The 55,000-nt window shown below is 42.0% G+C and carries 53 protein-coding genes, 2 tRNA genes and 3 rRNA genes (1 of these 58 cut by a window edge); 1 reads left to right on the plus strand and 57 read right to left on the minus strand.

Translation table 11 applies throughout. The annotated features are described in order from the left end of the window. The 47 genes from QSJ37_RS08710 to metG form a co-directional block, all read right to left on the minus strand. Window positions 1–60, minus strand: a 16S ribosomal RNA gene (locus QSJ37_RS08710); the annotation flags it as partial. A 289-nt stretch (window positions 61–349) separates the two neighbouring features. Then, entirely contained in the window at window positions 350–1,834 is a 1,485-nt protein-coding gene (gene lysS, locus QSJ37_RS08715) for a lysine--tRNA ligase (protein ID WP_012748852.1), read from the minus strand. Between the two features lie 89 nt (window positions 1,835–1,923). Further along, window positions 1,924–2,925, minus strand: a complete 1,002-nt coding sequence (gene dusB, locus QSJ37_RS08720; protein WP_285754801.1) for a tRNA dihydrouridine synthase DusB — start codon at window positions 2,923–2,925, stop codon at window positions 1,924–1,926. A gap of 17 nt (window positions 2,926–2,942) precedes the next feature. Beyond that, window positions 2,943–3,164 (minus strand): helix-turn-helix domain-containing protein, encoded by a 222-nt coding sequence (locus QSJ37_RS08725; protein ID WP_285754802.1) that lies wholly within the window; start codon window positions 3,162–3,164, stop codon window positions 2,943–2,945. Then, the gene (gene folK / locus QSJ37_RS08730; RefSeq protein ID WP_285754803.1) at window positions 3,116–3,643 is read right to left on the minus strand and encodes a 2-amino-4-hydroxy-6-hydroxymethyldihydropteridine diphosphokinase; all 528 of its coding nucleotides are present in this window, start codon (window positions 3,641–3,643) and stop codon (window positions 3,116–3,118) included. The genes QSJ37_RS08725 and folK overlap by 49 nt, the downstream gene beginning before the upstream one ends. Then, the gene (gene folB / locus QSJ37_RS08735; RefSeq protein WP_285754804.1) at window positions 3,644–4,024 is read right to left on the minus strand and encodes a dihydroneopterin aldolase; all 381 of its coding nucleotides are present in this window, start codon (window positions 4,022–4,024) and stop codon (window positions 3,644–3,646) included. It abuts the gene before it with no gap. Continuing rightward, a complete protein-coding gene (gene folP, locus QSJ37_RS08740; RefSeq protein WP_285756085.1) occupies window positions 3,996–4,850 on the minus strand; it encodes a dihydropteroate synthase in 855 nt (284 codons plus the stop codon). Before folP ends, folB begins: the two co-directional genes overlap by 29 nt. A gap of 3 nt (window positions 4,851–4,853) precedes the next feature. Further along, window positions 4,854–5,726, minus strand: coding sequence for an aminodeoxychorismate lyase (gene pabC, locus QSJ37_RS08745; protein ID WP_285754805.1), 873 nt, complete (start codon window positions 5,724–5,726; stop codon window positions 4,854–4,856). Between the two features lie 4 nt (window positions 5,727–5,730). Then, a complete protein-coding gene (gene pabA / locus QSJ37_RS08750) occupies window positions 5,731–6,309 on the minus strand; it encodes an aminodeoxychorismate/anthranilate synthase component II (RefSeq protein WP_285754806.1) in 579 nt (192 codons plus the stop codon). Between the two features lie 10 nt (window positions 6,310–6,319). After that, window positions 6,320–7,735, minus strand: coding sequence for an anthranilate synthase component I (gene trpE, locus QSJ37_RS08755; protein ID WP_285754807.1), 1,416 nt, complete (start codon window positions 7,733–7,735; stop codon window positions 6,320–6,322). A gap of 112 nt (window positions 7,736–7,847) precedes the next feature. Continuing rightward, complete coding sequence (gene cysK / locus QSJ37_RS08760; protein ID WP_012748844.1) at window positions 7,848–8,774, minus strand: cysteine synthase A; 927 nt, start codon at window positions 8,772–8,774, stop codon at window positions 7,848–7,850. 77 nt (window positions 8,775–8,851) lie between these two features. Next, window positions 8,852–9,739: an Hsp33 family molecular chaperone HslO gene (hslO, locus tag QSJ37_RS08765; protein WP_285754808.1), complete on the minus strand. Its 888-nt coding sequence runs from the start codon at window positions 9,737–9,739 to the stop codon at window positions 8,852–8,854. 14 nt (window positions 9,740–9,753) lie between these two features. Beyond that, window positions 9,754–10,530, minus strand: a complete 777-nt coding sequence (locus QSJ37_RS08770; protein WP_012748842.1) for a type III pantothenate kinase — start codon at window positions 10,528–10,530, stop codon at window positions 9,754–9,756. 98 nt (window positions 10,531–10,628) lie between these two features. Then, on the minus strand, window positions 10,629–12,536 hold the full coding sequence (gene ftsH, locus QSJ37_RS08775; protein WP_285754809.1) for an ATP-dependent zinc metalloprotease FtsH: 1,908 nt from the start codon (window positions 12,534–12,536) through the stop codon (window positions 10,629–10,631). A gap of 94 nt (window positions 12,537–12,630) precedes the next feature. Then, window positions 12,631–13,176, minus strand: a complete 546-nt coding sequence (hpt, locus tag QSJ37_RS08780; protein ID WP_285754810.1) for a hypoxanthine phosphoribosyltransferase — start codon at window positions 13,174–13,176, stop codon at window positions 12,631–12,633. 21 nt (window positions 13,177–13,197) lie between these two features. Next, window positions 13,198–14,586 (minus strand): tRNA lysidine(34) synthetase TilS, encoded by a 1,389-nt coding sequence (gene tilS / locus QSJ37_RS08785; RefSeq protein WP_285754811.1) that lies wholly within the window; start codon window positions 14,584–14,586, stop codon window positions 13,198–13,200. Between the two features lie 124 nt (window positions 14,587–14,710). Then, window positions 14,711–15,688, minus strand: a complete 978-nt coding sequence (locus tag QSJ37_RS08790) for a serine/threonine-protein kinase (protein ID WP_285754812.1) — start codon at window positions 15,686–15,688, stop codon at window positions 14,711–14,713. Then, on the minus strand, window positions 15,657–16,391 hold the full coding sequence (locus QSJ37_RS08795) for a VWA domain-containing protein (protein WP_012748837.1): 735 nt from the start codon (window positions 16,389–16,391) through the stop codon (window positions 15,657–15,659). The genes QSJ37_RS08790 and QSJ37_RS08795 overlap by 32 nt, the downstream gene beginning before the upstream one ends. 63 nt (window positions 16,392–16,454) lie before the next feature. Continuing rightward, a complete protein-coding gene (gene spoIIE / locus QSJ37_RS08800; RefSeq protein WP_285754813.1) occupies window positions 16,455–18,941 on the minus strand; it encodes a stage II sporulation protein E in 2,487 nt (828 codons plus the stop codon). A gap of 411 nt (window positions 18,942–19,352) precedes the next feature. Further along, window positions 19,353–19,424 (minus strand) — tRNA-Glu (locus tag QSJ37_RS08805). A 5-nt stretch (window positions 19,425–19,429) separates the two neighbouring features. Next, a tRNA-Met gene (locus QSJ37_RS08810) sits at window positions 19,430–19,506 on the minus strand. A 229-nt stretch (window positions 19,507–19,735) separates the two neighbouring features. Further along, on the minus strand, window positions 19,736–20,134 hold the full coding sequence (locus QSJ37_RS08815) for a S1 domain-containing RNA-binding protein (protein WP_285754814.1): 399 nt from the start codon (window positions 20,132–20,134) through the stop codon (window positions 19,736–19,738). A 118-nt stretch (window positions 20,135–20,252) separates the two neighbouring features. Next, on the minus strand, window positions 20,253–20,624 hold the full coding sequence (locus tag QSJ37_RS08820; protein ID WP_285754815.1) for an FtsB family cell division protein: 372 nt from the start codon (window positions 20,622–20,624) through the stop codon (window positions 20,253–20,255). 19 nt (window positions 20,625–20,643) lie between these two features. Next, window positions 20,644–21,252 carry a spore cortex biosynthesis protein YabQ gene (gene yabQ / locus QSJ37_RS08825; RefSeq protein WP_285754816.1) on the minus strand — a complete coding sequence of 203 codons (609 nt, stop codon included), beginning with the start codon at window positions 21,250–21,252 and terminating at the stop codon, window positions 20,644–20,646. After that, window positions 21,249–21,554 (minus strand): sporulation protein YabP, encoded by a 306-nt coding sequence (gene yabP / locus QSJ37_RS08830; protein WP_003247459.1) that lies wholly within the window; start codon window positions 21,552–21,554, stop codon window positions 21,249–21,251. The genes yabQ and yabP overlap by 4 nt, the downstream gene beginning before the upstream one ends. A 128-nt stretch (window positions 21,555–21,682) precedes the next feature. Continuing rightward, a complete protein-coding gene (locus tag QSJ37_RS08835) occupies window positions 21,683–21,955 on the minus strand; it encodes an RNA-binding S4 domain-containing protein (protein WP_285754817.1) in 273 nt (90 codons plus the stop codon). A 15-nt stretch (window positions 21,956–21,970) separates the two neighbouring features. Continuing rightward, entirely contained in the window at window positions 21,971–23,434 is a 1,464-nt protein-coding gene (gene yabN, locus QSJ37_RS08840) for a bifunctional methyltransferase/pyrophosphohydrolase YabN (RefSeq protein ID WP_285754818.1), read from the minus strand. After that, window positions 23,431–25,023 carry a putative polysaccharide biosynthesis protein gene (locus QSJ37_RS08845; RefSeq protein WP_285754819.1) on the minus strand — a complete coding sequence of 531 codons (1,593 nt, stop codon included), beginning with the start codon at window positions 25,021–25,023 and terminating at the stop codon, window positions 23,431–23,433. Before QSJ37_RS08845 ends, yabN begins: the two co-directional genes overlap by 4 nt. Window positions 25,024–25,186: 163 nt before the next feature. Further along, window positions 25,187–25,723, minus strand: a complete 537-nt coding sequence (gene spoVT, locus QSJ37_RS08850; RefSeq protein WP_285754820.1) for a stage V sporulation protein T — start codon at window positions 25,721–25,723, stop codon at window positions 25,187–25,189. A gap of 187 nt (window positions 25,724–25,910) precedes the next feature. Continuing rightward, entirely contained in the window at window positions 25,911–29,444 is a 3,534-nt protein-coding gene (mfd, locus tag QSJ37_RS08855; RefSeq protein WP_285754821.1) for a transcription-repair coupling factor, read from the minus strand. Between the two features lie 191 nt (window positions 29,445–29,635). Then, window positions 29,636–29,866 carry an anti-sigma-F factor Fin gene (gene fin / locus QSJ37_RS08860; protein WP_012748827.1) on the minus strand — a complete coding sequence of 77 codons (231 nt, stop codon included), beginning with the start codon at window positions 29,864–29,866 and terminating at the stop codon, window positions 29,636–29,638. A gap of 64 nt (window positions 29,867–29,930) precedes the next feature. Further along, window positions 29,931–30,491, minus strand: a complete 561-nt coding sequence (gene pth, locus QSJ37_RS08865; RefSeq protein WP_285754822.1) for an aminoacyl-tRNA hydrolase — start codon at window positions 30,489–30,491, stop codon at window positions 29,931–29,933. A gap of 64 nt (window positions 30,492–30,555) precedes the next feature. Beyond that, complete coding sequence (locus tag QSJ37_RS08870; protein ID WP_285754823.1) at window positions 30,556–31,188, minus strand: 50S ribosomal protein L25/general stress protein Ctc; 633 nt, start codon at window positions 31,186–31,188, stop codon at window positions 30,556–30,558. A 92-nt stretch (window positions 31,189–31,280) separates the two neighbouring features. Next, the gene (locus QSJ37_RS08875; protein WP_285754824.1) at window positions 31,281–32,228 is read right to left on the minus strand and encodes a ribose-phosphate diphosphokinase; all 948 of its coding nucleotides are present in this window, start codon (window positions 32,226–32,228) and stop codon (window positions 31,281–31,283) included. Between the two features lie 13 nt (window positions 32,229–32,241). Continuing rightward, entirely contained in the window at window positions 32,242–33,621 is a 1,380-nt protein-coding gene (gene glmU, locus QSJ37_RS08880) for a bifunctional UDP-N-acetylglucosamine diphosphorylase/glucosamine-1-phosphate N-acetyltransferase GlmU (protein ID WP_285754825.1), read from the minus strand. A gap of 127 nt (window positions 33,622–33,748) precedes the next feature. Continuing rightward, window positions 33,749–34,039 carry a septation regulator SpoVG gene (spoVG, locus tag QSJ37_RS08885; RefSeq protein WP_003247437.1) on the minus strand — a complete coding sequence of 97 codons (291 nt, stop codon included), beginning with the start codon at window positions 34,037–34,039 and terminating at the stop codon, window positions 33,749–33,751. Window positions 34,040–34,207: 168 nt separating this feature from the next. Next, a complete protein-coding gene (locus QSJ37_RS08890) occupies window positions 34,208–34,582 on the minus strand; it encodes a RidA family protein (protein ID WP_062677415.1) in 375 nt (124 codons plus the stop codon). A gap of 26 nt (window positions 34,583–34,608) precedes the next feature. Beyond that, window positions 34,609–35,433 (minus strand): pur operon repressor, encoded by an 825-nt coding sequence (purR, locus tag QSJ37_RS08895; RefSeq protein WP_012748821.1) that lies wholly within the window; start codon window positions 35,431–35,433, stop codon window positions 34,609–34,611. Window positions 35,434–35,488: 55 nt separating this feature from the next. Next, entirely contained in the window at window positions 35,489–36,358 is an 870-nt protein-coding gene (ispE, locus tag QSJ37_RS08900) for a 4-(cytidine 5'-diphospho)-2-C-methyl-D-erythritol kinase (RefSeq protein ID WP_285754826.1), read from the minus strand. Window positions 36,359–36,563: 205 nt separating this feature from the next. Continuing rightward, window positions 36,564–36,743: a small, acid-soluble spore protein, alpha/beta type gene (locus tag QSJ37_RS08905; RefSeq protein WP_041269542.1), complete on the minus strand. Its 180-nt coding sequence runs from the start codon at window positions 36,741–36,743 to the stop codon at window positions 36,564–36,566. A gap of 104 nt (window positions 36,744–36,847) precedes the next feature. After that, window positions 36,848–37,105 (minus strand): biofilm formation stimulator Veg, encoded by a 258-nt coding sequence (gene veg, locus QSJ37_RS08910; RefSeq protein WP_285754827.1) that lies wholly within the window; start codon window positions 37,103–37,105, stop codon window positions 36,848–36,850. Window positions 37,106–37,311: 206 nt separating this feature from the next. Next, window positions 37,312–38,196: a sporulation peptidase YabG gene (gene yabG, locus QSJ37_RS08915; RefSeq protein WP_285754828.1), complete on the minus strand. Its 885-nt coding sequence runs from the start codon at window positions 38,194–38,196 to the stop codon at window positions 37,312–37,314. A 119-nt stretch (window positions 38,197–38,315) separates the two neighbouring features. Next, on the minus strand, window positions 38,316–39,191 hold the full coding sequence (gene rsmA / locus QSJ37_RS08920; RefSeq protein WP_285756086.1) for a 16S rRNA (adenine(1518)-N(6)/adenine(1519)-N(6))-dimethyltransferase RsmA: 876 nt from the start codon (window positions 39,189–39,191) through the stop codon (window positions 38,316–38,318). Further along, the gene (rnmV, locus tag QSJ37_RS08925; RefSeq protein ID WP_012748815.1) at window positions 39,184–39,747 is read right to left on the minus strand and encodes a ribonuclease M5; all 564 of its coding nucleotides are present in this window, start codon (window positions 39,745–39,747) and stop codon (window positions 39,184–39,186) included. Before rnmV ends, rsmA begins: the two co-directional genes overlap by 8 nt. A 240-nt stretch (window positions 39,748–39,987) precedes the next feature. Further along, window positions 39,988–41,208: a G5 and 3D domain-containing protein gene (locus QSJ37_RS08930; protein WP_285756088.1), complete on the minus strand. Its 1,221-nt coding sequence runs from the start codon at window positions 41,206–41,208 to the stop codon at window positions 39,988–39,990. Between the two features lie 200 nt (window positions 41,209–41,408). Further along, window positions 41,409–42,179: a TatD family hydrolase gene (locus QSJ37_RS08935; protein WP_285754829.1), complete on the minus strand. Its 771-nt coding sequence runs from the start codon at window positions 42,177–42,179 to the stop codon at window positions 41,409–41,411. 141 nt (window positions 42,180–42,320) lie between these two features. Continuing rightward, window positions 42,321–44,267 carry a methionine--tRNA ligase gene (metG, locus tag QSJ37_RS08940; RefSeq protein WP_285754830.1) on the minus strand — a complete coding sequence of 649 codons (1,947 nt, stop codon included), beginning with the start codon at window positions 44,265–44,267 and terminating at the stop codon, window positions 42,321–42,323. Window positions 44,268–44,613: 346 nt separating this feature from the next. Between metG and QSJ37_RS08945 the strand changes: the two genes are divergently transcribed. Further along, window positions 44,614–44,916 carry a transition state genes transcriptional regulator AbrB gene (locus QSJ37_RS08945; protein ID WP_285754831.1) on the plus strand — a complete coding sequence of 101 codons (303 nt, stop codon included), beginning with the start codon at window positions 44,614–44,616 and terminating at the stop codon, window positions 44,914–44,916. A 42-nt stretch (window positions 44,917–44,958) separates the two neighbouring features. Here QSJ37_RS08945 and rsmI read toward each other — a convergent pair whose 3' ends face one another. From rsmI to QSJ37_RS08995, 10 genes are all read right to left on the minus strand, one after another. Further along, on the minus strand, window positions 44,959–45,831 hold the full coding sequence (rsmI, locus tag QSJ37_RS08950; protein ID WP_285754832.1) for a 16S rRNA (cytidine(1402)-2'-O)-methyltransferase: 873 nt from the start codon (window positions 45,829–45,831) through the stop codon (window positions 44,959–44,961). 13 nt (window positions 45,832–45,844) lie between these two features. Next, entirely contained in the window at window positions 45,845–46,594 is a 750-nt protein-coding gene (locus QSJ37_RS08955) for a tRNA1(Val) (adenine(37)-N6)-methyltransferase (RefSeq protein ID WP_285754833.1), read from the minus strand. A gap of 63 nt (window positions 46,595–46,657) precedes the next feature. Then, the gene (yabA, locus tag QSJ37_RS08960; RefSeq protein WP_012748808.1) at window positions 46,658–47,023 is read right to left on the minus strand and encodes a DNA replication initiation control protein YabA; all 366 of its coding nucleotides are present in this window, start codon (window positions 47,021–47,023) and stop codon (window positions 46,658–46,660) included. A gap of 15 nt (window positions 47,024–47,038) precedes the next feature. Then, a complete protein-coding gene (locus tag QSJ37_RS08965) occupies window positions 47,039–47,866 on the minus strand; it encodes a PSP1 domain-containing protein (protein ID WP_285754834.1) in 828 nt (275 codons plus the stop codon). Continuing rightward, complete coding sequence (gene holB / locus QSJ37_RS08970; RefSeq protein WP_285754835.1) at window positions 47,859–48,866, minus strand: DNA polymerase III subunit delta'; 1,008 nt, start codon at window positions 48,864–48,866, stop codon at window positions 47,859–47,861. The genes QSJ37_RS08965 and holB overlap by 8 nt, the downstream gene beginning before the upstream one ends. A 78-nt stretch (window positions 48,867–48,944) precedes the next feature. Beyond that, complete coding sequence (gene tmk / locus QSJ37_RS08975; protein ID WP_285754836.1) at window positions 48,945–49,577, minus strand: dTMP kinase; 633 nt, start codon at window positions 49,575–49,577, stop codon at window positions 48,945–48,947. A gap of 13 nt (window positions 49,578–49,590) precedes the next feature. Continuing rightward, the gene (locus QSJ37_RS08980; RefSeq protein WP_285754837.1) at window positions 49,591–51,027 is read right to left on the minus strand and encodes an aminotransferase class I/II-fold pyridoxal phosphate-dependent enzyme; all 1,437 of its coding nucleotides are present in this window, start codon (window positions 51,025–51,027) and stop codon (window positions 49,591–49,593) included. A gap of 210 nt (window positions 51,028–51,237) precedes the next feature. After that, window positions 51,238–51,444 (minus strand): sigma factor G inhibitor Gin, encoded by a 207-nt coding sequence (locus QSJ37_RS08985; RefSeq protein ID WP_285754838.1) that lies wholly within the window; start codon window positions 51,442–51,444, stop codon window positions 51,238–51,240. A gap of 287 nt (window positions 51,445–51,731) precedes the next feature. Next, window positions 51,732–51,848 (minus strand): 5S ribosomal RNA (rrf, locus tag QSJ37_RS08990). Between the two features lie 285 nt (window positions 51,849–52,133). Continuing rightward, window positions 52,134–55,000 (minus strand): 23S ribosomal RNA (locus QSJ37_RS08995) (it continues 68 nt past the right edge of the window).

The following is a 55,000-nucleotide window of genomic DNA, read 5'->3' on the forward strand; positions in this document are numbered from 1 at the left end:
TTGCATGTATTAGGCACGCCGCCAGCGTTCGTCCTGAGCCAGGATCAAACTCTCCAAAAAGAAAGTTGATTGGCTTCTTTTCAGCTTCAGCGCCGACACCGCAAGGTGTCGCTCGCCTTCGCTTTTCGTTGTGGACGCTTCGTTTTGTTCAGTTTTCAAAGAACATTCTTTTTTAAAACGACCTTATTAATATATCATTTTAAAATTTTATTGTCAATCACTTTTTGCTTTATTCGTTTTTTCAAAAACGACGCTTATTAATATATCAATTATAAATATAAAAGTCAACTACTTTTTTTAAAAATCTTATGTCCCCTATGATTCTTTTGATCATAGGGGACATGATATCTTATTTATTACGCATTTGCGGGAATAACAATACGTCACGAATAGACGGTGAATTTGTTAATAGCATAACAAGTCGATCAACGCCAATACCTAAACCGCCTGTTGGCGGCATTCCGTATTCAAGCGCTTCAATGAAGTCCTCGTCCATCTCATGCGCTTCGTCATTTCCTTGCTCTCGCTCTTTCAGCTGTGCCTCAAAGCGCTCACGTTGGTCAATCGGATCATTTAACTCAGTAAATGCATTCGCGTGTTCACGACCAACAATAAACAATTCAAAGCGATCTGTGAAGCGCGGATCGTCTGGATTTTTCTTCGCTAACGGCGAGATTTCTACCGGGTGCCCGTAAATAAACGTTGGTTGAATGAGCTTGTCCTCTACTTTTTGCTCAAAAAACTCATTAACAATATGACCAAACGTCATGTGCGGCGCTATTTCAACACCATGCTCTTTTGCTAATTCTCTAGCCTCTTCATCGCTCATTTGTTTCCAAAAATCGACACCTACGTATTCCTTAATCGCATCTACCATATGAAGTCGTTTCCACTCAGGAGTTAAATCAACCGTATGCTCTCCATATTGGATTTTTGTCGTTCCTAATACCTCTTGCGCGATATGAGCGATTAAATTTTCTGTCAATTTCATAATATCGCGGAAATCTGCATATGCTTCATATAGCTCAAGCATCGTAAATTCCGGATTATGTCGAGTAGAAATCCCTTCATTACGGAACACGCGCCCAATTTCATATACCTTTTCTAATCCGCCGACAATTAAACGTTTCAAATGAAGCTCGATCGCAATCCGCATATATAATGGCATATCCAACGCATTATGGTGAGTGATAAATGGACGAGCTGCTGCTCCTCCGGCAATGGAATGCATCATCGGTGTTTCTACTTCTAAATAGCCGTGGCTGTCCAAGTAGCGGCGCATCGCTTGAATAATTCGGCTGCGAGTGATAAACGTATTTTTGCTCTCCGGATTCATAATTAAATCTAAGTACCGTTGACGATAGCGTTGCTCAATATCTTTTAGTCCATGGTATTTCTCTGGAAGCGGACGCAACGCTTTCGTTAAAAACTCATAAGAAGATACTTTAATGGACAGCTCTCCTACTTTTGTTTTAAATACTGTTCCATAAACACCGATAATATCTCCTAAGTCAGAAGTTTTGAAAAGCTCGTATTGCTCCTCACCAACTGTATCTTCACGAACGTAAATTTGAATTTGCCCCGTAACATCTTGAATATGGGCAAACCCAGCTTTACCTTTGCCGCGTTTTGTCATAATACGTCCGGCGACGGCAACTTTTATTTGTTTCTCTTCTAGCTCTTCTTTGGATAAATCCCCATATAAATCAAATAACTCTTTTGCTTTATGTGTGCGCTCAAACCGTTTTCCAAACGGATCAATTCCCATTTCTCTCAATTTATTTAATTTTTCCCTACGGACTAGTAATTGATCGTTTAATTCTTCATGACTCATATGACCTTCACTCCATTTAAAAAAGTTTTTATGAAAAATACTGCCAGCAACGGCTGGCAGTGAATAACCGCAATCTTTTATTGATCCATTTACACAGCCTGTGCATTCGCCTGTTCTTTGCTTTCTACTTCTTCGGCAAAGTTAAGTAAAAGGGTGGCAAGCTGTTCACGAGTGTCACATTCATTAATGGCATTGCGAATTTTTGCGTTACCGCGCACCCCTTTTAAATACCATGCCGCATGCTTCCGCATTTCTTTTACTGCAATATGCTCGCCTTTTAATGCAATGAGGCGATCTAAATGTAAAAGACATACTTCTATTTTTTCTCTTACCGTTGGTTCCGGGATTAATTCCCCTGTTTCTAAATAACGGACTGTGCGGTAAATCATCCATGGGTTTCCAAGTGCAGCGCGTCCGATCATCACGCCGTCCACGCCTGTTTCTTCAAGCATCCGCTTTGCATCTTGCGGTGTTTTTACATCCCCGTTTCCAATGACAGGAATATTCACTGCTTCTTTTACTTGTTTAATGATATTCCAATCCGCTTTTCCTTCGTACATCTGTACTCTCGTTCTTCCGTGAACCGCTACTGCCTTACCGCCAGCGCGTTCTACGGCTTGCGCGTTTTCTACTGCGTAAATATGATTTTCGTCCCAACCGATTCGCATTTTTACTGTCACAGGTTTTTCCACTGCATCTACAATGGCGGCAACTACATCATAAATCTTATTTGGATCTAAAAGCCATTTCGCACCCGCATCGCATTTCGTGACTTTTGGAACAGGACAACCCATATTAATATCGATGATATCTGCATTCGTATGTTTGTCGACAAATTTTGCGGCTTCTACAAGCGTTTCCTTTTCTCCGCCAAAAATTTGCAAACTCAATGGTTTTTCCCGTTCATCAATATATAACATGCTTAGCGTTTTTTCGTTATTGTACACGATCCCTTTATCACTTACCATTTCCGCATAAACAAGCCCTGCTCCAAACTCTTTTACCGTAAGACGGAATGCCGAATTGCACACACCGGCCATTGGAGCAAGAACAACACGATTTTTAATTTCTACATCGCCGATTTTAAACATCGGTTTACCCTCCTTTCTTATTCCCCGGGCTCTGAACGTGGCGGTGCAAGCTCTTCTACAGATATATTTAACCGTTCGGCAATTTGCTTTATTAATTGCTCTGACGGTAAGCGATTTCCACGCTCAACTTCTCCTAAAATGGATACGGATATCCCTAGGTCTTTTGCCAATCTTTCTTGTGTATATCCTTTCAGCTTTCGAAAAGCGCGAATACGTCTTCCCCATTTTTCTGCTTCCATACACGAACTCCTTCTTTGTCAGGTAGTCGATCTATGAGGCATGCTAAACGTTCGGAAATATTTAGAAAATGGATATCGTGATTTAATTCCAATAACGGAATCATAACAAACGCCCGCTCTGTCATACGCGGATGAGGAATGATAAGTTGTTCTGTTTCAATATTTTCATGATTATATAATAAAATGTCAAGGTCTAACGTTCGTGGTCCCCATCGTATTTCCCTTTTTCTCCCAAGTTTTTGTTCGATATTTTGCGTGACGTCTAGCAATGCAAAAGGAGAAAGAGTTGTATAAATTTTTATAACCATATTTAAAAACTTATCTTGATTCACATAACCGACCGGTTCCGTCTCATAAATAGATGAAGCAGCAGCGACGGAAATTTGTTCATGTCTATCCAACATTTTGACAGCTTCCCGCAAGTAATATAGGCGATCACCGATATTAGAGCCAAGGGCAATATATGCATAATTTTCCATCTAACGACCCCTTACAATTTCTACTGCTACAGATTCATAATGACCTTGAATGGGTGGATTTGGTTTTGTCACTTTAATCGTACAACGAGCAACGGTTGGAAAAGAAGATAAAATTTGCTCCGCAATCATCTCTGCTACTGCTTCGATTAACGAAAATCTCCTTTTCTCGACAATATCTCGGCAAATATCATACACTTCCGCATAATTAATGGTATCATCTAACCGATCGCTTTTTCCAGCCTTTTGTAAATCGGTTTCAAGAATGACGTCTACAATAAAGCGCTGTCCAAGCACATTTTCTTCGGGAAGGACGCCGTGATATCCATAAAACTCCATTCGATGAAGATAAATTTTATCGATCGTTCTCCACTCCTTTTCCAAGCATTGCATCCATCATTTTCGCCATTCGCGCAATCGGCAATACATCATGAACACGGACGATGTGAGCTCCCTTTACGATTCCGAGGCATACGGTCGCTCCTGTGCCTTCGACTCGTTCATTAACCGGTAAATCAAGAACATGGCCGATAAATCGTTTCCGTGATGTTCCCAATAGCAGCGGGTATCCCATTTTGGCAAATTCATCTAAACGCCGCATGATTTCTAAGTTATGTTCCAATGTTTTCGCAAATCCAATACCTGGATCTAAAATAATGTTTTCGTCTCTCACCCCTGCGCGTTTTGCGATTGCAACACTTTCCATTAAATCAGAAATCATGTCGGAAATTAAATCACGATACTGAAGATCATGACGATTGTGCATTAAAATAATCGGAACATCGTAAAAAGCGGCAACTTCTGCCATCTTTGCATCCGCTTTTGCTCCCCATACATCGTTAATAATATGCGCTCCCGCTTCGATCGCTTGCTTTGCAACTTCAGCTTTATACGTATCAATGGAAATAGGAACATCGATTTCTTGAGCGACTGCTTTCACCACAGGAATGACACGCCGCAATTCTTCTTCGAGCGATACCTTTTCTGCACCAGGACGGGTCGATTCTCCCCCAATATCAATGATATCTGCCCCATCGGCAACAAGACGTTTTGCATGCTCTACGGCACGATCGATATCATAAAACCGTCCGCCGTCAGAAAAAGAGTCTGGCGTTACATTGACAATGCCCATGATCATGGTCTTTTTCCGTAAATCTAACTCGTAATCCCCGCAGCGAAGTACAAAAGAAGCTGCATTTGTTGTAACCATCATTCATTCAATCCTTTCTGCTAACTCATGTCTTGTCCATAAAAATGGTGTGAAGCGCTTGTAATACCTTTGCAAAAATGAAGTAACAATCCCATCAGCACCTGGATAAGTACGACCATTCATTTGATAAATAGGGACGATTTCCTGAATCGAATTGGTCACAAATATTTCATCCGCTTGTTGCAGATGGTCAAGTGTATAAAAACCTTCCTCATATTCAATGTTTAGCACGTTCAACATCGCAATCACAAATTGTCTTGTTACTCCATTTAAAATTCCTGTATGAATCGCCGGTGTGTATACCGTTTTATTTTTTACCCAAAAAATATTGGAGACAATTCCCTCGGCAACATACCCTTGTTCATTCAAAAAAATGCCTTCCACATCGGTGCGGCTGCCGATTTCCCGTTTGCCTATAATATTATTCAAATAATGATGCGACTTTAATCGTTCTTTTCCCTCCGGGGTGTTTCGTTTTGTTTTTAGAACTGTTGCGATTTTGCCTTTTGCAAATGACGAAGATAAAAAAGGCTTCATATACATAATGACCGTCGGTTCATCATACTCACTCGTTTGCAAACCAATATCCCCGATGCCTGCCGAAATATTGAAACGAACGTAAGCATTTCGCAAACCATTTGCTTCTAACAGACGACGAAGTATCTCCATTACTTCACCGCGAGTAAAGGATTTGACAATATTCATCTCTCGCAAGCTATGATTTAACCGTTCCAAATGATCGTCTAGCAAAAACGGATGCCCATCATACGTACGAAACGTTTCAAATACACCAATACCATACAAAAAACCGTGGTCAAACGGCGAAATACGCGCTTCGTCTTTATGAACGACATCTCCATTGATATATACATACATACTGTTATCGAACCCTTTTATATGTTTGAATAAAGTTTTCCAACAGCTTCATCCCGTGACTCGTCATAATTGATTCCGGATGAAACTGAACCCCTTCAACCGGCAATGTTTTATGGCGAATCGCCATAATTTCGTTTTCTTCTGTCCAAGCGGAAATTTCAAAACAATCTGGCAATGTTTCTTTTTCAACAATAAGAGAATGATAACGAGTGGCCGTAAACGGGCTAGGAACATTGGCGAAAATGGTTGTTCCATCATGGAAAATTGGCGACGTTTTACCGTGCATTAAACGGTCAGCACGAATGACTTTTCCCCCAAATACTTGAGCAATCGCTTGATGCCCAAGGCAAACTCCAAAAATCGGAATTTTCCCTGCAAAGTATTCGATGGCTTCCATGCTGATGCCCGCCTCATTAGGAGTGCAAGGACCAGGCGAAATCATAAGAAAATCAGGGTTTAGTGTCTCTATCTCCTTAATCGTAATCTCGTCATTTCGTTTTACGATTAATTCTTCCCCTAACACGCCTAGATATTGTACTAAGTTGTATGTAAAAGAATCGTAATTATCAATCATTAAAATCATCGATCTCACCTCATGCTCTCAATAGTTTCTCTGCTTCGCTCAGCTCTTTTGCTTTCCAAAGGGCTGTCGCCTTTTTCAAACATTCCTGATATTCATGTTCAGGGTGGGAATCAATAACAATTCCAGCTCCCGCTTGCACATGAGCTATTCCGTCTTTAGCAATCATCGTGCGAATCGCAATATTGAATTCCATATCCCCATCGAAGCTAATCCACCCGATGGAACCAGTATATACACCACGACGTACCGGCTCCAACTCTTCGATAATTTCCATTGTCCGTACTTTTGGAGCACCAGTAATCGTACCGCCAGGAAACATTGCTTGTATAACATCAAATACATCTTTTCCTTGCTGCAATTTTCCCGACACATGGGACACAATATGCATAACGTGGGAATAACGTTCGATTGTCATCCATTCGTCTACTTTTACTGTACCATATTGGCATACACGTCCTAAATCGTTGCGCTCTAAATCGACAAGCATTACATGCTCCGCTATTTCCTTTTCGTTAGAAAGGAGCTTTTTTGCCAGTCGCTCGTCTTCTTCTTTTGTTTTTCCGCGTGAACGCGTTCCAGCAATCGGTCTTGTGCTAATGTCGCTTCCTTGTTTTTTGACGAGCAATTCGGGAGAACCGCTGACGATTTGAAACTCTGGAAAATGAAGATACGCCATATATGGAGATGGATTGATGATGCGCAGCTGCTCATAAATATGAAAAGGATGCACTAGCAGCGGCTTTGATTGACGCACAGATAAATTCACTTGAAATACATCGCCCTGGGCAATATATTGCTGTACTTTTTTAACCGCTTCGACAAACTCTTCTTTTGTCATCGAAACCGATTGGCTGACGTCTTTTGTTCGGAATGGCCATTGCACATCTTTTTCCTTCTCTTTGAGCCAACATGACTCATAAAAGGAAAGTCGCCGCTCCGCTTCTAATTCTTCTCCATCCCCATAATGAGTAATCATATGCAGCAACTGTTTTTGATGATCATATACGAATACATCGTCAAAAATTAAAAAATACATATGTGGAAGCTGCAAATCATCTTTCGCATACGAAGGAATTTTTTCAATATACCGTGCGCAGTCATAGCTTATATAACCAATCGCTCCACCTTGAAAGGGCAGTTCACTTTCCGAAGGAAGAAGCGGGAACTGTCCGAACCATTGTTTGAGCGACAATAGCGGATTTCCTTCATAACACTTCTTTTCATCACGATAAGAGATGAATAACTGATTTTCTTTTGTTTGGATGATACCCGCAGGAGTTAAACCAATAATACTATATCGTCCGCCTTGACCGCTTTCTAGCAGAGCATGATACGGCTCACCAGCGGCAAGCATCTTATATTGCCGAAACCAATCATGTTTCGAATAAGGAATCGTTCGCCTCTTTCTATTTCTCCATTTCCGCACAGCGATATCACTCCCTTTATTAGCCATGCATATTCTTATTGTACAATGAGTCGCGGAACATATCATTACAAAAAAATTTCGACAGGGGTCCTACCCTGTCGAAATAGGATGATTACTCCTCAAATTGATAAAGCGGTGTACTTAAGTAACGTTCTCCGTTACTTGGAATAATTGCCAGCACTTTTTTTCCTTTTCCAAGCTCTTTGGCGACCTTCAATGCAGCATGAATAGCGGCACCAGAAGAAATTCCGCCAAGTATTCCTTCTTCGCGAGCAGCGCGGCGAGCAGCGGCGAACGCTTCTTCTGTTGTAACGGTAATGACTCCATCATAAATGCTTGTATCTAAAATGTCCGGCACAAATCCGGCGCCGATTCCTTGAATTTTATGAGGACCTGGTTTTCCGCCCGATAATACTGGTGAATCAGCAGGTTCTACGGCATAAATTTTAATGTTTGGATATGTTTCGCGAAGCACTTGTCCTGCCCCTGTAATCGTTCCGCCAGTACCGACGCCGGCAATAAACGCATCTAATTGGTCGCCCATTTGCTCAACAATTTCTTTTCCAGTCGTTAACCGATGGATTTCTGGGTTTGCCTCATTCTTAAATTGTTGTGGCATAAAATAGCCATGCTCTCTTACTAGCTCTTCCGCCTTCGCAATCGCGCCGCGCATTCCTTCGCTTCCTGGTGTTAGCACTAATTCAGCGCCATATGCGCGCAGCAAATTGCGACGTTCTAAACTCATCGTATCTGGCATGACTAAAACCGCTTTGTACCCTTTTGCCGCGGCAACCATCGCCAATCCAATTCCGGTGTTTCCGCTTGTCGGCTCTACAATCGTGTCACCAGGTTTTAGTTTTCCGGCTTTTTCCGCCGCTTCGATCATCGCTAAGGCAATACGGTCTTTGACGCTGCTGCCAGGGTTCATAAATTCCAGTTTTAAATATACATCGGCACTGTCTTCATCAACAATGCGGTTTAATTTCACCGCAGGCGTATCGCCAATAAGCTCTGTAATGGAGTTTACTGTTCTCGCCATCTTTCCACCCCTAATCCCGATTAATTTTATCGAATTTGTTTAAAATGTATCAATTATTGATGGAATTGTCAATCATTTTAATTTTTTGCTTCCGCAAGCTGTTTTAATTGTTCAAGCTCTTCTTTTGTGAAATGATACGTTTCATTACAAAAATGACATGATGCTTCGGCATAACCTTCTTTTTCCATAATGTCTTGAATTTCTTGTGGACCTAAGCTAATAATCGCATCGGCAATTCTCTCTCGCGAACAGCGACATACAAATGCAACAGGAAGTGTTTCAAGTACTTTGACATTTCCTTTTCCAAGCAGCTCCTCTAAAATTTCTTCCGGCGTTAGCCCGCTTTCAACCATTTTCGAAACTGGAGGAATCGTTTGTAAACGCTGTTCGATTTGTTCAATCGTCTTTTCTTCCGTTCCCGGCATCAGCTGGATGATAAAGCCTCCTGCTGCCAATATCGTGTTGTCTGGATTCACAAGTACACCAACCCCGACAGAAGATGGAACTTGTTCCGAAGAAGCAAAATAGTACGTAAAATCTTCACCAAGTTCCCCGGAAATAATCGGCACTTGTCCGGTAAAGAAATCACGCAGCCCTAGGTCTTTCACAACCGTTAACATCCCGTTTTTTCCTACGGCTCTCGCCACGTCTAATTTTCCATGTTCGTTTAAATCAAAGTGGACGTGTGGATTTGTGACGTATCCGCGCACCTCTCCCTTGGCGTTGCTGTCGACCAAAATGGTGCCGATCGGACCGCCGCCATCAATTTTAATCGTTAATTTATCGTCTCCTTTTAACATGGCTCCCATCATGACCCCCGCCGTAATAGCCCGGCCAAGCGCAGCGGAAGCAGTCGGCCATGTTTGATGACGGCGCTGTGCCTCGCTAACGGTATCTGTTGTTCGTGCAGCATACGCTCTTACTTGTCCATCATAAGCTAAGGCTTTCACTAAGTAGTCTGACATACACACTCAACCTTTCATTGTTTTTTATCAACGTTTTTCTCGTATAAAATTTTTAATCCTGTCAGCGTCAAAAACGGATCAACAATATCAATCACACTAGATTCGCTGGCAATTAAGGACGCTAACCCTCCTGTTGCAATCACTTTTGGAGGAACAGAGCTTTTTGCTTTCATCCGCGAAACAATGCCCTCCACTTGCCCCACGTATCCATATAAAATTCCAGCTTGCATCGCACTAACAGTATTTTTCCCAATAATGTCATCCGGACGGGCAATTTCGATACGAGGCAATTTCGCAGCTCGCGCGAAAAGCGCTTCCGTGGAAATCATAATCCCTGGAGCAATAGCGCCCCCCATATATTGTTTATGTTCATTAATATAACAATACGTCGTCGCCGTACCAAAGTCGACAATAATGAGAGGGCTGCCATACAAGTGAATGCCGGCAACCGCGTTCACAATTCGGTCTGCCCCTACTTCTCGCGGATTATCGTATTTAATATTCAGTCCTGTTTTAATCCCTGGCCCGACGATAATCGGCTTAATATGAAAGTATTTTAAACACATTCGCTCAAGCGCAAACATAATCGGCGGCACCACGGAAGAGATAATAATACCATCAATGTCGGAAAACTGAAGCCCGACATGGTTCAATAACGCCTTGATCGTCATGGCGTATTCATCTTCCGTTTTGCCCCGGCTCGTTTCGATGCGCCAATGATGCTTTAATTCATCGCCATCATATACCCCTAACACCGTATTGGTATTGCCAACGTCTAACACAAAAATCATCGTTTCATCACCACTTCTCATAAATTGTTACTTCCTACATCATATCATATCTTGTTTTTACTCGGATAAAAAAAGATGTCCCTATAAAAGGAGACATCTTACTCATCTTTCTTTTGAATATTTATTTTGACGTCATTGTTATCCTCATTATTTTTATTGTCGTTGCCATTATTTGCATCACGGTTTGGCAATGTTCCATGTTCGAATAAATGTTTAATTTGTTCCGCATCTAACGTTTCTACTTCTAGCAACGTAGTAGCGATTAACTCCAGTTTATCACGATGTTGTGTTAAAATGTTTTTCGCCTTCTCATAACATTCTTTAATAATCCGTTGAATTTCTAAATCAATTTCATATGCAATTTTATCGCTGTAGTTTTGCTCATTGTGCAAGTCACGCCCTAAAAACACTTGCCCGCTCGGCTGCCCAAATTGCAATGGACCAAGCTTCTCACTCATTCCAAACTCGGTGACCATACGGCGAGCAATGTTCGTCGCACGTTGGAAGTCATTATGCGCCCCTGTGCTCACTTCGTTAAACACAATTTCTTCCGCAACGCGCCCGCCTAATAAACCGGTAATTTTATCTAACAAGTCTTGCTTTGTCATAAAATAGCGGTCTTCTTTCGGAAGCATAACCGCGTAACCACCGGCTTGACCACGTGGAACGATCGTCACTTTATGCACCATTTCCGCATTATCAAGCACCATACCAATGACGGTATGACCCGCTTCATGGTATGCAACAATGCGTCGCTCTTTTTCTGAGATGACGCGGCTTTTCTTTGCCGGTCCGGCGATGACGCGGTCTGTCGCCTCATCGATGTCGCTCATATCAATTTTCTTTTTATTCCGTCGCGCCGCAACAAGGGCCGCCTCGTTCAACAAGTTTTCTAAATCAGCACCAGAAAAGCCTGGTGTACGCATTGCAATCGCTTTTAAATCGACGGATTCATCGAGCGGCTTATTGCGAGCGTGTACGCGCAACACCGCTTCACGACCTTTCACGTCCGGACGGTCTACCGTAATTTGCCGGTCAAAACGACCTGGACGTAGCAATGCTGGGTCTAAAATATCCGGGCGGTTTGTCGCTGCGATAATAATAATCCCTTCGTTGCCGTTGAATCCATCCATCTCGACAAGCAATTGGTTGAGCGTTTGCTCACGTTCATCATGTCCGCCGCCGAGACCTGCTCCGCGTTGACGGCCAACCGCATCAATTTCGTCAATAAAAATGATACATGGCGCGTTCTTTTTCGCGGTTTCGAACAAGTCGCGCACACGTGACGCACCAACACCGACGAACATTTCTACGAAGTCGGAACCGCTGATGGAGAAAAACGGTACGCCAGCTTCTCCTGCAACCGCGCGTGCAAGCAACGTTTTCCCTGTCCCCGGAGGCCCAACAAGAAGCACTCCTTTTGGAATGCGGGCACCAAGTTCCACAAACTTCCGCGGATCTTTTAAAAATTCCACAATTTCCACAAGCTCTTGTTTTTCTTCATCCGCACCAGCAACATCGCGGAAACGAACTTTTTTCTTGTCGTCCGTATATAAGCGCGCCCGGCTTTTTCCAAAGTTCATTACCCGGCTGCCGCCGCCTTGCGCTTGGTTCAACAAGAAGAAAAACAAGATAAAAATGATGACAAACGGGATGATTGAAGTGAAAAAGGTGACCCATCCGCTCGTTTCATCCGCAGGCATTACTTCCACTCTCGTTCTTTTTGCTGCAGCATCAATACGGTTCAGCACCGTATCGCTGTTCATGACATAAGTGGAAAAGTATTGATCCTCACTGTACGTTTTGAGCTGTCCCTTTATCTCATACACACCGCGCTCCGGTTTCATGGAAAACGATTTAACATCGCCATTTTCTAAATGTGTAATAAAGGCATCGTATGTCATCGGTTCCGTCCGTTGATTGCTTCCGTTAAAGAAGCTGACTACACCGATCACAACGAGAAAAATCAATAAGTAAAATATGGTATTTCGGAAGATCCGATTCATCTCTTGCCTCCTCCCATATGAAACACACTATACTCAATAGTATCATAGAAAATTGTATAAATACAAACAATTCGCTAGCGGCTGAAAAAGCAAACTACTTATTGTACACTTCCGGTTTCAGCACTCCGATAAAAGGAAGATTACGGTATTTCTCACAATAGTCTAAACCATAGCCGACAACAAATTCGTCAGGAACAATAAAACCGACATAATCTGCTTGGATATCCGCCTTGCGTCCGGAAGGTTTATCTAATAAGGTAACAATTTTAATCGAGTTCGCTTTCCGATAACGGAATAAGTCGACTAAATAACTTAATGTTAAACCACTATCAATAATATCCTCGATAATTAAAATGTCACGTCCTTCCACAGAAGTATTTAAATCCTTTAAAATTTTTACTTCGCCGGACGATACCGTCGCGTTTCCATAACTGGACACATCCATAAAATCCATTTCTAAATATGTATCGATATGCTTTAACAAATCTGCCATAAACGGCATGGCCCCTTTTAGTACTCCGACGGCTAACGGAAAACGCCCTTCATATTCTTCCGTCAACAGCTTGCCTAGCTCCTTTACCTTTTCTTGAATTTGCTCTTCCGTAATAAGTACTTTTTGGATATCGTCTTTCATCCCCATCTTTCTTTTCCTCCTAGATGTTCATTGCTCTTTATAGTGTAATACAATGTAGCTTGCTTTTGTAACATCTGTTGCTTCAAAATTTGATTTTTTTAACTTCGGAACCCATAAAATATTTCCTTGCGCGTCTTCTACAATTGGCCAGCGATCCCTTTCATATAAAGGAATTTTCGCTTCAATGAAAATTTCCTTAATCTTCTTTGTCCCTTTTGTCCCTTTCAACGTCATCCGGTCACCAGCGCGGCGTGTTCGTACTCGTAACGGAAGACGAACCGCTTCCGGATCAATAATAAATACATCGTTTCCCTTCTGTTCTTTCGGATAGTGTTCCCAAAATTCACTAATGATTACATGCTTGTTTGGGAGGGGCAATACAGCTGGAATATCCAACTCGAATGCATAGCTTATATCTTCTTTTTCTTCCCGAAATGTAAACAAGCAACGGTCATAAGAACGAATGACTTTTAAGCCATGCGGAAAGTCTAATCTTCCTGAAGGATGGTCGCGATTTAAAAACGTAAATATATTATGGATATGTGCAGACGAAAGGGAAGAAGGGATGTCTTTATAAAGATAGTTCAATATTAGTTGAATCCCTCTTCTTTGTAAAGGTTTTGGCATTGCCTGAAACGGTTCAATTTTTAATGCAACCGTATCATGTTGTTTTTCCATTACTTTATTCATCGCGTCTTTCGCTAATTCCTCTAAAAACAACTCATCTTCCATCATCATTTCACTATACGATTGAAACCGCTCATGAAGACGCGGATTTTCTTTTTTTAAAAATGGAATAACATGGTGGCGAAACCGATTTCTCGTATAATCATCTTTATCATTACTAGCATCATGACGAGGAGTAATTTGATGTTGTCGACAATATGCATCAATATCTGCGCGGCTGATCGCCAAAAACGGGCGAATAATATATCCTCCGTAAAATGGACGCTTTGCCGGAATACCGGCATAGCCTTTGCTAGTACTGCCGCGCACAAGCCGCATTAAAATCGTTTCAACTTGGTCATCGCCATGATGGCCTAAAGCTAAATAATGTGCTTTATATTTTTTCATCAGTTCACCGAAAAAACGGTAACGGCATTGACGCGCCGCCTCTTGAACACTTAATTTGGACTCGCGCTGGAATGTCGGAACATCGATTTGCACCGCCTCACATATAATACCGCGCGCCGCGCAAAAATGTTTCACAAAATTCATATCTTCCTCTGACTGTTTACCGCGAAACATATGATCTACATGTGCGGCGATCAACCTGATATTCCATTCTTGTCGAATCGACCAAAAAAAATGCAGCAGCGCTAGTGAATCCGGACCTCCCGATACGCCGACAATGACCGTCGAATTCGGAGCGAGCAGCTCATGCTTTTTTATAAACTCGTACACTTCCGCAATCATTTCGGAAAAACCCTCTTTATAATAACGTAATTCTAAATTTCATCGTACCATTATTACAATATTTTCTCAAAAATCTCGCCCAATTATTTTATCAATAAATAAACATCATAACGATAAAAATTTGTCAAGGAAGTACTTGATGATATACATATATTGCGTAAGCGCATAAAAGTACGGCAACGATCAACGCTGTTTCCAACACTCCCTTTGTTTTGCTGCGTTTTCTTTTTTTATTTCGGCGTGTTTTTTGCGTCGTTCTTTGGGGAATATGTCGGTTGGAATGAGAATGATAAGAACGCTGAAGAGCAGTCAAAAAGTCTTGTTTCATTTCGGAAGCTCTTTTATACTTCCCATCAATCGCTTTCATCAACACTGTCTGATATATCCGCAACGTATCATCTGCCTGAATGATGGAGAGTAGCTGACGGCGTCCATCTCCTTTCCTCTCAAATTTGATGGGATAACAAGCTTGGATCATGATCATCGCCACAGCAAATAAATCATATGAAGGCTCTGCTTTTCGTGACCCCACCCCCCAGTAGCCTCGATCGTAAAATTCGGTAAACTCTTTAACAGCTCTTCCTTGCAACGTTGTTCCTCCCACATCAAGAAGACGGACCGTCGGCGGCGGACCTGCAACTAACAAGTTCTCTGGCTTCAAATCACCAAATACCCATCCTTCTTGGTGAATCTGGTCAAGGGCAGATAAAAGCTGTAGCAAAAGAACAACCGCCCACTCTTTTCCACGTTTTCTAATAAACGTAAAAAAATTTTCTCCTTTGATATATTCCATCACATAAAAAGGAATCGTTTTATTCATCAAAGGATTTACCCAGTCATCAACATCTAGTAAAGAAGGTCCAAGGGCAACTCCCTGGACCTTGGAAAATCGACGTAATACATTGACCTCTGATGTGATCGCCGCGCTATTATCGCTTAACTTTAAAGCAACAAGCCCCTTCGTGCTTTCCGCCAAATAAACGACCCCGTTAGCTCCATTTCCAAGCGGTTTTACCAGCTTGTACGAATGGCGGTGCCACTTTCCTGTCACGACCGTCCCTAGCGGAAGGTTACATAGATTCTTCAAAGTATGATTCATCATCACGAATCAAACCCCTTAACGACCGCTTTTTCTCAAAATACGTTAATGCTTCGCGCAAGGCCGGTCCTGTCGGTGTCAATCCTCCCGATGTTAATTTTGGAAAAACAGTGGAAAGCTCCTCTATTTTCGGCGTCCAGTCAACAATTTTTTCTACATTTCCTCGTTTCCCCGGAAATACAAACACGGCGAAACGATTATCACCGATACGTGCATTAAGGCTGAGGGACAAATCAAGCAGTGCCTCTTTCACCGTCGGCAACTTCGTTTTCATACTCCCGCTCGTATCTATTAATATTAAAACTTCTAATTCCACTGTTTCTCCAAGTTCATCGACGACTTCCATCACCTCTCCTCGTTTTTCCGGAGGCAAATCTTCAAGCGACACGTCCGATCCTAATATTTGCTTCAATTCTCTATTCACGACACCTTGAAGCGTTTGCGTCATTGCCTTTCTCGTTACCATTTGCACCGTTTGAGACAGCTGTTTAGCATAGACAACTTGGCTGATTCCACCTCCCGATAAAGCGATCCCTTCAATTTCACGCAATCCACTTTCATCAATCGTATCTTGGTCAAGAACACCGATCACATTCACCGTAATCCCTTGTTCTTTTGCCAAAGAAGCCATAGCAATCGGGTCTTCGCCATGATTGGAACAGCCATCCGTAATAAGCAAAATCTGCCGCAACGTTCCTTTGCGCATCTGATCTTCCCCTCCTCAGCTAATGTATTACAAGCATCGCCGGAGGATGGGGATTTTATACCATTATTGCGCTTTTTTTGTATACATATAAGCTGGAATCGTCGCCCATTTTGGTGTGTTATGCTTAATCTTCGCAACGACTACCGTCATGTCGTCTTCAATTCTTCCAGAACGGCTTCGGATCACTTCTTCCATAATTAAGTCTGCCACTTCTTGCGGGTCGTTCGTTTTCAATTCTTTAATTTTCCGCTTCATCCATAAATCATAATTTTCTACGTGAGGCGGCCCTTCGAACACCCCATCGCTCATCATAATAAGCAAGTCCCCCGCCTTTAATTGTTCACTGACAATCTCAAAGTCCGCTTCTTTAATAATTCCGATTGGCAAATTGCTTGCCTCAATTTTCATAACTTTATCCCCGCGTTTGACAAAACTCGGCGTGGAACCGACTTTTAAAAACTTCGTGACAGCGTTTTGCAAATCAATAATGGCTAAATCTAATGTAGAAAACATATCTTCTGTCGTCCGCAATGATAAAATGGAATTAACGGATTTAATGGCAATAGATTCATCAATCCCTGTTTGTAAAATTTCTTGTAAGAGACGCAGCGTTTCATTGCTTTCGTTATGTGCACGCTCTCCATTTCCCATTCCATCACTGATCGCAATCGCATATTTTCCTGATCCAAGTTCAATCATGGAATAGCTATCGCCTGAAACAAGACCGCCGCCTTTTGCCGCAAACGCCACGCCTGTTTCTACGACGAACGCTTTTGATGAGCCGAATGCTACTCGGCAATAACCGTTCGGGTAAGCGGCGCATTCCTCGCGTTTTACCACAATCGTTTCTCCTAAAATATCGGATAGCATCGGCGCAATTAATTTTTCACATTCGCCGCGGCCTTCACAATATGGAATACTCATTTCAATATCGATATTTCCTTTTTCTAAGCTATAAATATCAACATGTCCGATTTCAATACCGAATTCTTGCAAGGCGTGAAAGATTTGTTCCTCCTGCAAATAATGATTTTCACGCTCCCGCTGAATTTCCTTTGCGAAATCTTCCATCACTTGCGAGACGCCCAACAGTTGTTCGGCAACCAACTTTCTGCTTTCATTCATTTGTTTGCGCAGTTTGCGATTCGCTTGATAAAGTGTCACGTCTTTTTCGATCATGTCGACTACTTTGCTTGCTTTTACGCAATGGCTGTCCCATTCTCGCAATAGTTTATGGTTATGCTCCAAAATTCCCGCATCCGCTTCTAGCATAATTTGCTTCATATATTCATATGTTGTATCAAAGTTGTATGACCAACATTGTTCTTTTTTAAAGCAAGTTTGGCACGTTTTTTCCGTAATATCGCTTAAAAAGTAATCAATTTCCCGTTCGCTATAATCTTCAGAAGAAGTTAGACTCTCCGTTGAAAAACTATTGGCCAGAGCTTGAAATACGTGCGAAAATTGGGAAACGCGCTGTGCGGTCACATCGCGAATTTTGCGGACATACTGCTGCTGTTCATTGGCATATTCTGCTGTACCAGGAATAAGTTTTGCGATTTTTTCCGTTAATGAACGAGACGTAAATGCAAATAGAATTATCGCCAAGAACGACTCCATCACTGTTGGGACAATTTCCGCTTTACCGCTCCCATATAAGCCAATCAGCAAGGTAGCGATGAGCAATCCGAAAGACACGCCGGCTTTCTTTCCTTCTTTTAATAAACCTCCTAAAAGACCAGCAAACGCTAACAAACTCATTTCGTATAAATTACCGATGTTTGCTAAACTTAAAATAAGCCCTGTTACTACTCCTACTGTAGAGCCGATCGTCCCTCCTGCCACAAACGCAAAAATTAACACAAGATAGCGGGACATTACATGTTCAAGCGAAAGTCCATAGAACGTCCAACCGATCATCCCCGTTAACATCGACGCAATTAAAATAATGAGCGAAATAATTTCTTCAGCTCTTAACGCTTGTTTATATTTGCGAATCGTTAACAACGGGATGCTTTGAATAAAAATAAGTGTCAATACAAATGCGAGTCCCGCTTCGACAAACGCCATCATTGCTTCATATAACGTCCTATTTCCTAACAAATAATAGAAAATGGCTAATTTTGTAGAAAATGATAGACAAAATACAACAAAAGGCACCATTTTTAACGACTCACTAAAAAACTTCCTTATAAATGCGCTTACAACTAGGAAACCGAATATTCCGACAAATGTAAATATCGTTGCCTCAAACGATAGAGTAAGTGAACCTGCAAGCAATGCAATAAATGCTAATGCTGCTTTATCGCGGCGCAACATATAAACAGCGGCAAAAAACGGCAAGGCAAATGGAGTTAGCTTGGATAGAATAAGAGCTCGTCCAAGCAGAAAACCGATAATAAGAAGAAGAAACCCCTTATGGATAAATAAATGTCCGACTCGCAATTTCACATGGCGCACCCACCGCGACAACACAGCTTGTGTCTCATGAATAGGCACTTCTGAAAATTGATTCATAACCCTTCTTTCTACTCTTTCTACTCTTTCCACTCCGATCCCACTCCTTTGTTTTTCTGTTGCTCCTATTATACATTTCCAATAGTCAAAAGTTTGTCAAAAAAAGAAAAGCAACCAAAAAAACCGTTCGACGTATTTCTTGCTAACATGCCATAAGTTCACATTGAACTATCCCCACTTACCGGCTAATGACGGTGGAAGTGGGGGATTCTTGTTTCCTTTGGCTGTTGTTGCTCAAAGGTCCCAAGAACCTCCTCCGTTCATTTATGATAGAAGAAGAACGTTTTTCAACTATTAAGATTACTAAAAAAACAAAAAATGCCGATTCATCCCCCATCTATGCGCTGCTTAGAGGCAGGGGCCTTCTCGGCAAAAAAAGATAAATTCCCAAAAACATAAAAAAACGAGGGCGCCTCTCTTTCGAGAAACGCCCTCGTTTTTTAGTGACCCGTACGGGATTCGAACCCGTGTTACCGCCGTGAAAGGGCGGTGTCTTAACCACTTGACCAACGGGCCTCATATGGTAGCGGCGGAGGGAATCGAACCCCCGACCTCACGGGTATGAACCGTACGCTCTAGCCAGCTGAGCTACGCCGCCACGCAACAACATTTCTTATAATAATGATAAAACATGTTATTGTCAATAGCTTTTCTATAGGAAATATATTAGAAAAATTTGTTGTGAAACAATATAAAAAATTCCGCATACACGAACGGCAAAACATATCTGCCTTTTCGCTTAAATAAGAAAAAGCATCCATCACCGTGGATGCTTTTTAGCCGTTATTCATTCATCTTATAATCAATCTCATACATTCAGCAGCAAGTTACCCACGTCTCGCGCCACGACCTCCCCGCTTTGATTCCATATGGCGTCTAAGAGATGCTAGACGATCTTCACTTTCTTTAAGAAAGCGGCTGATTTTTTGTTCAAAGCTTTCTGTTGCGGCTCGATCATTGGCCTTATAGCGTGGACGCTGCGAAGGTTGCGTATCTTTTGCTTTTTTAATGGATAAACCAATTTTTCCATCTTTCTCTACGTTAATGACCTTGACATTAACGATATCTCCAACTTTAAGATGATCATTAATATCCTTTACGTAATTATCTGCTACCTCACTAATATGAACTAGTCCAGTTACACCTTCTGGCAGCTCCACAAACGCTCCGAATTTCGTAATCCCCGTTACTCTGCCTTGTAACTTGCTGCCTACTTCAATTGACATAAAAAAAGTGCTCCTCCTTAAAAAACTTTCAAAATTATTTTCTTTATTATAACGAATGTAAAAAACAAGTGTCAATAAGGCGAGCGCCCGAATTTATCGAGCATCGTAAGACAAAAGATTATTTTTCAGGGACAACAAAAATAATCTCTCCATCCTTCGATAAATAATATTTTTTTCTCGCTAACTCAGCGATATATTCATCATCATGCAATTTTTTAATTTCCTCTTTCAGGTGTTTTTGCTGTTTTTCGAGCTTGTCTAACTGCTGCTCAAGCTGCTTTTTATCTGCTAATTTCGCTTCAATGTCTTTTGATTGAGAGTGGAGGGTGTAAAAAAATATCGAAGATAGCGCTGCTAATACAACGCTAAAAAACGTAAAACGAACGACGGCGATTCGTCGTCTTCTCGATGCTTTCTCCCTTTTTTCTTCCTGAGCTGATATGTACGAAGATTGTAACTTTGTTACATTTGTTTTATGCGGTACGCTCACTGTTTTCACACCTCCACCCTTACTTTCGCCGTTTTATGAGACTATCTTTCATATTCTTCACTTGGCGAATAATTCCTGCTAAATAGCTGAAAATTTTTTCTAGCGGCTCTTTCCAATGTTTTGGAACTCCTCTCCAAATCATAAAGCCAATCCAGCGAACCGGAGCAAATAATATCTTTACGCATTGATACAAAATATGAAGGAAAGAGAAAAATAATTTCCATACAAAAAACGAAAGTGCCAATAATGCTTGAAAAAGCAATTGAATCGGGCGAACGATGAAATAATAGCACAACTGAACAAAAAATCGGTATAACCGCACCGCAAACCAAATCGCCCATTCAAGCACTTTTAAATATATCATACGAAACAAACTTTGATAAGCAGCATATCCGCATAAAATCGCTAGAAAAATATAAAAGCGCAGCTCGCCTTCATTGACGAGCAGTAAAACGTAAAAAATAATCAAACCTTGAACAATCCAAAATAAAATATCATTAATAAAAACGATCCAATGGGCGCGGTCCTGTCGTTGTAAAAAACGGTTATACGTATCGAGCGCGGCGCCAAGCCAGCTGCCCATTCCGATCATCGCCAGCATTGTCGCCAGCTGCGTCGTTAAACTCATTTGAACAACTTGCTAAAGAATCCTTTAGCCTTCTCCTGATGGTCATCTAAATAAACAAGGTCAAAAATTCTCCCTTTAATCGAAACGACCCCTTTATCCACGTCTAAGTTTTTCATTTGCAAATTTTGTCCGCGAATCGATAAAAATCCCATCACCGTTTCAAGCAAAAATTCCTCATTATCAAAACTTTCCACTTGCTTTACTCCCGTAATATCAAGGAGTCTTCTCCCCCGCATAATGACGTCATGCTCTTGGACAGGACCTTTATTCGTATTGCCTCCAAAATCATAATGTTGGCTCATGTTCATCCCCCGCATTCATATTGAAATCGAGTCAAATGAGAGTCTATTTCCTATCCGCGTTTGTACCATATGTATGAATGCAGGGGAAATTTTAGAACAAGCCTATCCGTATAAATTGAAGCTATCCATTACTCTTTCATCGCGGCATCGATCTGTTCTTCTCGAATCACTTCATACAAACTAGCCGCTTCCTCTTTTTTTGTCGTTTCCTTCAAATCAGTCACTTTCACCGTTAGCTTCTTCTGTCCGAATTGAATCGTTAATTCATCGCCAACTTTCACTGTAGAGCTTGCTTTCGCAACGGCGCCGTTAATCGTAATACGCCCTTGATCCGCTACTTCTTTCGCTAATGTGCGGCGTTTAATAAGACGGGAAACTTTTAAAAATTTATCTAAACGCATATACGTCTCTCCCCTTTACCATCCTTTTTCTTTTGCCTCTTCCCAAAAACGGTCTAACTCTGCAAGCGACAACGATGTAAGCGCTACGCCGCGCTTTCTCGCCTGCGCTTCTATATAGGAAAAGCGCTGATAAAATTTTTTGTTTGTTGAATGCAACGCTTCCTCTGGATTGATGTCATAATAGCGGGCAATATTGATAAGCGCAAATAAAATATCGCCAAATTCGCTAATGAGACGAGAACGGGTATTTTGTTCCGCCAACGTCTCTCGCTTAAATTCGGCAATTTCTTCTTCTACTTTTTCCCACATCGGTTTGACATCGTCCCAATCGAACCCTACTTTTGCCGCCTTTTTTTGAAATTCATACGCTTTTAAAATATTTGGCAAGCTTTTCGGAACGGCATCAAGCAAGGAATTAGAGCTGTCTTTCTTTTCTTTTTCTTTAATCCGTTGCCAATTTTCTACAACCTGTTCTGCATTTTCAACGATAATGTCACCAAATACATGTGGATGGCGGCGAATCATTTTTTCTGTAATCCCGCGAATGACGTCATCAATGGAAAACATTCCTTCATCTTCACCAATTTGCGCATGAAGCATGACTTGCAAGAGCACATCGCCAAGTTCCTCGATCATATGTTCATCATCATTTTCATCGATCGCTTCAAACAGTTCATATGTTTCTTCAAGCAAATATCGTTTGAGCGATTCATGTGTTTGCTTGCGATCCCACGGGCAGCCGTTCGGCCCTCTTAATGTCGCAATGACGCGCCGCAACGTTTCAAAACGGTGATAAAGCAGTTTCTCCTCACGAACAGGCGGGACATATACACTCGTTAAATTGTTCAATGTCACAGCGCGGTCCAGCTCGTATAATGGAATTTTCGTTACTTTCTCTTCCTTGCTTCCCGCCGCTGTTACGATGTAGACAGGATAATCATCAGGAAGCTGCTCCATTAATGTCAATTTCACCTCAGAGGCAATAAACGAATCGTATACTTGGCAAAAAATCGTATGCTTTGTTAATTGCCATTCATCTCCTTGAAACGATGTGGCGTCAATAAGCTGAAACCCTTCGATCGGATCAATTTTTAACGTTGTAAACAAAGCATCTAAAAAGCTTTGGCCTCCCTCGATGACGACGCGGCATTCCTTTCGCCGCTCTGCTTCTAACAAAAGCTGCACGGTCTTTTCTGCCACAAGCGGATGACCAGGAACGGCATAAAATATATCACGTTCTTTTACTTGTTCCAATAAAATGGCCGTCATTTCCTCATATACGTCTTCAAATTGTTCATGTTTTTCGTAAATGGAGTCAAAGGATGTAAACGAAACTCCCTCGTCCTCTAACGCAGCGACAACCGGATGTTCCTTTGTACGTAAAAAAAGCGGAGAAGCCGTCTTTAACTTTCGATATACACCTAACGGCAGCTGCTCAATGTCGCCAGCGCCTAAACCGAAAATATAAATCGTATTCATCGTCCATCACCTGTTTCTAATAATAAACGTAGTTTGTTTCCAAATGGGAAAAATGATAATTCTTGTTGTGAGAATACATTTCCTTTTATGACCATTATAATATACGTAGCGCCTCCAAGCAGCACTCCGACTAGCGCTTCACCAGTCGCGAACAAGCGGCTGTCGATCCACCTTTCTGCAATCATTGTGTATAACTGCAAAACAACGACCATCGCTATCGCTGATTTCATAACAGGATATAAATACGTTTTCTTTCGAAAGCGAATATGTAACTTTCGTTGCAACATGACATACAAAAAGCATGCCATTGCGGCATAAGACAACGTCGTAGCAACGGCTGCACCGGTTGTTCCAAATAAAGGTATTAATAGCCAATTGCATGCAGTTTTTCCTGCTACCGCTACACATACTCCCGCTACTGCAATCCATTCATACCCCATGCCTTGCAATAACGCCGAAAGCGTAAGCGCTAATGTCGTAAAGAAAATCGAGGCAGCCAAAATTGCCAGCGGAAGTGAACCAAGATCATTTTCAAATAACATCACGTTCACAGGACGGATGAGACACATCAATCCTAATGCAGCTCCTAATCCGATGACAATGGCGATGCGTAATGACAAATCCGTTTTTTCATAAATAAATGGTTCGTCATTGCGTTTTCTCGCTCCGGAAATGAGCGGAACAAGCGTCAGCGAAAAGGAAGTGGCAACCACGGTGCCAAGCTGGATCAAAGGTTGTCCACGATCGTAAATTCCCTTCCATATTTTCGCTTGTTCGAGACTTTCCTTGCCGCGTTCAACAAGCAATGATAATAGGGAAAAAGAGTCCACCAGTTGAGTGAGCGTTAATACCGTGTTTGTAACACAAATAATAAACCCTTCGATGAACAAATAAGAAACAATGCGCTTTGTATCCGCGCTTTTCACTGCTATATGTATTTTCCCTCTATTTTTTCTTCTCATCCAATACGCTGTCAATAAAAGAAGTGCGGTCAATCCCCCGGCGAATGCACCAAACATTGCGGCTGCTCCAGCTTCATATGCGTTGCGTCCGCTTTTGATAAACCAATACGACAAGAAAATAATCGTTGTTACACGTACAAACTGTTCTCCAACTTGAGAAACAGCGGTTGGAATCATATTGTGATTACCTTGAAAATAACCGCGCAACAAAGCGATAAACGGAAATAGTAAAAACGAAAAAGAAAGGAGGCGAACAAGCGGCGCGAGTTCCCCATCTCCCATCCATATCGCGATTTGTTTCGCTCCTATATAGAGAATAGAAAAAATAAGCAAGCCGAGCGAACATAAAAACAAAAGCGAAACTTGCAAAACAAAAATAACACCTTTTTCGTCATGTTCTGCTGCACGCTCTGCCACTAACTTTGAAATGACAATAGGATAGCCATATAACGCTAACGACATGACAATGCCGTAAATCGGATAAACTTGTTGATAAATATAAAAACCGACATCACCAACAATATTTTGATACGGAATGCGATAAAAAGCGCTCAATATCTTCGTCACAAAGGCGGCAATGGTTAAGACGGCCGCCCCCCTCCATATTCTCTCTTCCGGCGATCTCATCGCGTTTCTCCTTCCGCATGTTGGATTCTCCCCACGAGTCTTATCGATGGTTTCTAGTAATTGCAGTATTCCACACGTCAAACTTATAACGTTTGCTATTATAACGCAAAAGAAAAAGGCAGCATAGCAGGCTGCCTTTTTATTCATGTTTTTTTATTGTCCACTATTGCTCCATTTGTCGAGCTAAGAAGCTAGCAGCTGTTTCGACTGCTTTATGTTCTACTTCACCAAGCACTTTATCTTTTGATAAAATGACAACGGCGCCAATCGGGTCTCCGTTTGCTACAATCGGTCCAATTGTATACGATTTTAACATTTCGGAAACTCCGTCAACGAGTTCGGCTTCTCCTTCTTCTGTGTGAAGGACAGAATTTCGTTCTTCCATCGCTTTTTCCACTAATGGACCGACATTTTTGTTCAAATATTCTTTTTTAGAAACACCCGCTACTGCAATAAAAGCGTCTCTGTCACAAATCAACACAGGCTGTCCTAAACTGTCAAACAACGCCTCTGCATATTCTTTTGCAAAATCACCTAATTCACTAATTGGCGAATATTTTTTTAAAATAACTTCGCCGTCACGGTCAACAAATATTTCAAGCGGGTCCCCTTCTCGGATACGCAACGTTCTTCGAATTTCTTTCGGAATGACAACCCTTCCTAAATCATCGATTCGGCGAACAATACCAGTTGCTTTCATCTACAGATGCCCTCACTTTCACCTAGGATTTGAAGAATACACCGATGAATCCTTGTTATGGAGAATTCACCATTGCTGTGATTAGTATCCTTCATAATCCCAGTTATATACGTGATGAAAGTGATTTTTTCAATTTTAGATAAAATTACCCATCATTCATTATCGACAATCTTTTAGAAGCATAAACTTATGCAATAATTGATTTTTCATCTTTTACGCCAGAAAGCTCTTTTAACGTTTCGTATAAAATCATTAACCATTCTTGTGGCTTGAACTCTTTAATGTATAAAACAATTTTTAATTTGGAACCTTCCATTCCAAAACCAAATAAGCGACCGTATTGCCCGCCGATTTTCGATAAACGCTGAATTTCCACATCTTTTGATGCGTTCTCATCGAATAAAATTTCAATTTGCTGTTTCTGTTGTTTAATCGATTCTACTCCTATTTGTTTCGCATATACTTTAATTTCCGCAATTTGGAATAAATAAGCAACTTCATCCGGATATTCACCAAAGCGGTCAAGCATTTCATCCCGCAATGCTTCCACGTCTTCCATCGTTTCCACCGCTTTAAAACGCTTGTACATATCAATTTTTTGTAACCCGTCAGAAATATACGTATCTGGAATATAAGCGTCGACTTCTAAATCAATCGTTACTTCAGGTTTTGCTTCTTCCTGTTTGATTCCTTTTCGTTTTTCGATTGCTTCTTTTAACATTTGTGAATATAAATCAAAGCCGACAGAATCAATGAATCCATGTTGTTCCGCGCCTAATATATTCCCAGCGCCGCGAATCGATAAGTCACGCATCGCAATTTTAAACCCTGAGCCAAGCTCGGTAAATTCTTTGATTGCTTGTAAACGTTTCTCAGCATCCTCATTGAGCACTTTATCTTTCCGATACGTAAAATACGCATAAGCAACGCGATTAGAACGTCCGACGCGACCGCGCAGCTGATACAATTGCGATAATCCCATACGATCCGCATCATAGACAATTAATGTGTTTACATTTGGAATGTCAACACCTGTTTCAATAATCGTCGTTGTGACAAGCACGTCATACTGGCCTTCTAAAAACGCCAACATCGTGGACTCCAACTCATTTTCTGACATTCGCCCGTGCGCATAAGTAACACGCGCTTCCGGTACGAGCTGTGAAATTTCTTCCGCTTTGGCATCAATATCTTCGATACGATTGTATAAGAAAAAGACTTGGCCATCTCTTGCCAGCTCTCGTTCAATAGCCTCTCGTATAAGTTCAGGGGTATATTCCATCACATACGTTTGCACCGGGAAACGATTTTCTGGCGGCGTTTCAATAATGGACAGGTCACGCACTCCGATCATGGACATATGCAACGTTCTTGGAATTGGCGTTGCCGTTAATGTCAACACATCGATATTTGCCTTAAGTTGTTTAATTTTTTCCTTATGGGTGACGCCAAACCGCTGCTCTTCGTCAATAATGAGAAGCCCTAAATCTTTAAACTGCACATCTTTCGATAATAGACGATGCGTGCCGATGACCATATCAATCGTTCCGTCTTTCAGCCCTTTGATCGTTTCCGCCTGCTGTTTTCTCGTCCGGAATCGATTTAAAAGTCCAACGTTAATCGGAAATCCTTGAAACCGCTCCCGAACTGTTTCGTAATGCTGCTGTGCTAAAATCGTCGTCGGTACAAGAAACGCGACTTGTTTTCCGTCCATAATCGCTTTAAACGCTGCCCGCAGCGCAACTTCCGTCTTTCCGTAGCCAACGTCGCCGCAAAGAAGACGGTCCATCGGCTTGTCGCTCTCCATGTCGCGTTTAATTTCCTCAATCGAACGCAGCTGATCTTCTGTCTCCTGATACGGAAACGCTGCTTCAAATTCCCGCTGCATTTCTGTATCCGGGGAAAACGCGTATCCTTTGCTTGCTTCACGTTCAGCATAAAGCTTAATTAAATCTTCCGCGATATCTTGGACGGACGATTCAACTTTCTTTTTGACTTTTTTCCATTCGGACCCGCCTAACTTATAAATTTTCGGCTCTTTTCCTTCTGAACCAACGTATTTTTGTACTTGATCAATTTGATCCACAGGCACATATAACGTATCGCTGCCCTGATATTGAATATGGATATAATCTTTATGGACACCGTTAATCTCTAATGTTTCGATTCCCAAATATTTACCGATACCGTGGTTGACATGGACCACGTAATCGCCAACTTGCAGCTCCGAATAACTTTTAATCCGCTCCGCATTCGACAATTTTTGGCGGCGAATTGGTCTTTTCGCCCGCTTTTTAAACAATTCTTCTTCTGTAATCACAGCCAGCTTTTGCATCGGCAGCTCAAATCCTGTATTTAAATCTCCCTCGAGCATTTGATATTTGCCGTGCATCAGCATTGCTTCATCGCTTAGCGGGGCGACATCGATTTCGTAATCTTCAAACACCGATTGCAGTTTTTTCATCCGTTCCGCATTCGGTGCTAAAAATACAACAGCATAATTCGCTTTTTTCCATCTCTCTAGCTCAGACTTAAGTAAAGACATTTGTCCGTGGAAGTTTTGCATTTGCTTGCAGGAAATATTGACAATGTTTTCTGGATGTGTATGCGGGACATGACGTAGAAAAATGGATAAATAAATCCGCTGTTTTGGATGTTTTTGTAATAATTCAGAAAAAGAGTGAGAAATTGGAACATCATGGATGATTTTTCCCTCGCTAAGTAAGCTTGTATACCATTCTGCTTCTTCTTTATCTAAACTTTCTGCCATCTCTTGTAATCTGCTCATTTCATCCATCAACAATATTCCATTTTCCGGCATGTAATCTAGCAAACTAGCAGGCTCGTTATAAAAGAGCGCCGTATATTTATATTGTTGTTCAATTTCCTGCCCTTGTTTTAACTGCTCAAGCTCTGACGACACATGTTCTAGCAATAATTGTTTGGCTTTCTCATCTTTTAATTTGTTGAGGCTTTCCGCTAATCCTGCTTCAATTCGTTCGATTCCCCGCTCCAGCATCTCCCCGTAAACAATCATTTCATCAGCAGGTCCAATGGTTACTTGTTGTACTTCATCGCGGGAACGCTGATCATCCGCGGTAAACGTACGAATCGATTCGATTTCTGTATCAAATAGCTCAATCCGATATGGAAATTCTGCCGTTAACGGATAAATATCAATAATACCGCCGCGAACGCTAAACTCCCCAGGGGTTGACACAGTTGCAACACGCTTGTATCCCATTTGTACGAACCGTTGCTTATAATGTTCAACATCTATATGATGATGAACCTCCAATGTCAACATATGATCTCTCCATAATGACACAGGAGGAAGTAGACGTCGTAATCCGGCAACAGGACAAATGACAACACCTTTGTTATGTTTCAGCCAATAATTCATCACTTCTAAGCGCTGAGCCTTTAATTCTGGACTGGCTATCGCCATTTCTGCAGCAATTACTTCGTTTACTGGATAAAGAAATACCTCTTCCGCCCCAAGCAGTTGAACAAGGTCATCATATATTTTTTGTGCTTGAAACAAATTATGTGCAATCACTAAGAGCGGCCTCTCTGTTTCTCTATATAACGACGAAATGAAAACAGACCGGGCAGAGCCGGATAACCCGACGACAAGCTGTTCTTTCAACCTAGCTTTCACGCCTTCGATAATGGAACGGACATCTTGATTCTCAACAAAATAGCGATGCAACGAAAGCACCCCTATTCTCCCTCCTCTCAACAAAATAAAAACGTAAACCGTTTTTTTATTTCCCGCTATTATATCTATTATATCCGTCTATTTTGCGCGCAAATGCGCGCATTTTCAATAAAGTGATCGTAATGGACAAAGTTTTTTCAAGTGTAGGAAAGATAAAAAAATACAAAAATGCTTTGGTTGCCCAAAGCTTGCTAATGTATAAATTTCTCATATTGATGTAGTTCCGGATTTCTCGTCAGCGCCTCTTGACAATCCTCACAAATCGTTTTTACGTGAATATCACCATTCGGTTGATACGAAATCATCTCCAATCGTTCTTCCTCTGTCAAATGGTGAAATCCTAATTGTTCGCTATATATGGAGACTCTATCAATCGTCCCTATTTTTGTTCCGCAATGCCGGCAATAATAATGTAATGCCATTGCAACAAACCTCCTAATGGGCGTATTCCATATCTTCATTTTGCACCAATTAGGAGGAAAATATTCATGCGTTAAATTCATTCATCACTTGCAGAAATGGCGTCGCCACTGCTTTTTCACACGCATCCGCCGCGCGTAAAATCGCTTCCATTACCGCGTCGCTTTCTTCTTTAGTAAAGCGGCCCAACACATAATCGGTTACCTTTTGCCCATTTGCCGGGCGCCCAATCCCGATGCGAATTCGTTTAAATTCTTGCGTGCCTAGGTGATGAATTAATGATTTAATGCCGTTATGTCCACCGGAGCTTCCCTTCATGCGAAGGCGAATTTTTCCAGGGGGAAGGTCAAGATCGTCGTATATGACAATGATATCATCGACATCAATGTGATAGTAATCCATTAACGGTCGAACACATTCCCCTGATAAATTCATATATGTCAGCGGCTTACATAATGCCACTTTTTCTCCGGAAATGACGGTGGAGGCCATCATTCCATGAAATTTTGTTGTTTGAAAGGAAGTATTCCAGCGCTTGGCAAGCTCGTCAATTACCATAAATCCAACGTTATGCCTCGTTTTTTCATATTCCTTTCCTGGGTTTCCAAGCCCGACAAATAACTTCAATACTCGGTCTCCTCTCTTTGAGATGATACTACAAAAGACGTAACCGAAAACGGTTACGTCCGAATTATGACTCTGGAGTCGTTTCCCTTCCCTCTTCTGCATCAGGATGACCAGGTTCTTGCTGTTCGCCGCTATGAATTTCTTCCTCCTGTTGTGGCGGCAAGATCGTCGCAATCACTTCAGAAGGATCATCGATAATTTCGTATTTTCCGTCCGTGTTAATATCTCCCACCGTAACCGTATCGCCTATTTGAAGGTGCGAAATGTCAATATCAATCGACGGTGGAATATTCGCCGGCAATACGCGGATCGTTAATTGATGCAGATTTTGTTGCAATACGCCGCCGTCTTTTTCTCCGGCAGCTTCGCCGATTAAGCGTACATCAACATCAATATCTACTTCTGTCGACATGTCTACTGCTTGAAAATCAGCGTGAATAATATTGCCGCGCAGAGGATCTCTTTGGATCTCGCGCAACAGGACGGAATAATCTTTTTCGCCTATTTTCAGCGTCATTAAGCTATGGCGCCCACCTTCACGGATCGTTTTTTCAAGTGCTGCGCCACTAACAAAAATCATTTTATTGTCAATATTTTTCCCATATAATATTCCAGGAATATTTCCTTGTAAACGAATGCGTCGAAGTGTGGAATGTTTTTTATCTGGGCGTTCTTTTGCTTCTAGTACTACAGCCATGTTTCCTCACCTTCCTGATTAGAATTTTAGAATCAATTAGAACCTAATTGATACTTTATCCTAAAACAAGAAGGTCTAAACATGCTTTTCCATTAATCAAACAACACACTGACAGACTTCATTTCATATACGCGTGTAATTGCCTCCGCAATAAGCGGTGCAACTGACAGCTCTACAATTTTATCAATTTTCTTCTCTTCTGGCAACGCAATTGTATTCGTTACAACAAGTTCTTTAATTTTTGAATTTTGAATGCGCTCAATTGCCGGCCCTGACAATACTGGGTGTGTACAGCATGCATATACTTCTTTCGCTCCATTTTCCACTAGAGCGTTCGCAGCTAACGTGATTGTTCCAGCTGTATCAATAATATCATCAATTAAAATCGCTGTCTTCCCTGCTACTTGTCCGACGATATTCATCACTTCTGCCACATTCGGCTTCGGTCGGCGCTTATCAATAATCGCAATCGGCGCTTTTAAACGGTCAGCAAGTTTTCGTGTCCGCGTTACTCCTCCATGGTCTGGAGAAACGACAACAACATCATCAAGATTTTTATTTTTAAAATATTCAGCTAAAATCGGAACTCCCATTAAATGATCAATCGGAATATCGAAAAATCCTTGAATTTGCGGCGCGTGCAAATCAAGCGTAATGACGCGGGACGCTCCTGCTGTTTCTAAAAGATTTGCCACTAATTTTGCTGTAATCGGCTCGCGGGAGCGGGCTTTTCGGTCTTGACGGGCATACCCGTAATACGGCATCACAATATTAATCGTTTTTGCGGAAGCGCGCTTTAACGCATCAATCATGATTAATAATTCCATTAAATGCTCATTGACCGGGACGCTTGTCGATTGAACAACGAAAACATCATCACCACGGATGCTTTCTTCAATGTTGATTTGGATTTCCCCATCGCTAAAACGGGAGACGGAGCATTTGCCTAACTCAATCCCCATTACTTCCGCAATTTCTTCCGCCAATTTCATGTTAGAATTTAACGCAAACAGTTTTAGTTTGTGGTGACACTCAGACATTGATAAACCTCCATTAAGAATTTTTCTTGATCGAAAGACGATCCACATAATTCTCTTTATTTACCTGCCGCGCGCGGGCAATCGATAACGCGTTTTCTGGAACATCATCCGTAATCGTGGAACCGGCGGCAACATAAGCGCCTTTTCCAATCGTCACAGGAGCAATTAAATTGGCATTGCAGCCAATAAACGCCCCATCTTCAATTTTCGTTATATGTTTATTTTTCCCATCATAGTTTACCGTAATCGATCCACAGCCAAGATTAACGTTGGCGCCGACTTCCGCATCGCCGATATAGCTTAAATGCGACGCTTTGCTTCCTTTTCCAAATGTTGATTTTTTCACTTCGACAAAATTTCCGATGCGGACCTCATCATCGATTTTCGACGATGGACGAATATGGGCAAACGGTCCAATCGTGACATCGTTCCCAATTTCGCTGTCATGGGCAACGGAATGACGAATCGTTGTGCCGTTTCCAATCCAACAATCTTTAATTTCCGAGTTTGGTCCAATCGTACAATCTTCACCGATTACCGTTTTTCCTTCAATGACCGTACCCGGATAAATCACAGTGTCACGGCCGATTCGCACCTCAGCGGATATATACGTATGAGCAGGATCAATAATTGTTACCCCGTTCATCATATGTTTGCGACAAATCCGCTCGCGCATAATTTTTTCTGCTTCAGCGAGGGCAACACGGTCGTTTACCCCGATCGTTTCTTCAAAAGATGGAGCTTTGTATGCGGAAATGATACTGCCATTTGATTTTAAAATTTCAATGACATCAGTTAAATAATATTCGCCTTGTGCGTTATTGTTTGATACATGTGTAAGCGCTTCAAACAAAGACTTGTTATCGAAACAATATGTCCCTGTGTTAATTTCCTTGATGGCACGTTCTTGTTCGCTTGCATCTTTATGTTCGACAATTTTCTCAACATTTCCATGAGCATCGCGAACAATGCGGCCATATCCGGCAGGGTTATCTGCAACTGCTGTCAAAATCGTTGCTTTTGCATTGGTCGCAAGATGATGATCAAGCAAAGCTTGCATCGTTTCAGCAGTAATTAACGGTGTATCTCCGCATACAACGAGCGTTACTCCATCTTTTTCCTGTAAATAAGGGGCTGCCTGCATAACCGCGTGCGCCGTTCCTAATTGCTCTTGCTGAAAGGCATATTCGCTTTGGTCGCCAAGCTGCGCCTTTACTTGTTCTGCTCCAAATCCAACAACCGTAATAAGCTTTTCTATTCCCAGCTGTAAAACTTGGTCCACCACATGCTGGACCATTGGCTTGCCGCAAACAGGGTGCAATACTTTATATTGCTTCGACTTCATCCTTGTCCCCTGTCCAGCCGCCAATATGACCGCATATCGTTTTACCATATATAGGCCTCCAATTACCTTTTTATCCATAATTGAATATATCTCAATTAGTAGTGTATTTCAAGGAAACATTCATTTTTCCAAAAAAAAGAGCCTGTTCATTTAGAACAGACTCTTTTCCATATTTTTATGAAGCACCAGCTTCTTCAAGTTCTTCTTCCAATTTACCTAAACGGTGATACTCAGCTAATATTGCCTCTTGAATTTTTCCGCGCGTGGCTGAGTTAATCGGATGTGCAATGTCGCGAAATTCTCCATCTGGAGTGCGCTTGCTTGGCATTGCGACAAACAATCCGTTATTGCCATCGATGACGCGGATATCGTGGACAACGAATTCGTTATCCAATGTGATAGAGGCAATGGCTTTCATACGTCCTTCGGTATTTACGCGGCGTAATCTTACGTCAGTAACTTCCATTATGTTCACCACCTTTTCCCTATATCAGACTTGATTATTCTTATTCCACATGTTTTCTCTTTTTCCTTCTTTTTTTGAAAATTTTTTATAATAAAATTACCTAATAAAATTACCTAGTACACAACTAAGCATCCTTGACTGTTTAGGGAAAAGGCAGGTGGTGTAATTTTATCGAATCAACGCGACTACTTCAATTTCGACAAGCGCGTCTTTTGGCAGTCTCGCCACTTCCACGCACGAGCGCGCCGGTTTATGGTTAGTGAAATATTCACTATATACTTCATTCATTGCCGCAAAGTCATCCATGTTTTTCAAAAACACCGTCGTTTTGACTACTGTATCAAGCGATGCGCCAGCCGCTTCCAAAACGGCTTTTAAGTTTTGAAATACTTGATGTGTTTGTGCTTTTATGTCGCCTTGTACCATCTCTCCTTCAGGAGTGAGCGGAATTTGCCCCGAGCTGTAAAACATGTTATTGACGATAATTCCTTGCGAATACGGACCGATCGCTTGCGGCGCTTTATTCGTTTCTACCTTTTTCATTTTGTTTGCTCTCCTTTCTCGTTTATCTATTCCATAAAATGAATATAATTTCCTGCTTTTACGGTAATTTGTTTTTCTTTAACATCGACAGAAGATAATTTTACGAGCGAAATATATTCATCAACAAGTCGCTCTTTCGTTTCTTCCGACTCGACAAGAACACCGATGCCGGAAAGTTTGGCGTTAAATTCATTTAATAAATTCACCATGCCGTTTACCGTTCCGCCGGCTTTCATAAAATCATCGATGATTAACACATTGGCTCCTTCGGCTAAACTCCGCTTGGCTAGCACCATCGTTTGAATACGTTTAGAAGAACCGGAAACATAGTTAATGCTGACCATCGACCCTTCTGTCACTTTATTGTCATGGCGGACAATAACGACAGGAACATACAAAAAATGAGCTACCGCATAAGCAAGCGGGATTCCTTTTGTTGCAATCGTCATGACGACATCCACCGGCCGGTCGGCAAAAATGGACGCATATAGACGGCCGATTTTGTTCACAATACGAGGGTCGCCAAGAATATCCGTCATATACAAATATCCGCCAGGCAACAGCCGATCTGGGCGTGATAGTTGCTCACATAAATATGTAACAATCTCTTCCGCTTCCTGTTTCGACATTTTCGGAATATATTGCACTCCGCCCGCTGCGCCTGGCAATGTTTTGATCGTTCCGATTCCTTGCTGTTCAAACGTTTGTTTAATAATGGCTAAATCCTCACTAATCGATGACTTCGCCGATTCATAACGATCTGCAAAAAAAGTAAGCGGAATAAGCTGATGAGGCCGTTCGAGAAGATAATGGGTCATATCGACTAAACGGCCGCTGCGCCTTAACTTCATAGAGGCCCTCCTAAAACCGAATGTTTTAAAGTAAATATACCAAAAATGTACGTATTTAATCAAGTGAATGGCGTTCGCCTAATATACGGACAGCAAACACTTGATCACAAAAACCGCGGAGTCCGTTATAAATTCGCTGCAATCTTGAATCGTGCTGGACTAACCCGAACACCGTCGGTCCGCTGCCGCTCATCAATACCGCGTCTGCTCCAAACCGCTTCATTTGCTCTTTAATATGCGCTACTTCTGGATATTTTTTTAATGTTACTTCCTCTAATACGTTTCCAACCAGTTTACAAATAGCCGCATAATCTTGGCGATAAATCGCCTCTACCATTCCGTCCACATCCGGATGCTGAATCTCATCAACCTTTAAATTTCGATACACTTCAGCAGTAGAAACACCGATCGATGGTTTGGCCAAAATAACCCAGCATGGCGGTGGAGCAGGAATCGGTGTAATTTTTTCGCCCCGCCCTGTTGCAATCGCGGTTCCACCATAAACGCAAAATGATACGTCAGAACCGATTTTTGCTCCTAGTTCTGCTAACTCATCCAGTGTAAGGCCTAAATTCCAAAGCTTATTTAAACCTCGGAGCGTCGCGGCGGCGTCGCTACTTCCTCCCGCCAGCCCCGCCGCTACTGGAATATTTTTTGTAATAGAGATCGCTATGCCTTGTTTAATCGCAAATGTATCTTTCAATAACTTTGCAGCCTGATACGCCAAGTTGCGGTGGTCATCGGGAACGAATCGGTTTTTTGAAATAATTTGTATGGTATCATCCATTTGTGGAATTAATTCGATCCGATCTGCCAAATCAATCGTTGTCATGACCATTTTCACTTCATGATACCCATCCGGCCGCTTATGTAACACGTCCAATGATAAGTTGATTTTTGCTGGCGCTTTGACTAACAACCTCAAACGTTCCACCTACTTTAACGACTTCAAACTTCTCATAAGATCTATTTACCATATTAGCATAAATGATGTGTGTTGCTGAACAAAAAGAAAAATATATTTCCTCTGCCAATGTTGAACAAATATGGAAAACGATATCAAACAAAAGCCGAAGCGATGCTGCTTCGGCTGTCGCGGTCGTTTTTGTTTTCCTTTACACAAGTTTACGCTATTTCATGTTCTCGGCTAGCTGTCGTTCCGCTTTTTCAATCGCTAATTTCACCATATTTCCAGCATCTTTCGCGCGGATCGCGCCCCATCCTTCTCTTTGAACGACATCATAGAAGCCTAATTCTTTCGCCAACTCTTCTTTAAAGCGCTGCGACATAATTCCACGACGTCGACCCAATGTCAACAGCCCCTTTCAACCACCGCGACAGTTTTAGTATGAAAAAAAACGCATATCTTTATGTTCACCTATTTATGACAAAACAAAAAGCAGCAAACAAATGTCTACTGCCTACCCGCTTGATCGTCATCTAAAAACGTCAATTGTACTGTTTCTGTTAACACATCAGCGTAACTAAACGATACCCGTTCAAACGCATTTTCTTTTTGGTCGAGTTCAATGACAAATACCGATGGATACGTTTCAGCTAAAATTCCGCATCGTTCAATCGTTTTTCTTCGCCCGCCGTTTGCGCGCAATGTCAAACGTCTGCCGATATTAGAATCCAACGCTTTTTTAATATCGGATAAAGTTTTTGGCATTCGCTATCCACCTCACTGTTTATAATTATAACAAAGTTCCCTTTCAAAGTCAAAAAAATTAAAATTATATCAGTGTTTTTTCGTTACTGTCAATGCATATTTTTCTACAAAATCCTTCTTTATTATGTATATTATGGTTTTTTATGTGAAAAATATGTATAAATTGTAGAAAAAATAAGAAAACCGCCTTTTTGATGGCGGCTCTGTTAATCGCTCATTTCACCAATGGAACGAAAAGGCATTCCCGTGCGCAATACTCCTTTCGTTTCTACTCCTCCAAGTCCTTTTTCTCCAGTTAATGTATTGCGAAGTACATCCCAAACATCTACCGTTTCCATAAAAGGGGTAAAACTAATTCTCGAGACGACATAAACTGGGTCAAGCGCATGAATGTTTACGCGTGCGGGGGAGCTGGCAAAATTCGCCCCGGCGCGAATAAGCGATTCAAAATGGGATTGACACGCCCCCGCAAAAATAATCAGCTGGTCAAGATGAGGAACTTTTTTACGTGCTTCTTTTACTGTTTGTACAAAATGTTTTGAATGGCGATATGCCTTTAAATCCGTTACTTTTCCTTTTGACTTGGAATAAGAATCATGGCCGGTAATCACTAAAATATCAGGGCGGAATCGTTCAAGAAGCTCACCGACTTTTTCAGACATTTCGCTTTCATCACAATAAATTCCGTATACCGGCACTCCGATTCGTTCATATAAATCTAAACACTTCCGCAAATATAAAGGGTCACCGTCCAAATGAAGGACGCGCCCTGGAATTTGAAAAAAATCTTTTTCCGTTCGGTATCCTCCCGTCGCCCGGTACTCTGTTTTTTGCTTCATTACATGGTAATCTTGCCGGAATAGCTTATACGATTGTTCTATAAGCTCTATTTCCTTTTTCTTTCTTTCCTGCTGTTCCCGTTCACCAATAATGACTAAATCACTGCATGGGGCATCGGCAACCAGTCTGACATCTTCGCCATATAAAGTCGCTTCTTTTTCCCCATCTTTTTCTTTCACATCTATTACACGAAACAATAAATCACAGTTATACGACTTTCTTGCAACAATATCGCCGACCTTAACGTCCATCACCATTCACTCCATTAAAACAAATTGTTTACTTAAGTAACATATGCACATCTCGACAATAGGTGATAGACATAGGTCTTTTCTTTCCCAAACCAACCAAAAAAGTGCTTACATACCGTTTATAAAACGTGCCGCAGCGCATTGCTAAGCGCGGCAAACTCCTCCATTGTCAGCGTTTCTCCGCGGCGGCGCGGGTCAATGTCTGTCTCTGTTAAGACACGCTCTATTTGCTCTTTCATCGCTTTTCCGTTTGGCAAATTGTTTACTAAATTGTTTAAAATCGTTTTCCGGCGCTGCGCAAAGCTTGCCCGCACCACTTGAAAGAAAAACGCTTCGTCTTCCACTTTAACAGGCGGCTGCTTTCGCTTTATTAACCGAATAACGGCAGAGTCCACGTTTGGCTGCGGGATAAACACCGTTCTTGGGACGGTCATGACCGTCTCCGCTTCTGTATAATATTGAATTGCAATCGACAACGAACCGTAATCTTTCGTTCCCGGCTTTGCGGCCAGGCGGTCCGCCACTTCTTTTTGCAACATAACAACCATGCCGCGAATCGGCAAGCGATCTGTCAATAGCTTCATAATAATCGGTGTTGTGACGTAGTATGGCAAATTTGCCACTACCATAATATCGGTCATGCCGGTAAATTCTTCGGAGATCACGCGGTGAATATCCGCTTTTAAAACATCTTGATGGATAATATGGACGTTTCTATACGGCGATAATGTATCCTCTAAAATCGGCAAAAGCCTCTGATCAATTTCAAACGCGACTACCTTTTTCGCACGACGTGCTAGCTGCTCCGTTAAAGCACCGATTCCAGGACCGATTTCAATCGCTCCTGTTTCGTCCGAAAGCTCGGCAAAATCGACAATTTTCCGCAAAATATTGGTGTCAATTAAAAAATTTTGTCCTAAACTTTTTTTAAATGAAAACCCATACTTTTCCAGAATTTCCCGGGTTCGCCCCGGTGTGGCAATGTCTTTATTCATCATTTGCTTCCTCCTGCAATACTTGCTCTAATGCTGCATAAAATGTTTCTTTAGAGATTTGAAATACTTGCAATCGCTTATAAAGCTGCTTTCCGTTTGTATATCCTATTTTTAAAATTTCACCTAAATGTTGGCGCCGCTTTTTCGCTAATTCTCCACCGATTAAACCAGCAGCAACGAGTTCATCAAACGTAATCTCTTCCTTCCACTCTGTTGTTTCCTCATACACGTTTTTCAACGCTTGACGGATATCTTCCACAGACGCATGTTCTACGCCAATTCCTTTCCCATTTTTCGCAATAGCCGCTTTTCTTGGCAAAAAAGCATGTTTGCAGCCTGGGACACGCTCTGTAATCGTTTTGCGAATTTTTTCACCTGGAAAATCAGGGTCCGTAAAAATAATTACGCCACGTTTTTCTTTTGCTAATTTAATTCGTTCAATCGTTTCTTCACTAATTGCCGACCCGTTCGTTTCAATGGTATCTGCATCAACGGCGCGCTGAATCGCCACTGTATCGTCTTTTCCTTCCACAACAATAATTTCTTTAATCTTCATCACTGTTGCGCAGAAATCGTTCACTCATTCCACAAGGAATAAGTCTTTTTTCCTATTTCTGCGATGCCCCCTTTCCTGTAAAATAACTGTTGAAAGAGTTTTTTGCTGCTAAAAATGTTAATTTATTTTTTTAAATAACTGAAACTTTTTTCGATTTTTTTCGTCTAGATGAGTAGGAAAATATCTTTCTTCATTATAACGAAAAAGCAGAGGGCAAAAAACCCTCCGCATCCTTTTCCTTTATTGAAGAATTCTCACTTTCACACGCTTTCTACCCCAACGAAGTGCATCCGATTGCTTTGGAATAAACACGTCAATTTCATAACCATTAATACCTGATCCTGTATCAGCAGCTATAGCATATCCGTATCCTTCTACGTACACTTTTGATCCAAGCGGAATAACGTTTGGATCCACTGCGATTACTTTTGCAGAAGGATTTGCACGCAAGTTAATTCCCATTCTCGTTGTTCCTGAACATCCTTGACAATAAGCAGTATAGGCGCTAGCAACAACATAAATTTCTCGCGCTGCATGCTTTTGACCGCGCGATACGGTCTGAACAGAGCGGCTTTGCGTATGGGCAGGCCGGCTTTTAGCCACTTTCGTACCGATAGCAACAATCCGATTTTTACTTTCTTTTATCATCTTTGTCTCAATTAATTTCCGCGATACTTCTTTTCCATTTTCGAGCACTACTTCATACTTTTTCGAAACTCGCCCTTTTTCTCCAGGGCTAATAATACGTTGTTCTCCTTTTGGCAATTGTGCATCTTGTCTAGTGACGACTGCAAAGTCAACTGTTTCTTCCACTACATCGGTGACTTTTTCAACTTTAATCACTTTTACGACCATATTTTCTTTTAGTTTGTCTTGTAAAGATGGCTCTACACGGTCGAGTTCATCTAATTTTACATTTTGTTGTTTTAAAAAGTCAGCGACAGTAGTCGAAGTTGCCCACACTTGTTGCTGTTTACCGCCGACATTTAATTGAACTGGGAATGCCTTTTCTATGTTGACTTTCATTCCCTTTTTAATTTTTGTATTTGGTGCTGGGGCAATTTTGTCGTGCTTTTCGATTTTAATATGTTGTGAGTTTAATAGCTCGGCAACGTTCTTTGCAGTCGTCCATATTTCTTGTTTTTTTCCATCTACTGTCAAAGTGACTTTCTTGCTCGCTTCCCAAACGATGTTTAAATCATCTGTAATCGGCGTATCTAACGATGGATAGACGCGATCTTCTTTCCTTGGCTTAATATTTTGCTCCTGTAATACTTCTTTTACCGTTTTTGCATGAGTACGAATCTCTTGTTTTTTTCCGTTTGCCGTTAGTGTCACATCATCTTTGGCTATTTCGTACCCAGCAAATCCCGTTGTCGCTGACAAAGCTATAAAACTACTAGCAGTAACAGTGAAATTTTTCCTCAATGAACCGGAAATCCTCTTCATATTGGGTAACATCATGCAAAACGCCTCCTTCTCTCGCTAATTTCCCCTCTCCCTCTAACATGTACGCTTAAACACACTCTATTATGCAGAAAATTCAGTTAAAAGGGAAGGAAGACTTGTCGACAGTTTATATTATGTAATGTTCTAAATTTGTAGAACTTTTTTTACTTCGATCATATTAGACAAGTCTCCTTACCATTTGACAAATAATTTTAGCGATGGATGCCGAATAATCTTTTCGCATTCTCTGTCGTCGCTTTTGCTACTTCCTCAAAGGAAATACCTTTAATCTCGGCGATTGCCTCCGCTACATATTTGACGTAGCTCGGTTCGTTTCGTTTTCCGCGGAAAGGGTGAGGCGTTAAATACGGACAATCTGTTTCAATCAATAAATGCTCAAGCGGAATTTGCGCCGCTACTTCCTTCGGCTTTTTCGCATTTTTAAACGTTACCGGACCGCCAAGGGAAATAAAGAAGTTCATATCAATGCATTGCTTCGCCACTTCTACACTTCCGGTAAAACAATGCATAATTCCACCCACTTCGGCGGCATTTTCCTCTTTTAAAATTTGTAATACATCCGCTGTTGCTTCCCGATTATGGATAATGATCGGCAGTTTTACTTTTTTCGCTAAAGCGATTTGCCGCCGAAATACGTCATGTTGTATTTCCTTTGGTGATTTATCCCAATAATAATCTAAGCCCATTTCTCCTAACGCCACCACTTTTGGATGGGCAGCCAACTCTTCAATCATGTTTAAATCCTCATCTGTCATATCGATTGCATCAACGGGATGCCAACCGACGGAAGCATAAATAAAATCATATTGCTCCGCTAGCTCTATCGCCCGCGCAATCGTAGGGCGGTCAAAGCCGACGACGACAATATGAGAAACTCTTTCACTAAGAGCGCGATCAATCACTTCTTGTAAATCATCATTATATTGAACGGCATTTAAATGCGCATGTGTGTCAAAGAGCATAACAATAACCCCTTTTCTACCTTGATGTTAAGTGTAACATAGAAATCCATTACATATATCACAAGTTGTTAACATTTACTTTACAAAATGACAACAAAGAGGTGTCGTGTATGATAGACACCACACCCCTTATGTTTGTCATTATTTTATTTTTGTCCCATTTGGAATCGTTTTATCAACGGTAGCGAGGGAAAGCACTCCGTTTTCTTCCCCAGCGAGAATCATGCCTTCGGACAGTTCACCGCGCAGTTTTACTGGTTTTAAATTGGCGACGCAAATCACTTTTTTGCCGATCAAATCCTCTGGTTTGTAAAATTGCGCAATTCCTGATACGACTTGGCGTTGTTCATCGCCAAGATCAAGCTTGAGCTTCAGCAGTTTATCCGCATTTTTTACCGGCTCAGCGTGAAGTACTTCTGCAACTCGCAAATCAACTTTCATAAAATCATCAATCGTAATTTCTTGCGCTTCTTGTTTTGGTTTTTCTTCCGTTTGTTTTGCCGGTGCACTACCCTGCATATGGGCTTTAATATATTCCACTTCTTTTTCAATGTCTAGACGTGGAAATAGCGGTTCACCTTTTGTTACTTTCGTGCCTTCTTTGATGAGGCCGAACTCATATAAGCTGTCCCATTGTTTTAATTGTTCATCAACAATGCCAAGCTGCGCGAAAATTTTTTCCGGCGTGCGTGTTAAAAACGGCTGCAACAAAATCGCAACATGACGAAGTGATTCGGCCAAATGGATCATCACAGACGCCAATTGTTCTTTTTTGCCTTCATCTTTGGCAAGTATCCAAGGTTGCGTTTCGTCAATATATTTATTCGTTCGGTTAATCAGCTGCCATACGGACGCAAGCGCAATGGAAAATTCCATTTTCTCCATCGCTTCTTCATATTGTTTCACCGTTTGTTTTGCCTTTTCGACAAGATCGTTATCGAATGCCGTTTTCGCTCCACGATATGGTGGAATCATGCCGTCAAAATATTTTTCAATCATCGCTACCGTGCGATTTAACAAGTTGCCTAAGTCGTTTGCTAAGTCGTAGTTAATGCGTTCGACAAATCCTTCTGGAGTAAACACGCCATCGGAGCCAAACGGAACTTCGCGAAGCAAATAATAGCGAAGTGCATCCAATCCATAACGGTCGATTAATGTTACCGGATCAACGACATTTCCTTTTGATTTCGACATTTTTCCATCTTTCATTAACAGCCAGCCGTGGGCAAACACTTTTTTCGGAAGCGGCAAATCGAGCGCCATTAACATAATCGGCCAATAAATCGTATGGAAGCGGACAATTTCTTTTCCGACTAAATGAACGTCTGCCGGCCAGTATTTTCGAAACTTCTCATCGTTATCCGTACCATATCCTAATGCCGTAATATAGTTCGTGAGCGCATCAATCCATACATAAATGACGTGTTTCGGATCACCCGGAACTTTAATGCCCCAGTCAAACGTCGTGCGTGACACCGCTAAATCTTCCAGTCCCGGTTTAATAAAGTTGTTAATCATTTCATTTTTGCGCGACTCCGGCTGGATGAACTCCGGATTTTCTTCATAGTATTGCAAAAGCCGATCCACATATTTGCTCATTCTAAAGAAATACGATTCTTCTTTTACTTTCTCTACCGGACGGCCGCAATCCGGGCAGTTTCCATCAACGAGCTGCCGCTCCGTATAAAATGATTCGCACGGTGTACAATACCATCCTTCATATTCACCTAAATAAATATCACCTTGTTCGACAAGACGCGTAAAAATCTTTTCTACTACTTTTTTATGACGTTCTTGCGTCGTACGGATGAAGTCATCATAAGAAATATCAAGCTTTTTCCACAACTCTTGGATGCCTTCGACAATTTCGTCGACATATTGCTGCGGTGTTACTCCTTTTTCTTCCGCTTTTCGCTGAATTTTTTGTCCATGTTCGTCCGTACCGGTCAAATACATGACATCATAACCGCGAAGACGCTTATAGCGCGCCATCGCATCGCCTGCTACGGTCGTATATGCATGGCCAATATGCAATTTCCCGCTCGGATAGTAAATCGGGGTCGTAAGATAAAACGTCTTTTTCTCCATCTTCATACCTCCCTATTCTGAACAAAAGCCCCCGCCCAATGGACGAGAGCGATGTTACTTCTATTTTACATAATTTTTTTCATTCTACAAAAACATCTATTTCTCTTATTGAAAAAAAATATACCTACAAAATAACCCTATATTTTATAAAAAACAGTCGAATGATTATAGAAGAAAACAATCTTCTTTCTTAAAAATACATTTTTTTTTAATTTTACATATAAAAGGATTGACGTATAATGGAAACACTGATATGATTAGGATGTAGGAAATTTGTCGAATATTGACGAATAAATCCTAGCAAAATAAAAAGCTATTTTATTATTATAGAGAGGGGGAGCGTTCCGTGAAATCAACAGGCATTGTCCGCAAAGTGGATGAATTAGGCCGTGTCGTAATTCCAATTGAATTACGCCGCACGTTAGATATTGCTGAAAAAGACGCATTGGAAATCTACGTAGACGACGATCGCATCATTTTGAAAAAATATAAACCAAATATGGCATGTGTCGTCACTGGCGAAGTTTCTGATGACAATTTCAAATTAGCCGGCGGTAAAATTATTTTAAGCCGTGAAGGCGCGGAAATTCTTTTAAAAGAAATCCAAGAACATCTACAACAATCATCTAACAATAATAGCGATAAATAAAAGAGTTTCTCTAGCATTTTTAGAGAAACTCTCTTTCTTTTTTTATTGATGATGATATTGTTGATAAACGTCCCGTTTCGACATATTTCGATCTTTTGCCGTTTGTTTAATGGCTTCTTTTGGAGTAAAATTTTTCTCCCGAATATAATATTCGACATGCTCCACCGGTGTCAACGAATGCCACCATTCCTCTTTCTCTTCAATTGTTTCCTCCGTTCCTTCCACAATAATGCAAAATTCTCCGCGAATTTCATTTGTTTCTGCCCATTCGACCGCCTCCCGCAAAGTTCCACGAATGAACTCTTCAAATCGTTTGGTGAGCTCACGGCATATAGCGATACGGCGGTTGCCAAACACTTCATGCATCATCGCAAGCGTTTCTTTTAAGCGATGGGGCGCTTCATAAAAAATCATCGTTTCACGAACCATTTTTAGTAATTCCAACTGTTCCTTTTTTTCTTTCTTTGTCCGCTCGAGAAAACCGAAAAAATAAAAGTGATCGGTCGGCAGCCCCGAAGCAATCAATGCAGTTAACGCCGCATTCGCTCCTGGAAGCGGAACAACTGGACATTGCTCTTTGAGCGCGGAAACGATCAGCTCATATCCTGGGTCGGAAATTCCCGGCATTCCTGCATCACTGACAAGCGCTGCCGATTTTCCTTCTTTCAGTTGTTCGACAATTTGCGGTCCACTTGTATATTTATTATGTTCATGATAGCTAATGACCGGTGTATGAATCTCAAAATGGTTTAACAGTTTTTTCGTTTGTCTTGTATCTTCTGCGGCAATGATATCTACTTCTTTCAAAATACGTACCGCCCGAAACGTCATATCTTCAAGATTGCCAATCGGTGTCGGAACGATATACAGCGTTCCTTTATTATCGCCGACAAAACTTTTTTGCTGCCAAAGCATCGCTTCTGCTCCTTTACGATGGGATAATTCCATATAATAGCTGCTTCACTTCATCTGTATATTCATTATTGTCATGATACACAATAAGCGGCGGCAATACTTTTAAATCCGGATTGCCATCTTTTATTCCTTCAATCAAAATCGTATTGGCCTCTTTTCCGATTTTCGGATAAACAAACCGCAGCCGTTTTGGCTCTAACCGATATTGACGCATTAGTGTAATAATATCGAGCAGCCGTCCCGGCCGGTGCACAAATGCGGCTTTGCCGCCTTGCTTCAACAGCTGGCTGCTTACGCGAATCACATCTTCAAGCGTACAATAAATTTCATGGCGAGCAATGGCCAAATGAATATTCTTGTTCATTTCTTCCTTGCTGATCGTTGGAAAATAGGGAGGGTTGCACGTGACGACATCATATTTACTGTATCCTAACTGCTTAGGCGCATCTTTAATATCCCCGCGAATAATTTCTATCTGCTTTTCCAAACCGTTATATTGTACGCTTCTTTTTGCCATATCACAAAGCCGCTCTTGAATTTCTATACCGATAATTTTCCCCTTTGTTCTCATGCTTAATAACAATGGAATAACTCCATTTCCGGTGCATAAATCGACAATTTGCCCTTTTTGAATCGGCATATAAACAAATTTTGCAAGCAGCACCGCATCGAGGGAAAAGGAAAACACAGACGGACTTTGAATAATGCGAATATCTTCATTTAAAAGATAGTCAAGCCTCTCATCATCATATAATTCCACCATCGTGCATTCCTCCTTATTCTCAAAAAAATAACCTCTCCTTACGTGGAAAGGCTATCGTTATGCTTACTTTTTATTTAAAAAGGATAAACAAAATAGGCAATCGCCTTCTTTTCGGACGCTTCCATAATGGACATGACAAATATGGAACCCTTCCTGATAAAGACGCGCTAAATTATCATATCCTTCGCCAATGTCAACTAATTTTCTTTCATGACCATGCTTATGATCTTTTTCTTTTTGCTTTTCCTCTGCCAATTCACTGGTCACTTGTTCGAGCCGACGGCGCAAATGATCATTTTCTATTTGCAAATGATGATTTTCCTCAAGCAGCTGAACTACATGTTCCTTTAATTGTACGAGCTGGCGGTACAAATGGCTCAGTTGTTCCTCCATGCTCGTTACTGACTGAAAAATCTCTTTCTTATCCACGTCAATCCACCCCAATTAGTCTGCGGCTTGGACTGGTAACGTTCCATCTTTCATCAACTCGTCGAGCGTATATTCCACGACCCGTCCATGTTCCGATAATTCCACTTGCAATACTCGTTCTAAAATATTTAATCCGATCACTTTTCCAAGACCATGCGGAGTTTCAACATACTCCCCTAAATCAGGAAGCTGCTCTTTCGCTGTTTCATATTCATCATTTTCGTATTTTAAGCAGCACATTAACCGGCCACAAAGACCGGAAATTTTCGTCGGATTGAGCGATAAGTTTTGGTCTTTCGCCATTTTAATGGATACTGGTTCAAAATCTCCTAAAAATGTTGAGCAGCAAAGCATTCTTCCGCACGGACCGATCCCGCCAAGCATTTTTGCTTCATCGCGAACACCGATTTGTCTTAATTCAATGCGCGTGCGAAAAATGGCTGCCAAATCTTTGACAAGTTCGCGGAAATCCACACGCCCGTCTGCAGTAAAATAAAAAATCACTTTGTTGCGGTCAAACGTATATTCCACATCGACTAATTTCATTTCCAAGCCATGCTCTTCTACTTTTTTTAAGCAAATATCGTACGCTTCCCTTGCCGCTTTTTTGTTTTCCTCAACAATTAATTTATCTTTCGCGTCCGCAACGCGAATCACTTTTTTCAACGGCAAAACGATATCATTTTCGTCGACTTGTTTGTTGCTAATGACAACTTTTCCATATTCGATCCCTCGAATGGTTTCTACAATGACGAACTCCCCAGCAGAAATCGACAATTCTCCAGGATCGAAATAATAAATTTTTCCCGCTTTTTTAAAGCGAACACCGACGACATTATACAAACGCTTTTCCCTCCTTTAGATCAAGGATAAGTTGTTCCATTAAAAGCTGTACGCTCATATTAGTTGTATTTAAACGCGCCTTCGCTTGTAAAATCATTTCCATGTTTTTTACGATCTGTCGTTGAGAACAAGAAAGCGCCCATTGCTGCAAATTATCGATTTTATCTCGATAAATGATTTTATCTTGCTGTCCTAATTGAATGTGCAACATATCTTTATATATATATAAAAGCAAATCTAATCCTAAATCGATTTGCTGCTTTTCTTGAAAATGCGGAATCCATTGATCATGGATGAAAAAAAGCGCCTGCAAATCATTTTTCTTTAACATTTCATATAATTGTAACACTATTTTTCTCGCCTGCGCAAACCAATCATCTCGACCTAACTCGAGTGCTTCTTCATGACTGTTTGTTACATGTGCGGCAAGGAGAGCAATATGAGGCGGGATTTGCTGCTCTGCTAAATAATTGGCAAGCAAAGCAGGTGGTATTGGCTTAAACGAAAACACTTGGCAACGGGAAATGATCGTTTCTAATAGGCGGTGATATTGTTCTGTAAGCAATATCGCTACCGTCCCTGGACGAGGCTCTTCTAAAAATTTTAACAAGCTATTCGCTGCATTCGTTGTCATTTTATCAGCATGCTCGATAATATATAGCTTTCGGTCTGATTCCACAGCCATTTTTGCAAACTCTTGCTGCAACATTTCAATTTGTTCTTTTTTAATCGATTGCCCATCTGGTTCAATGACATGTACATCTGGATGATTCCCGGAATCGATTCTGCGGCAATTTCGGCATTCATTGCAAGGCTTTATTCCAGAACGATGTAAACAAAATAAGCTTTTTGCCAATAAAAGACTCATTGCTTTTTTTCCCGTTCCGCGTTGCCCCTCGAATAAATAAGCATGAGAAATTCGCCCTTTTTCAAGACTTTTTGTGAGCATTTTCACTACTACAGGCTGATATCGTTCCAGCTGCTCCCAGAAAATCGCCACTTTCATCACTTTCCTTTAATTTTTATTCTAACATGTCTTATCCTTTTCATCATGTTCTGTTTCATGGAAACATCGCTGTTATCTTCCTTCTATTTGATCCATAACCGCCGCTATGGTCATTGCAAACACTTCATCGACCGGTTTGGAAGCATCAATGACAATGACACGATCAGAAAAACGTTCTGCTATCTTTAAATACCCTTCTCTTACTTTATAATGGAAAGATAAACTTTCCATATCAAGCCGATTAATTTCCCGCTGCTTATTTTTTTGGATTCTCTCTAATCCTATTTTAGGATCAATATCAAAATAAATCGTTAAAGAAGGAAAATAACCATCAATCGCAAACTGATTAATTTGTAATATTTCATCGACGCCTAACCCTCTTGCAAATCCTTGATAGGCTAACGAACTGTCGACAAACCGATCGCACAATACAATTTTGCCGGCTTTTATCGCAGGAATAATTTTTTCTAAAAGATGCTGCCTTCTCGCAGCGGCGTAAAGCAACGCTTCCGTACGACCATCCATTTCCGTATGTTTTGGGTTCAAAATAATGGAACGAATTTCCTCGGCAATACGAACTCCTCCTGGTTCTCTTGTCGATAAAACGTCAAACCCTTTTTCTCGCAAAAATGATTCCAGCTTTGTAATCATCGTCGTTTTTCCTGCTCCATCAGGTCCCTCGAAAGAAAAAAAACGGCCTTTCATACGCTAATCCCCCTTATTTTACTGGTACATACACTTCTATTTGATTAGAAGATAAAAACTTTCCTCCTTGAAACCGCGCATGGTATTTTAACTGTTTTATTTGTTCAATATGCTCTTTACTAATCGATTCTCCCATAAATAATAAAGGCACTCCAGGTGGATAAGGTGTGATCGTTTCCGCGGCAATAAATCCTTCCGCCTTTTCTAAGTTAACCACTTTTTTCGGCAATGTCTCTAGTTCCTTATAAGAAATCGGATTTGCAGATGCCAAAAAGGAAAAAGAACGGAACGAATTTAGCAACTCTTCGCTATAGCTTAATCCGCGAAACGCCCGTTTTAATTTTTCGATCACTTCCTCTAAATGATCGATAGCAGCAAGCGGATACACGAGCAAAACGTTAAACGGATCGGCAAGCTCCGCAAAAACGCCTTCTTGCTCCAGCCGTTGTTGAAGCTCATAACCGGACAACTTACTTCTCGTTTGAACGGTAATTTTCAATAAATCCGTCTTTATAAGCGGATGTTGCGAATGAACTACCGCAATCCCTTCTATCTCATCGAGGGCATCTTTCAACTGTTGAATTTGTTTTAAAATATTTTCTACATCTCCCTTTGTTAAACGAGCGAGGTAACTTCTCGCCAAATCAAGTGAAGCCATAATCGGATAAGATGGGCTGCTTGACTGAAACACTTGTAAAAAATATTTTAGCTTCTCTTTATCTATTAATGAACTATTTACATGTAAATACGACCCCATTGTCATGGCTGGCAATGTTTTATGCGCTGACTGGACAACAACATCCGCCCCGCACGCGATCGCTGTTTTCGGAAAAGGATCTCCTATAATAAAATGGGCTCCATGCGCTTCATCGACAAGCACAGGAATACGATAGCGGTGCGCGATGTTTACGACTTCCGTAAGATCCACCGCCATTCCATAATAATTTGGATTAGTCAACACTAATGCTGCGGCATCTTGGTGAAGTTCAAGCACCTTTTTTACCGTTTCATACGCAACATAAGAGGCGACACGGACGTCTTCATCCAATTCCGGAGGAAGAAAAATAGGGGCAGCTCCAACTAATTGAAGCGCATGCATAATCGATTTATGGCAATTACGCTGCACAATTACCTTTTTCTTTTCCCAGCAAACGGCAAAGATCATCGCTAAATTCCCAGCCGTAGAACCGTTTACGAGAAAAAACGTTTCTTCCACATTATACAGCTTTGCTGCTAAAGATTGCGCTTCGGCAATAACCGATTCCGGTTGATGTAGATCATCAAGCCCGCTTAATTCAGTCGCATCTAGTTTTAGTAACTGCTTATAATCATTTTTCGCTTCTATAGGAAATACTGTACCATATTTGTGGCCTGGTACATGAAATGAAAACGGATGAATGGCATCATGACGTTTTAAAGCGGTATATAAAGGAGTTTGATGTTGATCCATAAATGCCCCTCTTTTCTTTTTCATGATAACGAAATTTAGAACATTGTTTTTCTGACGTAGACAACAAAATATATATTATCACTAATCTAATTGCCTTGAATAGAAATACATAAGAGATAACATCGATTTTCCGATATCACTCCAAATCAAAAAAGAAAAAGCGTGATGAAAGTTGAACATATAAACAAAATAGGCCCTATCAATAGGACCCTATGAATATATTTTTGAAGATATAATTTTTCTTAACTGCTTTACATAAAAACGATATTTCGGATCGGTCGTGTCCGTTTGCACGATCTCCCTTTCGCAATCAAGACAAAGAAACTGATCATAAATTTGAATTCCTTCTTGTTTTGGCTGCTCACAGACGATGCATACTCTTTTGATAACATTTTTACCCGTAATCAGTGAACCCACCTTCTCCACCTCCCACCCTTTATCTTTCCCACATTAATAAGTTTCTATACTAATAGATGAAAATAAAATTTTATAGATGCTTAGGTAAAATAATAAATACAGCAAAAAATAAAATTTTATAACACCATGATGAACAAGATAGGAGAGTTGCGCAATTTTCTTCGTTTCAGTTTAATAGAAAAAATGGATACGCATACAGAGTGAGAGGTGAAGTGGAGATATTTTAAGGTATATATAAAAACAGCTGATTAAGCATGAAGCTTAATCAGCTGTTTTCTGTAATAATTGCCTAGCAACGACCTACTCTTGCAGGGGCGCTGGCCCCAACTACCATCGGCGCTGGAGAGCTTAACTTCCGTGTTCGGAATGGGAACGGGTGTTTCCTCTCCGCTATTGTCACTAGGCAATTATCTCAATTGGACATTTATTATTATATTCCAATCATCACGTTTGTCAAGAGGGATTTCGTTCCCTCAAAACTAGATAACCGTCTGTTTGGAAGAAGCCATTTTGCATAGGCGGCTTCCGCTTTTCCGTTGTCTAGCTCCTAGCGTCCTCTGCTTTTCGCTTTGTCCAGCTCCGGCTCGCAGCGCCTTGCGGAAAATAACCTTCCTCCGTCGACATGCAAGCATGTCTCGTCGGAAGAACATTTTCCTTTTGGCGCTAAGCGCTCGCCTCCACTTTTCGCTTTGGTTAAGTCCTCGATCGATTAGTATCCGTCAGCTCCACGTGTCGCCACGCTTCCACCTCGGACCTATCGACCTCGTCATCTTCGAGGGATCTTACTCGCTTGACGCGATGGGAAATCTCATCTTGAGGGGGGCTTCACGCTTAGATGCTTTCAGCGCTTATCCCTTCCGCACATAGCTACCCAGCGGTGCCCCTGGCGGGACAACTGGTACACCAGCGGTGCGTCCATCCCGGTCCTCTCGTACTAAGGACAGCTCCTCTCAAATTTCCTGCGCCCGCGACGGATAGGGACCGAACTGTCTCACGACGTTCTGAACCCAGCTCGCGTACCGCTTTAATGGGCGAACAGCCCAACCCTTGGGACCGACTACAGCCCCAGGATGCGATGAGCCGACATCGAGGTGCCAAACCTCCCCGTCGATGTGGACTCTTGGGGGAGATCAGCCTGTTATCCCCGGGGTAGCTTTTATCCGTTGAGCGATGGCCCTTCCATACGGAACCACCGGATCACTAAGCCCGACTTTCGTCCCTGCTCGACCTGTCCGTCTCGCAGTCAAGCTCCCTTGTGCCTTTGCACTCTACGAATGATTTCCAACCATTCTGAGGGAACCTTTGGGCGCCTCCGTTACCTTTTGGGAGGCGACCGCCCCAGTCAAACTGCCCACCTGACACTGTCTCCCACCCCGATAAGGGGTGCGGGTTAGAATTTCAATACCGCCAGGGTGGTATCCCACCGGCGCCTCCACCGAAGCTGGCGCTCCGGCTTCTCAGGCTCCCACCTATCCTGTACAAGCGATACCAAAATTCCATATCAGGCTGCAGTAAAGCTCCACGGGGTCTTTCCGTCCTGTCGCGGGTAACCTGCATCTTCACAGGTAGTATGATTTCACCGGGTCTCTCGTTGAGACAGTGCCCAAGTCGTTACACCTTTCGTGCGGGTCGGAACTTACCCGACAAGGAATTTCGCTACCTTAGGACCGTTATAGTTACGGCCGCCGTTTACTGGGGCTTCGGTTCGCACCTTCAGCCTTGCGGCTTAAGCGCTCCCCTTAACCTTCCAGCACCGGGCAGGTGTCAGCCCCTATACTTCGCCTTTCGGCTTCGCAGAGACCTGTGTTTTTGATAAACAGTCGCTTGGGCCTTTTCACTGCGGCTCTCTCGGGCTCATCACCCAAGAGAGCACCCCTTCTCCCGAAGTTACGGGGTCATTTTGCCGAGTTCCTTAACGAGAGTTCTCCCGCGCACCTTAGGATTCTCTCCTCGCCTACCTGTGTCGGTTTGCGGTACGGGCACCTCTCACCTCGCTAGAGGCTTTTCTTGGCAGTGTAGGATCGGGGACTTCGGGACCGATGGTCCCTTCGCCATCACGGCTCAGCCTTTGCGCCAGACGGATTTGCCTATCTGGCAGCCTAACCGCTTGGACAGGCTATTCCAGCAGCCTGCTCGCCCTACCTTCCTGCGTCCCCCCATTGCTCAAACGGTGAGGAGGTGGTACAGGAATCTCAACCTGTTGCCCATCACCTACGCCTTTCGGCCTCGGCTTAGGTCCCGACTAACCCTGAGCGGACGAACCTTCCTCAGGAAACCTTAGGCTTTCGGTGCAGAGGATTCTCACCTCTGTTTTCGCTACTCACACCGGCATTCTCACTTCTAAGCGCTCCACGAGTCCTTCCGGTCTCGCTTCGGCGCGCTTAGAACGCTCCCCTACCGATGACGGGCGGTCATCCCACAGCTTCGGTGGCACGTTTAGCCCCGGTACATTTTCGGCGCAGAGTCACTCGACCAGTGAGCTATTACGCACTCTTTAAATGATGGCTGCTTCTAAGCCAACATCCTGGTTGTCTGGGCAACTCCACATCCTTTTCCACTTAACGTGCACTTTGGGACCTTAGCTGGTGGTCTGGGCTGTTTCCCTCTCGACCACGGATCTTATCACTCGTAGTCTGACTCCCAAGGATAAGTCATTGGCATTCGGAGTTTGACTGAGTTCGGTAACCCGATGAGGGCCCCTAGCTCAATCAGTGCTCTACCTCCAAGACTCTTCCCTTGAGGCTAGCCCTAAAGCTATTTCGGGGAGAACCAGCTATCTCCAGGTTCGATTGGCATTTCACCCCTACCCACACCTCATCCCCGCACTTTTCAACGTGCGTGGGTTCGGGCCTCCAGTAGGTGTTACCCTACCTTCACCCTGGACATGGGTAGATCACCTGGTTTCGGGTCTACGACGACGTACTTAACGCCCTATTCAGACTCGCTTTCGCTGCGGCTCCGTCTCTTCGACTTAACCTCGCACGTCATCGTAACTCGCCGGTTCATTCTACAAAAGGCACGCCATCACCCATAAACGGGCTCTGACTACTTGTAGGCACACGGTTTCAGGTTCTCTTTCACTCCCCTTCCGGGGTGCTTTTCACCTTTCCCTCACGGTACTGGTTCACTATCGGTCACTAGGGAGTATTTAGCCTTGGGAGATGGTCCTCCCTGCTTCCGACGGGATTCCCCGTGTCCCGCCGTACTCAGGATCCACTCGGGAGGGAACGAAGTTTCGACTACAGGGCTGTCACCTTCTCTGGCGGGCCTTTCCAGACCGCTTCGTCTACCCCGTTCCTTTGTAACTCCCATATGAGTGGTCCTACAACCCCAAGAGGCAAGCCTCTTGGTTTGGGCTGTTCCCGTTTCGCTCGCCGCTACTCAGGGAATCGCGGTTGCTTTCTTCTCCTCCGGGTACTTAGATGTTTCAGTTCCCCGGGTGTGCCCTCCATACCCTATGGATTCAGGTATGGATACTGCCCCATTACGGGCAGTGGGTTTCCCCATTCGGACATCTCCGGATCAACGCTTGCTTACAGCTCCCCGAAGCGTTTCG

Source organism: Parageobacillus sp. G301 (genome assembly GCF_030268025.1).
Classification (GTDB): Bacteria; Bacillota; Bacilli; order Bacillales; family Anoxybacillaceae; genus Parageobacillus_B; species Parageobacillus_B toebii.

What these genes read in the sequence shown, in the direction of transcription:
- QSJ37_RS08815 (WP_285754814.1), bottom strand. Translation starts at nt 20,134, where the DNA reads ATGTCAATTGAAGTAGGCAGCAAGTTACAAGGCAGAGTAACGGGGATT.
- cysK (WP_012748844.1), bottom strand. Translation starts at nt 8,774, where the DNA reads ATGGCGAGAACAGTAAACTCCATTACAGAGCTTATTGGCGATACGCCT.
- QSJ37_RS08875 (WP_285754824.1), bottom strand. Translation starts at nt 32,228, where the DNA reads ATGTCTGAGTGTCACCACAAACTAAAACTGTTTGCGTTAAATTCTAAC.
- pabA (WP_285754806.1), bottom strand. Translation starts at nt 6,309, where the DNA reads ATGATTTTAATGATTGATAATTACGATTCTTTTACATACAACTTAGTA.
- QSJ37_RS08795 (WP_012748837.1), bottom strand. Translation starts at nt 16,391, where the DNA reads ATGCGCAAAGGAACGTTGCGGCAGATTTTGCTTATTACGGATGGCTGT.
- metG (WP_285754830.1), bottom strand. Translation starts at nt 44,267, where the DNA reads ATGGAGAAAAAGACGTTTTATCTTACGACCCCGATTTACTATCCGAGC.
- QSJ37_RS08845 (WP_285754819.1), bottom strand. Translation starts at nt 25,023, where the DNA reads ATGAGATCGCCGGAAGAGAGAATATGGAGGGGGGCGGCCGTCTTAACC.
- dusB (WP_285754801.1), bottom strand. Translation starts at nt 2,925, where the DNA reads ATGTTTAAAATCGGCGATGTAGAAATTAAAAATCGTGTTGTTCTTGCT.
- QSJ37_RS08870 (WP_285754823.1), bottom strand. Translation starts at nt 31,188, where the DNA reads ATGGCTGTAGTACTAGAAGCAAAAGAACGCCCAGATAAAAAACATTCC.
- rsmI (WP_285754832.1), bottom strand. Translation starts at nt 45,831, where the DNA reads ATGCTTTGGCAGCAAAAAAGTTTTGTCGGCGATAATAAAGGAACGCTG.
- glmU (WP_285754825.1), bottom strand. Translation starts at nt 33,621, where the DNA reads ATGGTAAAACGATATGCGGTCATATTGGCGGCTGGACAGGGGACAAGG.
- QSJ37_RS08770 (WP_012748842.1), bottom strand. Translation starts at nt 10,530, where the DNA reads ATGATTTTTGTGTTAGACGTTGGCAATACCAATACGGTGTTAGGGGTA.
- yabG (WP_285754828.1), bottom strand. Translation starts at nt 38,196, where the DNA reads ATGGACGTTAAGGTCGGCGATATTGTTGCAAGAAAGTCGTATAACTGT.
- QSJ37_RS08930 (WP_285756088.1), bottom strand. Translation starts at nt 41,208, where the DNA reads ATGTTACCCAATATGAAGAGGATTTCCGGTTCATTGAGGAAAAATTTC.
- veg (WP_285754827.1), bottom strand. Translation starts at nt 37,105, where the DNA reads ATGCCAAAAACTTTATCCGATATTAAAAAAGCGTTGGATTCTAATATC.
- spoVG (WP_003247437.1), bottom strand. Translation starts at nt 34,039, where the DNA reads ATGGAAGTTACTGACGTAAGATTACGCCGCGTAAATACCGAAGGACGT.
- folK (WP_285754803.1), bottom strand. Translation starts at nt 3,643, where the DNA reads ATGGAAAATTATGCATATATTGCCCTTGGCTCTAATATCGGTGATCGC.
- QSJ37_RS08955 (WP_285754833.1), bottom strand. Translation starts at nt 46,594, where the DNA reads ATGGTGGAATTATATGATGATGAGAGGCTTGACTATCTTTTAAATGAA.
- yabN (WP_285754818.1), bottom strand. Translation starts at nt 23,434, where the DNA reads ATGAATACGATTTATATTTTCGGTTTAGGCGCTGGCGACATTGAGCAG.
- spoVT (WP_285754820.1), bottom strand. Translation starts at nt 25,723, where the DNA reads ATGAAAGCAACTGGTATTGTTCGCCGAATCGATGATTTAGGAAGGGTT.
- tilS (WP_285754811.1), bottom strand. Translation starts at nt 14,586, where the DNA reads ATGATTGCGGAAGTGTACGAGTTTATAAAAAAGCATGAGCTGCTCGCT.
- yabQ (WP_285754816.1), bottom strand. Translation starts at nt 21,252, where the DNA reads ATGAGTTTAACGACGCAGCTGGCGACAATGCTGGCGATGATCGGAATG.
- pabC (WP_285754805.1), bottom strand. Translation starts at nt 5,726, where the DNA reads ATGTATGTATATATCAATGGAGATGTCGTTCATAAAGACGAAGCGCGT.
- fin (WP_012748827.1), bottom strand. Translation starts at nt 29,866, where the DNA reads ATGGCATTACATTATTATTGCCGGCATTGCGGAACAAAAATAGGGACG.
- rsmA (WP_285756086.1), bottom strand. Translation starts at nt 39,191, where the DNA reads ATGAATAAAGACATTGCCACACCGGGGCGAACCCGGGAAATTCTGGAA.
- QSJ37_RS08980 (WP_285754837.1), bottom strand. Translation starts at nt 51,027, where the DNA reads ATGGATCAACATCAAACTCCTTTATATACCGCTTTAAAACGTCATGAT.
- QSJ37_RS08935 (WP_285754829.1), bottom strand. Translation starts at nt 42,179, where the DNA reads ATGCTCTTTGACACACATGCGCATTTAAATGCCGTTCAATATAATGAT.
- QSJ37_RS08725 (WP_285754802.1), bottom strand. Translation starts at nt 3,164, where the DNA reads ATGGAAGCAGAAAAATGGGGAAGACGTATTCGCGCTTTTCGAAAGCTG.
- purR (WP_012748821.1), bottom strand. Translation starts at nt 35,433, where the DNA reads ATGAAGTTAAGGCGCAGCGGCCGTTTAGTCGATATGACCCATTATCTT.
- QSJ37_RS08835 (WP_285754817.1), bottom strand. Translation starts at nt 21,955, where the DNA reads ATGCGTTTAGATAAATTTTTAAAAGTTTCCCGTCTTATTAAACGCCGC.
- hslO (WP_285754808.1), bottom strand. Translation starts at nt 9,739, where the DNA reads ATGTCAGACTACTTAGTGAAAGCCTTAGCTTATGATGGACAAGTAAGA.
- QSJ37_RS08890 (WP_062677415.1), bottom strand. Translation starts at nt 34,582, where the DNA reads ATGAAAAAGGTAGAAACGAATAAAGCGCCGCAAGCGATCGGTCCGTAT.
- QSJ37_RS08790 (WP_285754812.1), bottom strand. Translation starts at nt 15,688, where the DNA reads ATGATGAATCATACTTTGAAGAATCTATGTAACCTTCCGCTAGGGACG.
- folP (WP_285756085.1), bottom strand. Translation starts at nt 4,850, where the DNA reads ATGGTTACAACAAATGCAGCTTCTTTTGTACTTCGCTGCGGGGATTAC.
- rnmV (WP_012748815.1), bottom strand. Translation starts at nt 39,747, where the DNA reads ATGAAGATTAAAGAAATTATTGTTGTGGAAGGAAAAGACGATACAGTG.
- yabP (WP_003247459.1), bottom strand. Translation starts at nt 21,554, where the DNA reads ATGAGCCAACATTATGATTTTGGAGGCAATACGAATAAAGGTCCTGTC.
- hpt (WP_285754810.1), bottom strand. Translation starts at nt 13,176, where the DNA reads ATGGGGATGAAAGACGATATCCAAAAAGTACTTATTACGGAAGAGCAA.
- lysS (WP_012748852.1), bottom strand. Translation starts at nt 1,834, where the DNA reads ATGAGTCATGAAGAATTAAACGATCAATTACTAGTCCGTAGGGAAAAA.
- tmk (WP_285754836.1), bottom strand. Translation starts at nt 49,577, where the DNA reads ATGAAAGGCCGTTTTTTTTCTTTCGAGGGACCTGATGGAGCAGGAAAA.
- ftsH (WP_285754809.1), bottom strand. Translation starts at nt 12,536, where the DNA reads ATGAATCGGATCTTCCGAAATACCATATTTTACTTATTGATTTTTCTC.